Origin of the sequence: Streptomyces sp. HUAS TT7, assembly GCF_051550175.1 — a bacterium.
In the GTDB taxonomy this organism is placed as follows: Bacteria; Actinomycetota; Actinomycetes; order Streptomycetales; family Streptomycetaceae; genus Streptomyces.
In genome coordinates, this window is the sequence record NZ_CP196175.1 from 6406203 (window position 1) to 6462863 (window position 56661).

Sequence of the window (56661 nt, forward strand, 5' to 3'; positions counted from 1 at the left end):
GCAGGCGTGTTGCGCAAGGAACGCGAAAGCCGGGCGGCCGGTCTCGGCGAGGCCGCCGAAGAGGCCCTGCAACTGGTGCCCGCCCTCGCCCGCGGCCCCGTCCGCCGCATCCTCTTCAAGTGAGGCCGGCCATGGACAAGCTCCGCAACCGCGCGGAGACCGAGAAGATCGCGGCCCTGCTCGACGAGCGCCCCGAGCACCTGGCCTTCCTGGCCGCCCTACCCGCCGAGGACCTGCACAAGCTCCGCGAACAGGCGGTGGCCGCCCTGTTCGACGGCATGCCGGACATGCTCGACCGCATCGCCCGGGCCACCAAACTCGTCCCGGCCGGGGTAGCCGCCGCCATCTCGCAAAAGGCCCTCGGCCCGCGCCTGGCGGCCGCCGTCGCGGGCCGTCTCGAACCGGCCCGGGCCGCCGACATCATCGAGAAACTCCCGGTGGCGTTCACCGCCGCGTCCTGCGCCCACCTGGACCCGCGCCGCATCGCGGGCATCGTGGACCGCCTGGACGAGAACCTGCTCGTACGGATCTCGGTCGCCCTCGCCGAACGCGGCGACCACCTCACGATGGGCCGCTTCGTCGGCCACCTGCGCGACTCGGCGCTGACCCGGATCCTGCCGCAGGTGGACGACGCGGTGGTGCTGCGCACGGGTTTCGCGGTGGACCAGCCCCAACGGCTGGGCAGGATCATCGAGTTGATGGGCGAGGAGCGCCTGGCCCAAGTCATCGCCTCGGCGGCCGACGGCCTGTGGCCCGAGGCCCTGGCGGTAGCGGGCATGGTGACGGGGGACCAGCGCGCCCGCATCGCGACACTGGCCGCGCGCCAGCCCCAGGACCGCCTGGACACGCTGGTACGCACGGTGGCCGCCCAGAACCTGTGGGAGTCACTGCTCCCCCTGGTGGCCCTGCTGCCCGAGGATGACCGCCGGTCGGTGGCAGTACTCCCCTCCCTGACGGACCCGTCGATCCTGGCCGGAGTGGTCCCGGCAGTAGTGGCAACGGCCCTGTGGGCGGAGTTCCTCCCCTTGGTGGAGCTGCTGCCCGACGCATCCCGCAAGGTGGTGGCAGACGCGGCGGGAGCCCTGACGGACGAGGACCTGGACGCCCTGACGAGAGAGGTGGACAAACAAAACCTGTGGGAACTGGTGCTTCCGCTGGTGGAGCTGATGGAGGACGAAGCAAAGGAGCGGATCTTCGCGCTGCCCGCCTTCCAGGATCAGGGAGAAACCTCGTAGGTCCGGACGCAGGAAGGGCCTCCAGCCTCCGGCGCCGGAGGTGCAACCCCCTAGGGGCGCGGGGAACTGCGCGACCAGCCCGAGCGGACCTGCACCCGAACAACCACACCCCCAAGCGGAGCTTGACGACCCCGGCGCCGGGCGCCACAGCGCGCCCCCGCCCGGCGGGGCCGACTCGCACCCCCAACAACCGCCCCCAAAGCTGGCGTACCCTCATCACTCCGGCCCCCGCGCCCCGGCGAGTGAACGGAGACGCGCCGCATGCCCGCACTGTCCCTCCGCAACGTGGAGGAGGCCGCGCCCGCGCTCGTCTCCCTCTACAAGAGCGCCGCCGTGTCCCTGGAGAAGCACGGGCTCGACGACGAGACCGCCGCCGTCTACCTCGTCGTCGACTACTCCGGCTCGATGCGCCCGTACTTCAGGAACGGCAGCGTGCAGGCGCTGGCCGACCGGGTATTGGGCCTCTCCGCGCACCTCGACGACGACGGCCGGGTGCCGGTGGTGTTCTTCTCCACCGGCATCGACGCCGAGACCGAGATCGCCCTGGAGAACCACCACGGGCGCATCGAGCGCATCGTGGCCAACCTCGGCCACATGGGCCGGACCGACTACCACGTGGCGATGGACGCGGTCATCGACCACTACCTGGAGAGCGGCGCGGACGCCCCCGCGCTCGTCGTCTTCCAGACGGACGGCGGCCCCAGCAGCCGCCTCGCGGCCGAGCGGTACGTCTGCAAAGCGGCCACCCTGCCGATGTTCTGGCAGTTCATCGGCTTCGGCAACCCCCGCGGCCACCAGTTCGACTTCCTGCGCAGACTCGACGAACTGGCCGTCCCCCAATACCGCTGCGTCGACAACGCCGGGTTCTTCGCCGCCGGGACCGACCCGCGCGGGGTGAGTGATGCCCAGCTCTACGACCGGCTGCTCGGCGAGTTCCCGCAGTGGCTGCGCGCCGCCCGGGCGGAAGGAATCGTACGGTGAACGTGTTGCGGGCCGCCGCCAGGAAGGCCGTGCCGTGGAAGAACGGCGGTGGGGTGACCCGGGGCATCGCCGCTCACCCCGAAGGCGCGGGGACCGCGGACTTCGAGTGGCGGGTCAGCCTCGCAGAGGTCGGCGCGGACGGCCCGTTCTCCGGGTTTCCCGGTGTGGACCGGATCCTCACCGTCGTCGAGGGCGCCGGAATGGACCTCACCGTGGACGGTCAACGCCGCCTGGTGGACGAGCGGTTCGTGCCGCAGCACTTCCCCGGCGACGCCCCCACCGACTGCCGCCTCCTGGCCGGCCCCGTCGTCAACTTCAACGTGATGTTCCGCAGGGGCCGCCCCGCCCCGGCGGTCGCCGTGGTGCGGGGCGGACTCGGCGTCGCCGGGCCCGCCCTGATCGTCGCGCTCGACGCACCCGCCCAGGTCGACGGCGTACGCCTCGGTCCGTACGACGCGGTGCTCACCGACGAGGGCGGCGCGGTGGTGCGGGCCGAGGGGCATGCGGCCGTCGTCACCCTCCCGGCGCGGCAATCCGGACAGGAGATGTCGGGTATCTGAGGTTTCCTGGAGGCATGGCAACCAAGGAGACAGGGAACGCGGCGGTCGGCTGGAGCGAGTTCCGGCAGGCCGAGGCGCAGTTCGCCGGGCTCGTCGAGGCCCGGTTCGACAAGTACAAGCACCATGTCCTGGCCACCCTGCGCAAGGACGGCTCGCCCCGGGTGACCGGCCTGGAGGTGGACTTCCGGGACGGCGAGCTGTGGCTCGGCATGATGCCGAACTCGATGAAGGCCCTCGACCTGCGCCGCGACCCGCGCTTCGCGGTGCAGGCCAACCCGGGCCCGGACGCCGAGATGGCCGACGGCGACGTACGGATCAGCGGCCGGGCCGTGGAGGTCACCGACCCCGCGGTCAAGGCGGCCTACGCCGCGCAGGTCGAGCCGCCCGAGCCGTTCCACCTCTTCCGCGGCGAGCTGACCGAGGTCGTCCACACGGGCTTGGACAACGACGAACTGGTCGTACGCGCCTGGCGACCCGGCACCGCCCTGCGCACGCTGCGGCGCGGCAACAGTGAGGAGAGCCTCCGCGAAGACGCCTGAGGCGCCGGGCTACAGTCGCCCTGGGTATGCGACGGGTTCGAGAATCCAGGGGAGTTCATGAGCAGCGAGCACAACAACGGCGCGGTCACCCTTGTCACCGGCGGGTCGAGCGGGATCGGCGCCGCGACCGTCCGGCGGCTCCTGGACGGCGGCCACCGGGTCGCCGTCACCGGCCGCGACCAGGCGAAGCTGGATGCCTTCGCTGCTGAACTCGGCGCGGGGGAGCGGATGTTGGCGGTCGCCGCCGACACCACCGACCTCACGTCGATCGGCGCGGCCGTCGAGGCGACCGTCAAGAACTTCGGGCGGCTCGACCACGTCGTGGCCAACGCCGGGTTCTCCACGCACGACAACCTCGCCAACGGCGACCCCGAGCACTGGCGCGAGATGCTCATGGTCAATGTGCTCGGCCCGGCCGTCCTGGTGAAGGCCGCGCTGCCCGCGCTCACCGAGAGCGGCGGCCGCATCGTGATGGTGGGCAGCACGGCGGGCATCAAGAACACCCCGGGCAACATGTACTCGGTCAGCAAGAGCGCGCTGACCTCGCTCGCCGAGAACACCCGGGTCCTGGTCACCGGCTCCGGCGTCGGCGTGACCCTGGTCGCGCCGGGCCGCGTGGACAGCCCGTTCTGGTCGAGCCACCCGACGGGCGTGGTCCCCGACGGCCCGGCGATGACCCCGGAGAACGTGGCCGAAGCGATCGTGTGGGCGCTGGCCCAGCCGGCCGGGGTCGAGGTGAACCAGGTAGTGGTCCGCCCCACGGGCCAGGTCCACTGAGCTGCGGGGTGCAGGGGGCCGAGCCCCCGGCACCCGGGCAAACACTCCGCTCAGCCGCCCAGCACTGCCGCGCGACACTCCGGCGGCGTCCCCCACGCGTCCCTCAGCGGACGCGCCTTCCTCAGCCACAGCGACAGGTCGAGCTCCTGGGTGTAGCCCACCGCACCGTGCAGCTGCAGCGCGGTGCGGGCGGCGGCGTACGCGGCCTCGCCCGCCGTCACCTTCGCCGCGGCCACATCGCCGGGCGCGAGCGAAAGCGCCGCCCCGTACAGCAGCGGCCGCGCGAACTCCACCGCGACCAGCGTGTCCGCGAGCCGGTGCTTGACCGCCTGGAAGGACCCGATGGGCGCCCCGAACTGGGTGCGCTGCTTGACGTACGTCACGGTCCGGGCAAGCAGCGCCTCGGCGATCCCCAGGCACTGGCCCGCCGCGGCGAGCCGCGCCCAGAGCGTGGCATACGCGACAGCCTCCTCCAACTGGGGCCAGGTGGCGAGGAGTTCACCGCCGGGCAGCGGGCGGGAAAGGCGCCGGGCCGGGTCGGCCGAGGGCTGGACGGGGCCATGGCCCGGCGCGAGCCGCACCTCCTGGCCGGTCACCGCGAGCACCACGTCAGCCGCGTCCGCGTCGAGCGCGTACGGGCTCGCGCCAGGGAACAGCACGCTCGCCGCGCACGCGCCCGACACGATCCCGGGCAGCAGCCGCTTGGCCGGGCCCTCCTCGCCGAGCTCCGCGAGCCGGGCGAGCAGGGCGGACGCTGCGACCGTCTCCACCAGCGGGCCCGGCATCGCATGCCGCCCCAACTCCACGCAGGCCACGGCCAGTTCGACCGGCAGCGGCCCGACACCCTCGTACGCCTCGGGTGCGGCGAGTGCGAACACCCCGGCCTCGGCGACCCGGGACCACAGGGCGCGGCCGGGCCCGGAGTCCCCCGCGCCCCAGGCCCGTACCGCCGAGGGCGTGTCGGCGGCGGTCAGCATCGCGTCCAGGGAGTGGGCGAAGTCGAGCTGTTCCGGGGTGAGCAGGAACCTCATCGGCGGCCCTTCGGCAGGCCGAGCAGGCGCTCGGCGATGATGTCGCGCTGGATCTCGTTCGTCCCCGCGTAGATCGGACCGGCCAGCGAGAAGACGTGGTTCTCGGCCCAACTGCCGTACGCGGGCGCCTCGTTGGCCTCATCGGACAGTTCGCCGTGCGGGCCGAGCAGGTCGAGCGCGGTCTCGTGCAGGGCGATGTCGTACTCCGACCAGAACACCTTGTTCAGGCTCGACTCGGCGCCGATGGTCTCGCCCGCGGCTAAGCGGGAGGCGCCCGCGCAGGTGAAGAGCTGATAGGCGCGCGCCCCGATCACCGCGTCCGCGACCCGGTCGCGCAGTGCGGTGTCCGCCGGGTCTCCCGCCGTGCGCCACAGCTCCACGAGCCGCGCGGCCGACGCGAGGAAGCGGCCGGGAGAGCGCAGCATCAGGCCGCGCTCGTTGCCGGTCGTCGACATGGCGATCCGCCAGCCCGCGCCCACCTCGCCGATGACGTCCTCGTCCGGCACGAAGACGCCGTCGAGGAACAGCTCGGCGAAGGCCGGCTTGCCGTCGAGGCGGCCGATCGGCCGGACCGTCACACCGGGCGCCCGCAGGTCGAACATCAGATAGGTCAGGCCCTGGTGGGGCCTGGCCGCGTCCGGATCCGTACGGAAGATGCCGAAGGCGCGGTCGGCGAACGCGGCCCGCGACGACCAGGTCTTCTGCCCCGAGAGCAGCCAACCGCCTTGTGTGCGCACCGCTCTGGACCTCAGGGACGCGAGGTCCGAGCCGGCCTCCGGCTCGGACCAGGCCTGCGCCCAGATCGTCGCGCCGCTCGCCATGTCCGGCAGGATCCGCGCCCGCTGCTCGGGCGTCGCGTGGTCGAACAGGGTGGGCGCGAGCAGGTTGATGCCGTTCTGCGAGACGCGGCCGGGGCCGCCCGCCGCGAAGTACTCCTCCTCGAAGACCAGCCACTTGAAGATGTCGACGCCCCGGCCCCCGTACTCCTCGGGCCACGACACCACCGACCAGCGGTCCGCGGACAGCCGCGCCTCCCACTCCCGGTGCGCGGCGAAACCGTCCTCGGTCTCCAGGGAGGGGAGCGGAGCGGCGGGGACGTGCGCTGCGAGCCAGTCGCGCGCCTCGGCCCGGAAGGCCTCCTGGTCGGGCGTGGGGTCCAGGTCCATGGGTACGGCACACCATCCTTCCCTAACAAGTGTTTGGTAGGTTAACGTGGCGCCGTGACGGACAACAAGGCTCAGTACGTGCCGGGCCACGGCCTCCTCGACGGCCGCACCGCCGTCGTCACGGCGGCGGCCGGTGCCGGGATCGGCGGCGCCACCGCCCGCAGACTCCTCGAAGAGGGCGCCCGCATCGTCATCGGCGACGCCCACGCCCGCCGCCTGGGGGAGACCGAGCAGGTACTCGCCGCCGAGTTCGGCGCCGACAACGTCGCCTCCATCCCCTGCGACGTGACCGACGAACAACAGGTCGCCGCCCTCTTCGCACTCGCCGCCCGCGAACACGGCGGACTCGACATCGTCGTCAACAACGCGGGCCTGGGCGGCACTTGCTCCCTCGTCGACATGGGCGACGAAGCGTGGTCCAAGGTCCTCGACGTCACCCTGAACGGCACCTTCCGCTGTACGAGGGCGGCCCTGCGCGCCTTCAAGGAGTCCGGCCGGGGCGGCGTGATCGTCAACAACGCGTCCGTCGTCGGCTGGCGCGCCCAGGCCGGGCAGGCCCACTACGCCGCGGCCAAGGCCGGCGTCATGGCGCTCACCCGGTGCGCGGCGATCGAGGCCGCCGAGTTCGGCGTGCGGGTCAACGCCGTCGCGCCCAGCCTCGCCATGCACCCGCACCTGGTGAAGGTCACCTCCGCCGAACTCCTCGAAGAGCTCACCGCCCGCGAGGCGTTCGGACGCTACGCGGAGCCCTGGGAGGTCGCCAACGTCATCGTGTTCCTGGCCAGCGGCTACTCCTCGTACCTGACCGGCGAGGTCGTCTCCGTCAGCAGCCAGCACGCCTAGCGGGAGCAGCACAATGGTCGGGTGCCAACGAACAAGAAGAAGACGCAGGTGACCGCCTCGCCCGAGCGGCGGCGCGAACTCCTCGCCACGGCGGCCGAGGTGTTCGCCGCTCACGGGTACAACGCCACCACCGTCCGGAGGATCGCCGACGAGGCGGGCCTGCTCGCGGGCAGCCTCTACTACCACTTCGACTCCAAGGAGTCGATGCTCGACGAGATCCTCTCGACCTTCCTGGACGAACTCTGGGAGGGGTACGACGCCGTGCTCGCCGCCGGGCTCGGCCCGAGGGAGACCATCGAGGCCCTGGTCACGGAGTCCTTCCGGGAGATCGACCGGCACCGCGCCGCCGTCGCGATCTACCAGAAGGAGTCCAAGCACCTGGCCGCGCTGCCCCGCTTCCACTATCTGACCGACTCGCAGCAGAAGTTCGAGAAGGCGTGGCTCGGAACCCTTGAGCGCGGCGTCGCCTCGCACGCCTTCCGCGCCGACCTGGACATCCGCCTCACCTACCGCTTCGTGCGCGACACGGTGTGGGTGGCCGCGTCCTGGTACCGCCCCGGCGGCCGGCACAGCCCGGAGGAGATCGCCCGCCAGTACCTCTCGATGGTCCTGGACGGAATCGCCGTACGTACGTAACTCGCTTATGTGATTGAGGAGTTGGCATGTCCGAGGCCTACATCGTCGAAGCGGTACGCACCCCGGTGGGCCGGCGCGGGGGAGGGCTCTCGGCGGTCCACCCCGCGGACCTCGGCGCCCACGTCCTGAAGGCGCTCGTCGAGCGCAGCGGCGTCGACCCGGCCGCCGTCGAGGACGTCGTCTTCGGCTGCCTGGACACCGTCGGCCCGCAGGCCGGTGACATCGCCCGTACGTCCTGGCTGGCGGCGGGCCTGCCGGAAGAGGTCCCCGGCGTCACCATCGACCGCCAGTGCGGCTCGTCCCAGCAGGCGATCCACTTCGCGGCGCAGGGCGTGCTCTCGGGCACCCAGGACCTGGTGGTCGCGGGCGGCACCCAGAACATGTCGATGATCCCGATCGCCTTCGCCTCCCGTCAGGCCGCCGAACCGCTCGGCCTGACCGACGGCCCCTACCTCGGCAGCGAGGGCTGGCGGGCCCGCTACGGGGACGCGCCGGTGAACCAGTTCCACGGCGCGCAGCTGATCGCCGAGAAGTGGGGGATCTCGCGCCTCGACATGGAGGAGTTCGCGCTGAGCTCGCACCGGCGCGCCATCCGCGCCGTCGACGAGGGCCGCTTCGAGCGCGAGACCGTCGCGTACGGCGACGTGACGGCGGACGAAGGGCCGCGCAGGGACACCACCCTGGAGAAGATGGCGGGCCTGGGGCCCGTCATGGCCGGCGGCACCATCACCGCGGCCTGCTCCTCCCAGGTCTCCGACGGCGCGGCCGCCCTCCTCGTCGCCTCCGGGCGCGCCCTCGCCGAGCACGGGCTGACCCCGCGCGCCCGCATCCACCACCTCTCGGTACGCGGCGAGGACCCCATCCGCATGCTGTCCGCCCCGATCCCGGCCACCGCGTACGCCCTGAAGAGGACCGGCATGAAGATCGACGACTTCGACCTGGTCGAGATCAACGAGGCCTTCGCGCCGGTGGTGCTCGCCTGGCTGAAGGAGACCGGCGCCGACCCGGCCCGGGTCAACGTCAACGGCGGCGCGATCGCGCTCGGCCACCCGCTCGGCGCGACCGGCGTCAAGCTGATGACGACGCTGCTGCACGAGCTGGAGCGCACCGGCGGCCGCTACGGCCTCCAGACGATGTGCGAGGGTGGCGGCCAGGCCAACGTGACGATCATCGAGCGGCTGTAACACCGGGCGGTGTCCGTCACGGAGGGGACGCCTCGCCGGCCCCTCCGTGACATGCCCCACGGACGTGCCGCAGGGCGGCGTGCTATCGTGGTGGCTGTTGCAGTTTTGGTACCCATATACTTTATGTGCGCCTGACGGGAATGATCCTCAGGCGCATTATTTGTTTCCGGGGTTTCTCCGGATGGGCTCAATGCGGCGACGAGGAATCCGTAAATCCGCGGATTTCCGGAACTGCCCCTGTCTTAGGAGAAATGACATGGCTACTGGCACCGTGAAGTGGTTCAACTCGGAAAAGGGCTTCGGCTTCATCGAGCAGGACGGCGGCGGCCCCGACGTCTTCGCCCACTACTCCAACATCGCCTCCTCCGGCTTCCGTGAGCTCCTTGAGGGCCAGAAGGTCTCCTTCGAGGTCACCCAGGGCCAGAAGGGCCTGCAGGCGGAGAACATCGTTCCCGCCTAATCGCCGACGAGGCGTATTTTGCAGCCGCGGTTTCAGCGGCTCGCGAATTTCGCAGCCGGGGCCCGCACCCTCAGGTGCGGGTCCCGGCTTGTGCTGTCTTGTCCCAGGAAGGCAAATTCCGTATGACGCGCATGACCAGCAAGCGCTCCGGTTCCGGTGCCGGTACCGGCTCCCGTTCCGGTTCCGGTTCCGGTTCCGGTTCGGGTGCCCGCAGGGGTTCCGGCCGGCCCGCAGCCAGGTCCTCGAAGCCCGCCAAGGGCAGGACCATGGCGCCGCAGGGCGAATTCAAGCTGCCGGAGACCCTCACCCCCGCGCTGCCCGCCGTCGAGGCCTTCGCCGACCTGGACATGCCCGCGGCGCTGCTCAAGACGCTCGACGCGCAGGGCGTGACCGAGCCGTTCCCGATCCAGGGCGCCACCCTGCCGAACTCGCTCGCGGGCCGCGACATCCTCGGCCGCGGGCGCACCGGCTCCGGCAAGACCCTCGCCTTCGGCCTCGCCCTGCTCGCCCGCACCGCGGGCCGGCGCGCCGAGCCCAAGGCGCCGCTCGCCCTCGTCCTCGTACCGACGCGTGAGCTCGCGCAGCAGGTCACCGACGCCCTCACGCCGTACGCGACGGCCGTGAACCTGCGTCTCACCACCGTCGTCGGCGGGCTCTCCATCACCAAGCAGGCGGGCTCGCTGCGCCGTGGCGCCGAGGTCATGGTCGCCACCCCGGGCCGGCTCAAGGACCTCATAGAACGAGGCGACTGCTCGCTGGAGAACGTGGCCATCACCGTCCTCGACGAGGCCGACCAGATGGCCGACATGGGCTTCATGCCGCAGGTCACCGCGCTGCTCAAGCAGGTCGAGCCGGACGGCCAGCGGATGCTGTTCTCGGCGACCCTGGACGCCAACATCGACCGCCTGGTCCGGATGTTCCTCACCGACCCGGTGGTGCACTCCGTCGACCCGTCGGCCGGCGCGGTCACCACGATGGAACACCATGTCCTGTACGTGATGGACGAGACCGACAAGAAGGCCGTCACCACGCGGATCGCGGCGCGTGACGGCCGCGTGATCATGTTCCTGGACACCAAGCGGTCCGTGGACCGGCTGGTCAAGCGGCTGCTCTCCAGCGGTGTCCGCGCGGCCGGTCTGCACGGTGGGCGCTCGCAGCCGCAGCGCAACCGCACGCTGGACCAGTTCAAGAACGGCCAGGTCACCGCGCTGGTCGCGACGAACGTCGCCGCGCGCGGCATCCACGTCGACGACCTCGACCTGGTCGTCAACGTCGACCCGCCGACGGACCACAAGGACTACCTCCACCGCGGTGGGCGTACCGCCCGGGCGGGCGAGTCGGGCAGCGTCGTCACGCTCGTGCTGCCCGAGGAGAAGCGCGAGATGACCAAGCTCATGTCGTTCGCGGGGATCCGTCCCCGGACGGCGGAGATCAAGTCGAGCTCCGAGGAGCTTGTACGGGTCACGGGGGCGCGGGAGCCGTCCGGGGTGCCGGTGGTCATCGAGGTGCCGGCTCAGCCGGAGCCCAAGCGTGCGGCTTCCGGGCGCAGTAGGGGCCGCCGCGGCGGCCAGGGCTCCCGCGGCGCGGGCCAGCCGTCCGGCTCCGCCAGGCAGAGTGCGGGCCAGCCTTCCGGGGCCCGCTCGCAGGGTTCTGGCTCTGCGCGGCAGGGTTCGGGCTCCGGCAGGCAGGGTGCCGCGTCCCGTGCGCAGGGTTCTACGGCTCGCTCGCAGGGTGGGCGTGCGCAGGGCGGATCTGGGCAGGGTTCCGCGGCTCGCCCGCAGGGTGGGCGCGGGCGCCGGTCCGGGGGCTGATCTTTCCCCCACCCCGCCCCTTCCCGCTGTGACACTCTGCGGCTCCGCCGCGTGGCCTCCGGGGGTGAAGGACCCTGGGGCTCCGCCCCAGACCCCGTTCGCGCCTTGAGGGCGCTCGTCCTCAATCTCCCCCAAGGCCTTAAGGGCCAGGGGGGACCCCCATGACGGGCTGGAGATGGGCTGACGCCCGAGTCCGTCGCCCAGCCGGGAGTGCCCGCACGGCCCCCTGCCAAGGCCAACCCTGCTGGGGGGCGTGGCGCTATAACACGTGCGGCTCCGCCGCGCGGGCGCGATCAGTGGTGCTGGGTGCCCTACAGGGGCGCGGGGAACTGCGCGAGCAACCTCGCACGGTCCGCAGGCGAACCCCGCCCCCCTCTGCCGAGGAGAGCGGTCTGGGGCGGAGCCCCGGGGATGTCAGGGGGGACAGCCCTCAGACGGTCGCCCCCATGGGCACCCCGCGTCCCGCCCTGGCTGTCGCCCAGCTCGCACCCTGAGAGCGGGCCCGGCGCGCCGACCTCGCGCACGCCTGGATCAGCTCACCAGCCTGGCCCGCAGCGCGGCCAGGTCGCGGATCGTCAGGCCGAGCCCCTGCGTCAGGTACCCGTACAAGTCGCCGTACCGGGACGACAGTTGGGCCAGCGCCGCGGCCAGGTAGTCGGGGCGCACCTCCTGCAGCGGGATCAGCAGGTCCGGGTTCTGCATCATGCCCGACTGTTTCAGGCCCGCCCGCAGTGCCGCGTCCGCCGCCGCCCGGAAGCCGTTGGACGCCAGGTAGTCCTGCTGAGCCGTCGCGTCCGGCACGCCGAGCGCACGCAGGAGCACGTAACTCTCCCAGCCCGTACGGTCCTTGCCCGACGTGCAGTGGAACAGGAGGGGGCCTCGGCCCGCCGCCAGGTCCTTCAGCGTCGAGCCGAACTGCGCTCGGCTCGCCGGGTCCGAGACGAAGTCCTGGTACGCCGTCCGCATGAGGGCCTCCGCCTTGCCGTGGCCCAGCATCGCGTCCTGCTTCGCCGGGTCCCTGGACCCGATCGCGGCCAGCATCTGCGCGTACAGGCCGCTGTCCGGGACCGGGCGTGCGGTCGGGGCGAGTCCGGCGGGGAGGCGGTCGGGGCCGTCGTACTGGAGCTCCAGCGGCACCCGGAAGTCGACCACCTCGCGCAGGCCTAGCCGCGAGAGCGTCGTGACGTCCGCGTCCGTCGCCTTGTTCAGGGCGTCGGCCCGGTAGGCGAGCCCGTACCGGACCCGCTTTCCGTCGTACGTCCCATAGCCGCCCAGATCGCGGACGTTGACCGCGCCCCGCAGGGCGACCTGGCGGATCGGCGATGCCTCCTGCCGGTGCGTGGCGCCGCCGACGGCCACGGCCGGCGCCGCCATCGGCGCGCCCACCGCCAGGATCGCGGCGACCACGGCGGTCGCCACCCCGGCACGTGTCACCTTGCGAGTGGAGTGGTGGTGATTCATGGGGGGATCAACTCCCGGGGATTCAAAGGGGATTCACTCTGCCCTCGGCAGGGTGGCGAGCACGTGCGCGGCCTCGGCCATCACGCGGGTGATCAGCTCCTCGCAGCTCGGGAGGTCCTCGATCAGCCCGGCCACCTGGCCCGAGGCCATCACTCCAAGATCGGTGCGGCCCTCGACCATCGACGCCCGCAGCAGCATCGGAGTGTTCGCGGCCAAGAGCGTCTGGCTCCAGGTCAGGTTCCTGCCGTGCTTCGTCGCGATGCCGTCCCTGACCATCTGGGGCCAGGTCAGGCCGGAGATCTTCCGGAAGCCGGCCGCCCGGCGCACCGCCTGCGCCCGTGCCCTGATGCGGCCGGCTCCTTCCAGCGATGCGACGAGTTCCGTACGGAGCATGCGGTGCGGCAGTCCGTCCACGGCCGTCGTCACGGTGATGTCCTTGACCGTGGCTTCCAGGTACTTCGCCTTCACCGCGTCCGGGACCGTGGAGTCGGAGGTCAGCAGGAAGCGGGTGCCCATCGCCACGCCCGCCGCGCCAAAGGCGAGCGCGGCCACCAGCCCCCGGCCGTCGTGGAAACCGCCCGCCGCGATCACCGGAATGTCGACCGCGTCCACAACTTGCGGCAGCAGCACGGTGGTTGCCACCTCGCCGGTGTGGCCGCCGCCCTCGCCGCCCTGCACGATCACCGCGTCCGCGCCCCACGCCGCGACCTTCTCGGCATGCCGCCTCGCGCCGATGGAGGGGATCACGACGACGCCCGCGTCCTTCAGCTCGGCGATGAGTTCGCGCGAGGGGGCGAGAGCGAACGACGCGACGCGCACGCCCTCGTCGATGATGATCCGGACCCGCTCGCGGGCATCGGCGGCATCGGCCCGCAGATTCACCCCGAACGGTTCCTCCGTACGGGACTTGACCTCCCGCACCGCCGACCCCAACTGCTCGACCGTCATCGTGGCGGAGGCGAGGATGCCAAGCGCGCCCGCGTTCGCGGTGGCCGAGACCAGGCGCGGGCCCGCGACCCAGCCCATGCCGGTCTGCACGATCGGATGCCGGACACCGACCAGCTTCGTCAGCGCCGTCTCCAGCCGGGGAGGTGTCACGGCCTGACCTCGCGGTCGCGCAGGCCGTCCGGGTCGATGACCTCGCGGACGAGGCGCAGCTCCTCGGGGGTGGGTTCGCGGGTGTATGCCGGCTCGTCGAGGCCGGACAGTTCGAACGCCGTCGCCTCCCGCACCTGGTCGACGCTCACCCCCGGATGCAGCGACACCACCCGCATCGCGTGGTCCGGCGTCGCGAAGTCGAAGACGCCCAGGTCGCTCACCACGCGCGGGATGCGGTGGTAGCGCGTCGCGGACGGACCCGCGGCCGCCGCGCTGTCGTAGCCGACGCCGCTGATCATGTCGACCTTCGGCACGAAGACCCGGGTCGAATGCTTGGGGACCCAGTAACTCACCGGATTGTTCAGGGTGTTGACGGGTGCGCCGCGTACGCCGAGGAGCTGGCGGGTGGGCTGGTTCCAGTCGCCGATGCAGGAGATGTTCTGGTTGCCGAACCGGTCGATCTGGCTCGCACCCATCATCACGTGCCGCCGGCCGCCGGTGACCATCGCGAGATGCCGGCGGTACGGCAGCCAGCCCTCGGGCTCGCCGTCGAGGCCGACCAGCATCGCCTCGCCGTCGGTGAGCAGCAGGTCGGGCGAGAAGGTGCGCCGGGCGAGCCGTGCGCCGACCGAGGGGATCAGGCCCATGGGGCTCGCGAGCACCTCCCCGTTGTCGCGCCAGGCCTCGGCACAGGCGATCACGCAGTACTCGGCGCGGCTCACGCGCACGGTGCCGGTCGTCATTTCTGCTCCTCGTGCCAGCTCTGCACCGCGGACTGGTAGGCCTTCTCGTCGGGACCGGACAGGAAGCGCTCGGCGAACTCGGGCCAGGGCGTGGTCGCGTACAGCTTCTGGAACGGCTCGTCGCGGCCGTAGTCGGGCACGCAGGACGTGAAGTGCGCGCCGTTCGGGCTCTCCACCACGCCGGTCACCGCATACCGCTTGACCAGCAGGGACTGCGGCACGGCGGCCCCGAAGCCGTCGACGATGCGCTCGCACGAGACGTACGCGCTGTCGGCGGCCTCGCAGAACAGGTCGTCGAAGTACGGGTCCGGGCCCAGGTACTGGCCGTTGCCGAGCCGGTCCGCGCGGTTGACGTGGACGAGCGCCGCATCCATGCGCAGGGCCGGCATCGCGACGAACGTCTCGCCGTCCTCGTACGGTGAAGTGACCGTACGCAGCCCCGGGTTGACCCGCATCACGTCGGAGCCGATGCCCGCGCGGACCGGCAGGAACGGCAGCCGGTTGGCTGCCGCGTGCAGCCCCCACATGAACATCGCCTCGTCGACCTCCATCAGCTCGAACGCGCCCGCCTGGCGAGCCGCGCGGAACTGCGGCTCCAGCGGGATCGAGTCGAGCGTGGCGAAGGGCGCGACCAGTTTGCGGATCTTCCCGGCGGCGGCGAGCAGGCCGACGTCGGGTCCGCCGTACGAGATCACCGTGAGGTCGGTGACGGGGGAGCGGAGCAGGGCGCGCACCAGCGCCATCGGTTTGCGGCGCGAGCCCCAGCCGCCGATGCCGATGGTCATGCCGCTGCGCAGCCGCGCGACGACGTCCTCGGGCGTCATGGTCTTGTCCGTCACTGCGGGGCCTCCTCGGTGGCCGGTGCGCCGGAGGTGTCAGGTGCTCCGAACGTGTCGCGGACGCGGTCGGCGACGCCGCTGAGGTTGGCCTCGAAGGTGAAGCCCTGCTCGAAGCGGTAGCTGCGGCGTACGTCGACGGGGTCGATGCCGTTGATGGCGGCCTTGGCCAGCCGGATCAGCGTGCCGTCCTTGCGGGCGATCTCGCGCGCCAACTCCATTGCGGCAGAAGGGAGTTCGTCGCGGGGGACGACTTTCCACACCGATCCGTGGGCGTGCAGTTCCTGGGCCGTCGCCGTGCGCGAGGTGTAGTACAGCGCGCGCATGAGGTGCTGCGGGACCAGGCGGGCGAGGTGGGTGGCGGCGCCGAGCGCGCCCCGGTCCAGCTCGGGCAGGCCGAAGACGGCGTCGTCGCTCGCCACGATCGCGTCCGCGTTGCCGGCCAGGCCGATGCCGCCGCCGAGGCAGAACCCGCCGACCGCCGCGACGACCGGCACCTCGCACTCGTACACGGCGGCGAAGGCCTCGTAGCAGCCCCGGTTGGCGCCGATGAGGGCGCTGTGGCCCGGGTCGCGCTGCATCTCCTTGATGTCGACCCCGGCGTTGAAGCCGCGGCCCTTTGCGGCGAGCACCACACAGCGGTTCCCGGGGTCGCGGCCGGCCGCGCGGACCGCGTCGGCCAGCTCGTACCAGCCCTGTACGGGCAGGGCGTTGACGGGCGGGAAGTCGACCGTGACGAGGCAGATCCCCTTCTCGGGGCTGGAGGTGGAGACACCCATGGGCGGATCAGCTACCTTTCCACCAAACATTTGTTAGGTCAGGTGTTGAGTCAGGAAGGTAGCAGCGGATGGAGCTGGCCGGGAAGGCAGTCGTCGTCACCGGTGGCACCCGGGGCGTGGGCGCGGGCATCGCGAAGGCGTTCCTCGGGGCGGGCGCGGACGTGGTCGTGTGCGCCCGCAGACCGCCCGACGATCCCGTCGAACTCGGCGGCCGCACAGCCGAGTTCCGCCCGCTCGACCTGCGTGAACCCGAGGCCGTACGAGCCCTCTTCGCCTCGGTGGCCGCGGATTACGGGCGCCTTGACGCACTGGTCAACAACGCGGGCGGCACCCCGTACCGGCTGCTCGACGAGGGCGAGGCGGAACGTCATGCGCGCGTCGTCGAGCTGAATCTGACGGCCCCGATCACCGCGTCGCTCGCCGCCCGGCCGTATCTGCGGGCGGCCCGCGGCTCGGTCGTGATGATCGGCAGCGTGAGCGGGGGGCGGCCCTCGCCGGGTTCGGCGGCGTACGGGGCCGCGAAGGCGGGCCTGGAGAGCCTCGCGCGTTCGATGGCGGTGGAGTGGGCGCCCGAGGTCCGGGTCAACACCCTGGTCCTCGGGATGGTCCGCACGGAACTGAGCGAGCTGCACTACGGCGACGCGGAGGGCGTCCGGCGGGTCGGCGCGACCGTGCCGCTCGGCCGGCTCGCCGAGCCCGAGGAGGTGGGGGCGGCCGCGGTCTTCCTCGCCTCGGCGAAGGCGTCGTACATCAGCGGCGCGTCGCTCCTTGTCCACGGCGGCGGGGAGCGCCCGGCGTTCCTGGCCGCGGCCAACGTCAATCAGTCCGAAGGGAACGGAAGATGAGCGGTTTGTGCGAGGGGCGGGTCGTGATCGTGACCGGCGCGGGACGGGGGCTCGGCCGCGCCCATGCGCTGGCGTTCGCCGAGCAGGGGGCGCGGGTCGTGGTCAACGACCTCGGAGTCGGAGTCGACGGGGAGGGCGGATCGGCCGGCCCCGCGCAGTTGGTGGTGGACGAGATCCGGGCGGCGGGCGGCGAGGCGGTGGCGCACGGCGGTGACATCGCGACGACCCGGGGCGCGGCCTCGCTGATCGCGACGGCGGTGGACGCGTTCGGGGCGCTGCACACCCTGGTCAACAACGCGGGGTTCCTGCGCGACCGGATGCTGGTCAACCTGGACGAGGACGACTGGGACGCGGTCGTGCGGGTCCATCTGAAGGGCCACTTCCTGCCGCTGAAGCACGCCGCCGCGTACTGGCGCGCCGAGGCGAAGGCGGGCCGCGAGGTCGCGGCGCGGGTGGTCAACACCAGCTCCGGGGCGGGGCTGTTGGGCTCGGTGGGCCAGGGCAACTACAGTGCCGCGAAGGCGGGGATCGTGGGTCTCACCCTGGTCGCGGCGGCCGAGATGGGCCGGTACGGAGTCCAGGTCAACGCGATCGCCCCGGCGGCCCGCACGCGGATGACCGAGGGGACGTTCGCGGAGGCGATGGCGGCGCCGGGGAAGCCGGGGGCCTTCGACGCGATGGCCCCCGAGAACGTCTCGCCGCTCGTGGTGTGGCTGGGCTCGGCGGCGAGCGAGGGCGTCACGGGCCGGGTCTTCGAGGCGGAGGCGGGCCGCATCACCGTGATGGAGGGCTGGCGCCCGGGCCCGACCAGCGACAAGGGCGCCCGCTGGACCCCGCGCGAGGCGGGCGAGGCGGCGCTGAAACTCCTGGCGGAGGCGGAGACTCCGGGGGTGGTCTACGGATCGCGATAGGGGCGGCGAATGATCTCAGGTTGCGAACGACTTAACCGCCCGTGGCGCTTTCATTACGCACATGACCGCTTCGGTTAACAGGTAGAAAAATCAACGGTGTTGGCGTTGACGGCCGCCGCTCTACGCGCGTCATCATGGTGCACATGACAATCCCCCCACGTTTCGCAGCCCTCGGCGGCGCCTTCGCCGTAGCCGCCGCTCTTCTCGCCGGCCCGGTCGCCGGCAGCGCCTCGGCCGCCCCCACGGCCACCGCCGTCTCCGCCTCCGTGTCCGTGAAGTCGGTCGGCAACGTCTGTTACTCCGAACTGCCGTCCCAGGCGCACGACACGATCAGCCTCATCGACCAGGGCGGCCCGTTCCCGTACCCCAGGGACGGCATCGTCTTCGACAACCGCGAGCACGCGCTGCCGAGCCAGAGCAGCGGCTACTACCACGAGTACACCGTGATCACCCCGGGTGCGCCGACGCGCGGCACCCGCCGGATCATCACGGGCGAGCAGGACCACGAGGACTACTACACCGCCGACCACTACGCCACGTTCCGCCTGGTCGACTTCGGCTGCTGAGCCGGGAGTCGGTCGACTTACGCCGAGGCCCGCCTCACCCCTTCCCGGGGGTGGGGCGGGCCTCGGTCGTGGTCACGGCCTCACTCCTCCCCGAGTTGCCGCCCCAGCGCACTGGTCGCCGTCGAGTTGTGCACCGTGAACGCCACCGTCCCCGGCAGATAGCGGTCCTGCGACCACTCCACCGGCGTGCCGGCCGGGTCCGTCGAGCGGCGGCGTTCGCGCAGCAGCGCGTGGCCCACCCGGCAGCCGAGCAGTTCCGCGTCGTCCGCGTCCGCCAGGGCCACGTCGATGGTGTGGTGGGCGTCCGTGAACAGGACGCCGTGCAGCTCCAGTTGGTGGGAGTGCGACACCTCGTCCACGTCCATCGCCGCCACCAGGCGCCCGATCCGCTCCGGGTACGTCGAGCGCTCCACCATCACCGGCGCGCCCGACAGCGTGCGGACCCGCAGGACCCTGAACACCCTTGCACCGGAGGGCAGTTGGAGGTGGTGTGCCTCTTCCTCCGTCGCTTCCGACGGTTCCACCGCCACCGTCCGGCCGCCCGGTTCCTCGCCCAGTGAGCGGGCCCAGCGGGCGAACGAGCGCAGCTCTCCGAAGCTCTGCAGGCGGGGCGCGCCGCCGAGGACCACCCGCCGGGCGCCGCGGCGCGAGGTCACCAGGCCGTCGGCGCGCAGTGACGCGAGGGCCTGGCGGACCGTGCCTCTCGACACGCCGTAGCGGCGGGCGAGTTCGTCCTCGGCGGGCAGCCGCGCGCCCGAACCGTACTCGCCCGCCGCGATGGCGGTCCGCAGATCACCGGCCACTTTCCGGTAGAGCGGCGACTTGCTGGACACCCCGGGCCCCCTCAACTGTCAATCATTGAGCGGAGCAAGGTGAGGTCCGCCTCCTCCAGACTAGTCAGCACCGTTCTGCCCGCGGCGGGCGCTATGGGTTCCACCGACGGCACCGCCAGCACCGCGCACCCCGCGGCCTCCGCCGAGGCCACGCCCGTCGCGGTGTCCTCGACCGCCACGCAGCGCGCCGGATCCGCGCCGAGCGCCGCGGCCGCCGCCAGGTACGGGTCCGGCGCAGGCTTGGTGCGCTCGGTGTCCTCCGCCCCGTACACCGCGTCGAAACGGTGCCCGTCGAGCGAGGTCGCCACGCGCCGCACGATCGCGCTCGGTGATGCCGATACCAGTGCGGTCAGTACCCCTGACTCCCGCAGCACGCGCAGGAGTCGGAGGGCGCCCGGCCGCGGCTCCGCGCCGTCCGCAACGCGTGCCGTGAAGTCCGCGCCCAGTTCCGCCGCCAATTCCTCGCGCCGGGCGCCGAGTGACGCATGGAGCAGCTCCGCCGTGTCCTCCACCGAGCGGCCGTACACCGAGCGGCGCTCCTCGCCCACCAGCGCGTGCCCGTAGCGGGCCGCGACCTTCTCCACGACCTCCACCCAGGCCTCCTCGGTGTCGACGAGGGTGCCGTCCATGTCGAACAGGACCGCCCGCAGCCCGCTCACGCCGCCTCACCGGCCGCGAGCACGGGACGCCGCTGCGGCCGTACGGTGACGCTCGCGCCCGCGCCGAACGATCCGGCGGCGTGCGAGGGCAGATCGGCCTTGACCACGGTGCCGTCCGCGAGCCGCACGGTCAGGCGGGTGCTCGCACCGTGGAAGGAGGAGGACGTCACCGTGTCGGGGCCGCCGTCCGTCACCTCCAGGGCTTCTGGGCGCAGCAGGAACACCGAGCCGGTAGCCGGGCCGTCCACCGGCAGGCGTACGCCGAGGACCTCGGCGAGGCCGTCGGAGGTGATCGTGCCCGGGACGCGGTTCATCGTGCCGACGAACGACGCCACGAACGCGGTCGCCGGACGGTCGTACAACTCGGCCGGGGCCGCGCACTGTTCGAGCCGTCCGCCCTTCATCACGGCGACCTTGTCGGCCATCGAGAGGGCCTCCTCCTGGTCGTGGGTGACGAACACGGTCGTGATGCCGAGCTCCAGCTGGAGGCGCCGGATCTCCTCGCGCAGCTGGACGCGGACCTTGGCGTCCAGGGCCGAGAGCGGCTCGTCCAGGAGCAGCAGCCTCGGCTGGAGGGCGAGCGCGCGGGCGAGCGCCACCCGCTGCTGCTGGCCGCCCGACAGCTGGTGCGGGAAGCGGCCGCCGTGCTCGGGCAGGCCGACCAGATCCATCAACTCGGCTGCGCGCGCCCGGCGTCGGGGCGTCGCAACCTTGCGCATCTTCATGCCGAAGGCCACGTTGTCGGCCGCGCTCAGATGCGGGAAGAGGCTGTACGACTGGAAGACCATCCCGGTGTCGCGCCGGTTGGCCGGCACCGGCACGATGTCCTCGCCGTCGAGCAGCACCTCGCCCGCGTCGGGCCGCTCGAAGCCCGCGAGGACCCGCAGTGCGGTGGTCTTGCCGCAGCCCGACGGGCCGAGCAGCGCCAGGAGTTCACCCGGCGCGACCTCCAGGTCGAGCCCGTCGAGGGCCACGGCGGACCCGAAGGCGCGGCGCAGGCCCCGGATCGTGAGGGCGGTGCCGGTGCGCGGCGGTGCGGTGGTCATCAGACGGCTTCCTTCTTACGAGACTTACGGGTGCCGCGGGTGCGGGCGAGGCCGGTCACCACGAGCAGCAGCCCCCACGTGAGCAGCAGGCTGAGCAGCGAAACCGCCACCGAGAGCTGGGCGTTGTCGCCGGAGGCCTGCACGATCCACACCGCGAACGGCTGGAACCCGAGCAGCGAGGCCACGGTGAACTCGCCGAGCACCAGGGCCAGCGCCAGGAACGAGGCATTCAGGAGCGCGGTGCGCAGATTGGGCAGTACGACCGCGAACAGGGCCCGCGGCCAGGACGCGCCCAGATCGCGGGCGGCCTCCACCAGGGTGCGCACATCGACGGCCCGAAGCCCCGCGTCCAGCGAGCGGTACACGAACGGCAGCGCCATCACGACGTACGCGAAGACCAGGACCAGCGGGAACGACGGGTTCTGGATCGCGACGAACGTCTGGTACAGCGGGGTCGTCGCGAGATGGTCAGGGCCCCACTTGAGGACCGTGCCCAGACCCGCGACCAGCGCCACCGGCGGCACCACGAGCGGCAGCGTGCACACCACTTCGAGCACCGCCCGCAGCCGCCCCGAACCGGAGAGCCGCACCGCGAGCGCGGCCGGCAGCGTCAGGAGCAGGGCGAGCCCGACCGTGCACAGGGCGAGCCCGACCGACCTGAGCAGGGCCGCGGTGAACCCGTCGGCACTGAAGATCTGCGTGTACGAGGACAGAGTGAAGCCCTGCCCGGGCACGTCCACGGTGAACACGAGGGACGCGAGCAGCGGCACCAGGAAGTAGGCGCCCGCGACCAGCAGGACCGCGCCGCGCCACGGACGCAGGGGATACGTCAGGCGAGCCATCGGGCGCTCCTTCGCTGCAGCGGCAGGTGCACGGCCATCACGAGCAGGGCGACGACCACCATGTCGAGGCTGAGCGCGAGCGCCACGTTCTCCTGGCCGACCAGCACGTTGCCGGACAGCGCGTCGGCGATCTGCATCGTGACCAGCGGCACCGAACTGCCCACCATCGAGGCGGCCGTGGCGTACGCGGCGAACGCGCTGCCGAACAGCAGGACGAAGCCGCCGAGCAGGGTGGGCAGCAGCACCGGGACGCCGACGTGACGCCAGTACTGCCAGGCGCTCGCGCCGCTGCTCTGGGCCGCCTCGCGCCACTGCGGGCGAAGCCCGTCCAGGGCCGGCGCCACGGTGAGCACCATCAGCGGGACGAGGAAGTACAGATAGGTCAGGGCCAGGCCCCAGAAGCTGTAGAGGCTCCAGCCGTGCTTGGCCAGGCCCAGCTTGGTGGTGAGGACGCCCGCGTTGCCGAGGGTGGCGACGAAGGCGAAGGCCAGCGGCACGCCGCCGAAGTTGGCGAGCACGCCCGAGGCGGTGAGCACGGCCTCGCGCAGCGCCTTGCCGCGCGAGGTGACGACGGCCTGCGCGAGCAGCAGGCCGAGCACGGCGGCGATGGCGGCGGTGGTGGCCGCGAGCTTCACGCTGCCGAGCAGGGCGGTCCAGTACGCGCCGTGCACGGACTGGCTCATGTTGCCGAGCCCGTACGAGCCGTCGACGGACAGCGCGCCGTTCAGCATGGCGAGGGCCGGGACGCCGAAGGCGAGCGCGACGAACGCGAGCAGCGGAACCGCCGCCAGCCAGGCGCCGGGGCGCCTGCGGCCCCGGCGCTTTGTCGGTCGCTCAACTGCCATGACAGCGGCCGGAGTCGATGTGGTGGTCGTGAGGGTCATGGAGTGATCAGCCCGAGATCGCCTTGGCCCAGCCACCCGCGAGGACCGTCTTCGCCTGGGTGTTCTGCGCCTCGGTGGGGAAGGTGGGGGTGCCGGAGACCTGCGGGAGCTTGGCGGCCGCGGCCTTGTCGAGCGTGCCGTCCTTGTCCATGGCGGGCATGAGCGCCGGGCGGGCGTACCCCTTCAGCCACAGGTTCTGGCCCTCGGTGGAGTACAGGTACTCCTGCCACAGGCGGGCGGCCGCCGGGTGCGGGGCGTCCTTGTTGACGGCCTGCGAGTAGTACTGGGCGTAGACGCCGTCGGAGGGGACCGCGGTCTTCCAGTCCAGGCCCTTGGTCTTGAACTCGTCGGCGTAGCCCGCGTTCAGGTAGTCCCAGTCGATGGAGATGGGCGTCTCGCCCTTCTCGACGGTGGCCGGGGTCGACTCCACCGGGTTGTAGTTGCCGGCCTTCTTCAGCTTGGCGAAGAAGTCCAGGCCGGGCTGGATGTTGTCGAGCGAACCGCCGCTGGCGAGCGACGCCGCGTACACCCCGGCGAAGGCCGAACCGGACTTGGTGGGGTTGCCGTTGAGCGCGACCTGGCCCTTGTACTCGGGCTTCAGGAGGTCCGCGAACGTGGTCGGGCACACCTTGACGCGCCCCGCGTCGCAGCCGATCGAGACGTAGCCGCCGTAGTCGTTGAACCAGCGGCCCTGCGCGTCCTTCTGCGCCGCCGGGATCTTGTCGAAGCCCTCGACCTTGTACGGGGCGGTCAGGCCCTGGTCGCCCGCGGACTGCGCGAAGGAGGCGCCGAGGTCGAGGACGTCGGGGGCGCGGCCCTGACCCTTGCGGGTCTTGACCGCGTTGATCTCGTCGGCGCTGGTGCCGTCCGGGTTCTCGACGGACACCTTGATGCCGTACTTCTTCGTGAAGCCGTCGATGAGCGCGCCATAGTTCGCCCAGTCGCGCGGGATGGCGATCGCGTTGAGCGTGCCCTCCTTCTTCGCGGCGGCGATCAGCGCGTCCATGCCGCCCGCGTCCTTCGCGGAGGTGGCGGCCGCGGGGCTCTTGCCGCCCTTGCCGCCGTCGGCCGCGCCGGTCGAGGCGTCGGACTTGGCGCCGCAGGCGGCGAGGGCGAACGCGGAGGCGGCCAGGGTCACGGCGAGGCCTGCGGTGCGTATGCGGGGGGCGATCACGGGAGCTCCAAGTTGTACGGACAACTGTTGTACAGACAACTCCATTACGGGGGTGGTGGGTGTCCCGTCGGTGAACGCGGGGCGACTTGCGCGATGCGTTTGCCGGTCGGATCCGGTCAGCGGGTTTCGGCCACGGAGGCGCGGCGCCCGGCTGGGGCGGGCCCGGCTCGAAAGGCCTCGGGCCCAGGGGCACGGGGTTCAGCCGGCGGGGTCGCTCGTGTGGCGGTCCGCGCCGCCGCGGCGCAGCAGCCCGTAGGCCCAGCGCTCATTGAGGCCCGCCAGGAAGCCGATCGTGCCCCAGAAGAAGAACGCCTTGATCAGGGCCTCGTGGTCGGCCATGGACAGCCGGCCCGCACCGCACAGGCCGGCCGGGGTGGCGGGCGGCGCGAAGATCGTGAGGACGCCGCCGTTGATGAGCAGGAACAGCGAGGTGGCCAGGAACCAGCCGACCACCACCCGGTACCAGCCCTCCTGGCGCATGATCTGGGCGAGTTGGCGGGGATCGGCGGGTATGTTCTGCATCCCGCCGCGGCCCGGCGCCCGGTGCATCAGCTGGTAGGCGTTGCGCAGCCGGACGATCACGCTGAACACCGCGCCGAGCGCGCCGCCCGCGAAACACACCAGGGCGTGCATCAGACTCAGCTGTTCCGGGCAGGCGAGCTTGCTGTCGAACAGCGTGGGCACCGCCTCGCCCACGGCGAACGCGAGGACCAGCACGACCGGGCTGAGCACCATGCCGAAGGCGAGCCCGGTGTTGAGCCCGCGGCTGCTGGCCAGCGCCGCGTCGGCGTCCAGGCGCCGGGCAGCGGCGTCCGCCTCGTCCCTCAGCCGCTCGGCGGCCGCGGCCCGCGTCTCGGCGTGCTCGACCGACGCCATGCGCACCCCGCCCCGCACCGCTTGCTCAAGCGCCCGGCACACATCGTCACGGGTACGCCGCTCGAAGGCCCGCTGGGCCGCCGCGTAGAGCTGCTCGATCCGGTCGAGCTGCTGCGGCTGCCACCGCCACAGCCGCTGGAGATCGGGCGCGTTCTCGGCGAACCCGAGCGCGTCGGCCAGCGTGCTGGCCTCGGGAACACGAGCCCCCGCCAACCACTCCCCGACCCACCGCACCGACCGCCCCCGCTGCGCACGCATGAGCCCCTCCACCCCGTAGTCCACCGGGGCATCCCTGACGTCGCAAACCCCGTGCGGGGAACATTAGTTGGCGCGGGCTTTGGCATGCTGCCGGGCCGGTCCGGCCCCGCTCGGGCGCCGGCAACCCTGGGCGCCCTACGGGGCGCGGGGCACCGCGCGACCAGCCAGGAGCGGCCCGCAGCTCAATGACGACTCAGGGGCGCGGGGAACTGCGCGCCCCCCCGACGGGCCCGCACGCAAAAAACCGCCCCCCGCCCAGGCGGGGCGCTACGTGTCGCAGTCCAGTACCGCCCCGCACAACCCGCACCGCGCCCGCACCCGCCCCCGCACGCCCACCCGGATCCGCTGGCAGCACCGCGGGCACGCGAAGCGCACCCGCAGGCCGTCCGCGCCGGGCTCGAAGGAGTAGGGGGAGCCGGGCTCTGCCCACGCACCCTCGTGCTCGGAGGCGTACCGCCGGTCCTTCGCGTAGCGACGCCGCCCCGTCCAGCCCGCCGCGACGAGCGGAGGCTGCGATGCGTCCCGGCGGGCCTGCGCCGCGCCCGCCGTGTACGCGGGGTACGCCTGCGGGCTGGTGAACCAGGGCGAGGGGTCCTCGCCGAACAGCGACGCCCGCTTGGCCAGGACGTACCCGAACTCCTCCGGCGTCAGATAGCCCAGCTTCTGGCTGGACACCCCGTCCTCGCGGAACGCGTCCAGCAGGAGCCACCCCGCACCCAGGTAGGTCGTCGCCGTGTCCGTGAGGATCTCGTTGTCACGGGTGCCGGGGAACGTCAGGTCCAGGCGGTGCAGCAGCACGTGGGTGATCTCGTGCGCGAGCGCCGCCCCGATGTCCCGGCGGTGGCTGCGGAACCGGTCGTTCAGCTCGATGAAGTACTCGGGCCCCGCGGCCAGTTCGACGCTCGCCGCATGCTGCATCTCGCGGAAGCCCACGATCATCCGGGCGTCGGGCAGGTGCAGGTGCTGGACGAGCGCGCGGGCCACCCGCTGGGCCCCGAGGTGCAGGTCGTCGTGGTCGGCGAAGGCCACGTCGGCGGGCAGCACGCTCGTCGCGTACCCCCGGAGCCCGTCCGGGGACAGCCGCCTGTGCAGCGCCGTGATGGCCGCGCGCACCGTGGCGAGGTGCGGATACCCGTGCACCACCGGGCTCGACGCGCCCACGCTGCCACCCCCGTTCCGAACCGCGGACCGGATTCCACTGTACGGGCGCAGGGCGGCGGCGGTCCCGTCCGAACACTGGCCGGAAAGTGGGCCTTGTGAGGGGCGCGGAGGCCTCCCCATAATCCCCGCAATGCATTGACGCGCCCATGACATATCAAGGGTTCCCGTCCGTGCGTGTGACAGCCAACCCCCCCACGAGAGGCAGTCAGTTGAAGAAAATCATGCGAGCCCTGCGCAGATGTCTGGCCGTCACGGCCGTTCTCGCCGCCGCGTTCAGCCTGCCCGCCGCCGACGCCTTCGCGGCGCCCTCTGCGCCCGCCTCGCCCACGCCCGTCGTCGGCGGGAAGCCCGCCGCCCAGGGAGAGTTCCCGTTCATGGTCCGGCTCTCCATGGGCTGCGGCGGCGCCCTCTACACCCAGCAGATCGTGCTCACCGCCGCCCACTGCGTCGACGGCAGCGGCGCCAACACCTCCATCACCGCCACCGGCGGCGTCGTCGACCTGCAGAGCTCAAGCGCGATCAAGGTGAAGTCCACCAAAGTCCTGCAAGCCCCCGGCTACAACGGCAAGGGCAAGGACTGGGCGCTGATCAAGCTGGCCAAGCCCATCAACCAGCCCACCCTCAAGATCGCCACCACCACCGCGTACAACAGCGGCACCTTCACCATCGCCGGCTGGGGCGCGACCAGCGAAGGCGGCGGACAGCAGCGCTACCTCCGCAAGGCGACCGTCCCCTTCGTCAACGACGCCGACTGCAAGAAGGCGTACGGCGACGACCTCACGCCCGGTGACGAGATCTGCGCCGGCTACGTCGACCAGGGCGGCGTCGATACCTGCCAGGGCGACTCCGGCGGCCCCATGTTCCGCAAGGACGACGCGGGCGCCTGGATCCAGGTCGGCATAGTCAGCTGGGGCAACGGCTGCGCCGAGCCCGGCTACCCCGGCGTCTACTCCGAGGTCTCGACCTTCGCCGCCGCGATCGCACAGGCCGCCTCGAACCTGTAGCGCCGCAGCGCCCGTGCCTCCGGCCCGGCCGGGCGCCCCGAATTTGCGGGCGTCCGGCCGAACCTGCTCATATAGGGGCATGTCGATCACAGTGGTCATCGCGGACGACCAGGAAATGGTCCGTACCGGCTTCCGCATGATCCTGGAGAGCAGGGCCGACATCGAGGTCCTCGCCGACGTCGTCGACGGGCACGCCGCCCTCGAAGCCGTCGAGCGCCTCCAGCCGGACGTGCTGCTCCTCGACATCCGGATGCCCGGCCTCGACGGCCTCGAAGTCACCCGCCGCCTGGCCGGCCGCGACCGCCCCCGCATCGTCATCTGCACCACCTTCGACCTCGACGAATACGTCCACGCGGCCCTGCACGGCGGTGCCAGCGGCTTCCTCCTCAAGGACGCCAGCCCCGAAATGCTCGTCGAAGCGGTGCGCGCCGCGGCCGCCGGGGACTCCCTCGTCTCGCCCGCGATCACCGTGCGGCTCCTGAAGGAACTGGCCTCCGCCCGCCCCGCCGACGGCGTACGCAAACCGACCGAGCCGCTCACCGAACGCGAACGCGACGTCGTGCGCTGCCTGGCCCGCGGCGCCACCAACGCAGAGATCGCGCGCGAACTGTACGTCTCCCTGTCCACCGTGAAGACCCACCTCGCCAACGTCCAGGGCAAACTCGGCGCCCGCAACCGCGTCGAGATCGCCGCCTGGGCCTGGGAGAGCGGACTCGCCACGAGCGCCGCGTGACCGGCCCGTGAGCCCCGTACGCCGCTGGCTCCGGCACCATCCGCGCGCCGCCGCCACCGCCCGGCCCCTGCTCGCCGCCGTCCTCGTCGCCCTCGTCACCTACGAAGGCGTGTCCCTGGCCCGCCAGCCCACCCGGCCGCACGCCATCGTGTGGAGCGCCGGGATCGTGGTGTGCGTCTGCGCGGTGCCCTGGAAGAAGATCCCGCTCGTCCCGCGCGCCTGGACCGCGGCCGCCGTCAGCTGGACCGCGACCGCCCTGCTCTTCACCGGCCGCCCCGAGATCGTCTGGGGCATGGGCGAGGCCATCGCCCTTCTGGTGCTGCTGTCCTCGGTCCTCCTGTACGCCCCGGCCCGCACCGCCGCCGTCCTCGGCCCGGTGCTCGGCCTCGGCTGTGTGGCGGCGCCGGTACGCGACGCCCAGCCCGGGCGGTTCACGCTGCTGTTCACCGTGCTCGCCGTCGTGGTCAGCGCGTACTCACTGCTCCTGCGCGCCCAGTCGGGCCAGCGCGTCCGCGACCTCGAAGCCGTACGAGCCGCCGAGCGCATCGAACTCGCCCGCGAACTCCACGACTTGGTCGCCCACCACGTCACCGGCATCGTCGTCCAGGCCCAGGCCGCCCGCTTCACCGCCGCCTCCGGCGAACGTGCAGCCGAGTCCTTCGCCCGCATCGAGGAGGCGGGCGGCGAGGCGCTCGGCGCGATGCGGCGCCTGGTGCGGGTGCTGCGCGAGGGCGAGGCGGAGACCGAGCCGGTGGCCGGCCTCGCCCAGGTCCGCGAGCTCGCCGCCCGCTTCTCCCGCGCCGGGCCCCCGGCCGTCCTGTACATCGAGACCGGTCTGGAGGAACGCCTGCCCGGCGACGCCGCCGCCCTCGCCCACCGGGTGGTGCGCGAATCCCTGACCAACGTCCGCAAACACGCGGCGGACGCCACGGCCGTACGCATCGGCATCCGCACCACCGGCAGCCGGCTCGAAGTGCGCGTCGCCGACGACGGGTCGAGCGCCGCCACCCTCGCCGAACAGGCCCGCGGCGGCGGCTTCGGACTCGCGGGCCTCACCGAACGGGTCACCGCGATGGGCGGCGAACTCGCCGCGGGCCCCACCCCCGAAGGCGGCTGGCAGGTCACCGCCGTCCTGCCGCTGGACGAGGAGTAGGGCGGGCCCGGCGGGCCGGGGCGACCGGACCCACCGGACCCGCCCCGGCCCCGGCCACCGATGCGGAGGCGGCCGGGGCGGTCTCGCGGAGTCCGGGGCACAACCCCGTCGGGATCAGACCGCGAGGACCCGGATCGAGGGGTGCTCCACGGTGTTCAGGTACAGCTTCTCCTTCTTGCCGTCCTGCTCCAGCTCCACCACCAGGCGGTAGCGGTACACACCCGGCCGCGTGGTGCTCAGGATCGTGCCCGCCCAGTAGTAGTAGACCGGCGTGAACGGGTCGCGCATGCGGTCCGGCATCCCGTAGATCTTCAGCTCCGTACAGATCTTCCGCTCGATGACGTCCTCCTCGTCACCCCGCTCGGTGTCGAGGAAGACCAGGCTGCTGATCTTCGGCATCGGCGGCCAGGTGCCGTCGGGGCGCTTCTCCATGTCGATGGGCCGGATGATCCAGTTCAGGACCTGGCCCTGCTTGCAGACCGTCTCCAACTGGTGGGTGCCCTGCCCGGTGCCCCCCACGCTGTTGTCCATCATGTACATGGAGTCCTTCAGCGAACCCGTCGCCGCCGCCCGCCCCATGTTCACGAGCGTCACGACATTGAGCTGCACGGAGTTCAGCTGACCGGGGTTCTGCTTCTCCACCTCGCTGGTGCGCGTACTCGTACTCAACGCTCCTCCTTCGGGCACGCCGGTCAGCCGAACAGGGCCGGCGACAGAGTGGTCGTGATGGGATCGGTCCTCGTGCCCACCTTGAACTTGATCTGGTACGGCACGGACCGCACGTCGTCCTTCTTCACCGTCCCGATCCAGTACGCGACATCGGTGCCCGGATAGATCTTCCGCTCCGGCTCGATGACGTCCTTGTCGATCACGATGTCGTCGATGCTGACGAACGCCTCGCATTCCAGGGCGAGCACGTTCCACAGCAGCTGGTCGCCGCGCTTCACCTTCGTCCGCAGCTCCTCGGTGCCGAACCCGGTGGAGCCGCCTGCCTTGTTCGTGTCGTACAGATACAGGTGGCCGTGCACGCTGTGGGAGGCGAGCGCCCCCACGCAGTCCACCACCGCGGTGATCGAGATCGGCCGCTTGGCGGCGGCCCCGGTCTCCCGCAGCCTCGGTTTCGTGGTCATCTGCTCCTCCTCGTTCTGGCTGGGTCAGGGGTCCTACGAGCAGCGGTCACTACGAGAACGGGCGGGGCGGGATCGGCAGCAGACCGAGCCCCGCCTTGGTGAAGGCGTTGCGCTTGGGTTCGGTGATGACCCTGATCCGTGACTCGCACGTCAGGTTCACCGGCTCCCACAGCGACTCGCCGCCCTGCTGCACGAGCCGGTGCAACTGGATCCGCATCGTGTACGCGTAGGTGCCGGGACGCGACGTGTCGACCGTCGCCGACCAGTACCAGCCGTCGGTCACCAGGTCCGGCGAGCCGTACTCCGCGGGATAGATGACCTTCTCGTCGACGGCCTGCCCGTAGATGTCGGTGATCACCGGTGCGGGGTAACTGTGCGCCTCCGTACTGCCGTTGGAGACCACCTTGCCCGTGACGTCCAGGACCTTCTGGCCCGACAGACGGCCCCGGGTGCGCCGGGTCGTCTTCACCCGGCGGCCCGCGGCCTGCCGGATGCGGTTCAGCTCGGCCGCCGCGTCCACCCCGGCCGCACTCGACTTGACGGCCAGGTCCTCCAGCTCGGCCAGCGCCTGCTCGTCGGTCTGCCTCGCCCGCTCGGCCTCGTAGCCGCGCGGAACCGTCGGCGGGATCGAACCCAGGCTGTAGGGAAGCCAGTTGAGGACCTGCTCGCTCGCCTGCGAACCGTCCCGCCAGTACGATCCGTTGATCGCGGTCACCAGGTCGCCGGTGCCCTGGTTCTCCGAGCCCTGCAACTTCATGTTGTCGAACAGGTACGTGTTGCCGTTCAGCGTCTGGGACTCCAGCGCGTTGCCGACGTCCACGAGCACGATGACCGCTAGCTGCTGGGGCATGAGCCCACCTTCCTCATCTCTCGTTGGGGGTTCTGCTCGTCGGACTTCCGGCTACAGACACATCAGCGCGGGCGACTCGATGTGCAGAGTGCTGTACTCGCCCTCGTACATCTGCACTTCGAGGCGGTACCGGTGGGCCACGCCCGGCGCCAGATAGGGCACCACGCCGCTCCACACGTCCAGCTCGGGGTTGTGCCGCTCCTCGGCGTGCCCGTTGTGGCTCTCCTGCACGGGGGCCTGCGCGGCAGGGGGCGCCTGCTCGGCCTCGTGCCCGCCGTCGGCGTCCGGGCCGAGGAACGTGATGCTCTTGATCTCGACCGGGGTCTGGAGGTCCACGGCCAGCGCGGACCAGGTGACGACCTGGCCGGGCTTGACGACCGTGACCAGCTCGGGGGTGCCCTGGCCGGTGCTCGACAGCGAACCGTCGTCGATCATGCAGAGGTTCCCGTTGCGCAGGGTGCCGTCCGAGAGCGCCCCGATGACGTCCACGACCACGACGATGTTGACCTTCGGGTTCATCCTCACTCCTGTTCTGGTGTAGGGGAGTTGTGGTGGGCCTTTCGCTATCCGCGGTCCCGCACCAGCGGCACCTTGCCCACCGCCGTCCGCTCGATCTCCGGCGACGCCTTGGGGACGAACTTGAGCTGGAAGCGGTAGCCGGTCTTCTCGATCGACAGCGGGTTCGCCTCGCCCTGGTTGAACAGCGACAGGGCGCGCGGCACCGCGTTGACGAACACGCTCTGCAGCCCGTACGGGCCGAGCGTGGTGTCCATGCGGTACGTCAGGGCCGGCACGTCGTCCACCGAGGCGACCAGCGTGATCGTCCGCCCCTCCCGGTGATTGACGAACTGCACCTCGTGCGCCACCTCGTCCAGGTCCACCGCGGTGGCCGTGCGCAGCTCCTCGCGCAGCGCGTCATAGGCGCGGGCCGCCGAGTACTGGCTGTCGGCCAGGTGCAGGATGTCACCGGTGCGCCCCGCGAACTCGAACTGCTGGGCCTTCAGGCCGGCCCCGTCCAGACGGGGCCGGCGGATCATCCGGTCGCCCAGCTTGAGGCGGAGCAGCGGAGCCTCGTGGGCGTGCAGCCGGGTGACGACCAGCTCGCCCTCCTCGCCCTCGCCGACCCAGCGGCCCCGCTCGTCCACGATCTCGACCAGGTGCAGACCGGGTACGGACGCCAAGTACGGTGATTCCGCGCGGAGTTGGAGCCCGATGGTCTCGGCCTGGGTCGCCGCGAAGTAGCTGAGGATCACCAGGTTCGGGTAGATCGCCTGGAGCTCGGCCCGCTTGCGCTGGGCGAGGACCCCGCTGCCGTACAGGGCGACCCGGAAGCTGTCCCGGGCCTCGCGGCTCATGCCCGCGCCGAGCTCGGCGAGGATCGCGATGCCCGCGGTGATGCCCATCAGGGCCTTGGGCCCCGGGTAGGAGAACATGTGCTCCAGGACCCCGGCGGTGACTGGGCCCGCCCCGATGTAGTTGACGCCCGGCACGTTCTGCAGAACACCGCCCACCATGGTGCCGCTGCTCCACATCTGGTAGTCGGCCAGCGTGGTGTACAGCCACTTGGGGTCGGCGCCCCGCAGGTATTCGGCGAGCTGATAGGTGCCCATGAAATGGCCGGCCATCTCGTACGTGTCCTGCAACTCGCGCAGCGAGTACACGATTTCGAGCGGGCGGCCGCCGCTGGTGCCGCCGCTGGCCACTATTTCGAATCCGCCGTGGCCGAGCGGGACGACCATGCCGGGCCGGTCGCCCATGAAGAAGTCGCGCTGGGTGTCCTTGTCGGACAGCGGTATGCGCTGCCATTCCTCGAACGTCGCCGGAGCGCCGGGGACCCCGGCTTCGGTCAGCCGGTCCCGCCACAGCGGATTCAGCAGCGTCGTGTTGACCATCTGCTGAAGGCGGCGCAGCGTCAACGCGTCCTGGATGTCGTGCGATATCTCGCTGTACGGGCTCTGGCAGACCCGTTCGCATTCGCGGATCTTGCTCTTGAACGAGGCGAGATGCGGCACGGCCGCCACGGAATCCGGTTTCACCTCCCAGTCCGGGATGAGCCAGCCCGCCAGCTCTCCGGAGTCCCCGGGTGCCACCCGGGCCTGCGGCTCGTGCACTGAACTCATGGACAACCCCTTTTTGTCGGTGGTCCTCACCGGGAGTGGTGCGTCTGGCGGAGCAGGTCCTGGCCGACCCGCCGGATTTCGCCGAGCAGCATGCGGAAGTGCTCGGAAGTGACCTGATGGTTCATCATGACCACGCGCAGGGCGGCGACTTCACCCACGTTCACCTTGGAGATGAAGAAGTTGCCCTCGAATTTGATCCGGTTCCTGATCTCCACCTGGAAGTCGTGCACGTCCTCGTCCCGCAGCCCGGGCGGGCGATAGCGGAAGCAGAGGATATTGGCCTCGGGCCGGTGCAGCGTCTCGAAGTCCGGCTCACCCTCCAGTATTCGGTGGACGTCGCCCGTCAGACGGCACAGGTACTCGATCTTCTGGGCGAACAGGGCCCTTCCATGGATCGCCCACAGCGTCCACAGCGGCATGATCATCGGACGCTTGGTGCATTCGAAGTTCTTCTCGCCGCTGTCGAGCGCGGTGTAGATGTCCGGCTCCTCGTCGAACACGTAACTCGCCTGCTGGCGGAACGCACCGAGGCTCTTCTCCCTGTTCCGGTAGAAAAGCAGCGTGCACGGCGCGGGCGTGAACATCATTTTGTGCGCGTCCCACGTCAGGGAATCCACCTTCTCGATTCCCCGCAGTTTGTGCCGCAGTTCGTCCGACACCAGCAGGCTCGCGCCGTGCGCGCCGTCGACGTGCAGCCACAGGTCGCGCTCGCGGGCCAGGCCGGCGAGTTCGTCCAGCGGGTCGAAGGCGCCGACCGGCGTGGTGCCGGCCGAGGCGACCAGGCAGAACACCTTCAGGCCGCGCCGCTCGGCCGCGTCCAGGACCGGACGCGCCCGCTCCACACAGATCTGGTGCCGCTCGTTCAGCGGGAGCCGCACGATCTGGGCGTCGCCGATGCCCATCACCCCGGCCGCCCGCGCCACGCTGTAGTGGACGTCGTCACCGACCGCGATGGCGGGCCTGAGCTGCCCCGTCAGGCCCGAACCGCCCTCGGACCAGTAGCCGGGGAAGGCCCGGTTGCGGGCCGAGAGCAGCGCGGTGAGGTTGGCCAGCGACCCACCGGAGGTGGTCACCATGGCGAAGCTGCCCGGATCCCAGCCGATGAAGGCGTTCAGCTCCTCGGCCATGATCTTCTCGGCCACATTGGGGAGTTGGGCGGCCTCGTAGAACGAGGACGGCTGGTTGACGACCGAGCTCACGAAGTCGATGACCCCGGACAGCGGCACGACCCCCGAGAACTGGCGCCCCATGTATCCGGGCGAATGCACCTGGATTCCGGTCTTGATGTACAGGTCGACGATCGCGGCGAGCCTGTTCTCGTCGAACGCCGCGATCTGTTCGCGTTCCGTGGTCATCAGGGCCCTGGCCGCGTCGACGAGGATCGCGGGGTCGGTCAGGTCGAGCCCCCTGATCGAGAGGTCGGCGAGGTGTTTCTCCAGCTTGGCGACGACCGTCTCGGACTGTTCACGGAAGAGCTGGGCGTCGAACGCCTCCAGTAATAAGCCGCTTTCGAGCGTTCCTGTCGCATGAGGCGGCGAGGACGTGAGCCCCGCCTGGGTGGGGAACGGCTCCGTTCCGTCGGGCCGCACACCGAAAGGGTTCTCCGACCGGTAATCCGTCACGGGATCTCCTCTGAAGAATGTGGCGCGTCCGGGCATGGCGATGTCCAGAGGCTGCCGAGGCCAGCGGGAAAGGTCCGGGGAAAGGGCCCGGCGCACCTGATCGAGGCGCAGCCGCGGCTCTGGGCATGGAACGGCCCGCAGGGTTTGGGCGGGCGCGCGTCCGCCATGGCGCGGAAGGGGAAAGAATGATCGGTACAACCGCAGGAAAGAAATGCCGTCCGGGCCGCTCCATGCGGGCAGCCACGTGTCAACGAGAAGCTGCCGACATCCCGGTGAATTTCTTATGAACCCTCACGGGACCGGAAGTTCATTTGTTCGTCATGGTCGGCGGCACGGGCCGCCCTCGTCCGGGTTCCGTGGAATGGGGCCGCGTCGGCACCTGTTCGTCGCGAGCGGGCTCGTAGTGAAGAGGCTCGTAGGAAAGAGCCCGGCCCGACCCGATGTCCCCGCTCTGCGATACCTGCCAGTACGGCGGTCCTGAACTCCGTGCCACAGCCCGGCGCACCGGGCAACGCCCGCATTCATGCTGTTCCGTTTCACCCGCACCATCGGCGTCCCGCCCCTCTTGCTCCCCGAAGGCGAAGAACTCCACGACCATTCGGCCGAGCCCCCATTCGGCCAAGTGCGCGACGGCCCGCCGCGCGCTCGCTTTCGATCATGACCAGCGCTTCGCAGGAACAACAGTAGGGGCTCACATTCGGTAGCCGGACCGTTCCGGAGAGTCTGTCCGAAAAGAACTAAGAGGTACCCGGCCGCCCGGCGCGCTTTTCGGACAGCGCGGTTTCCGCAATTCGCTGGCGAGCGCCACGGGCAACAGGCGATTCATCCATTGGCATAGACCAGCGGCAGATCCTTTTTGCCATTCCATGTGGTCGCCCGCCCGCCACCCCGGCGGCTGGTAAACGCCAACCGGACAGCGCGGGCCCCCTCCCACCCGCCACCGGAACCCGTTAGTCCAACACGTCCCACTCCTTTGTCCATGGGCGCACCCGCACCATGCGGCACATCGTGGCCCGCACCGGAAGCCGCCACGAGAAGGAGCGAGCGTGAACGCCGAACAGCACGGGCCGAAGCGGAGGACAGTGGTCGCGGCCACCGCCCTGGCAGGCGCCGGAGCCGCCCTGGGCATCCCCTCGACGGCGCTCGCCGCAGCAGGCGCGGCGGGGGAGACGGTGGTGCGCTCCGCCGCACTCGACGTCCGCGTCGACACCGCGTTCCCGCGCATCGTGTCGTACACCGACCGCGCCACCGGCGCCGTGCTGCACGGCCAGGAGGACCCCGTCACCGACGTCCTCGTCGACGGCGCCGCACACACCCCCAAGGTGACCGCACGCCCCGGCCGGGACCGCATCGCCTACACCCTCGCCTTCGACGGCGGAACCGAGATCGCCGTGGAGATCCGCGTCACCGGCCACCGCGTCGACTGGAGGGTCACCCGCATCGACGACACCGCCGCCCTGCGCGTCGGCACCCTCCAGATCCCCGGCCTCGCCCTGCTCTCCGTACGCAGCGACCAGCCCGGGGCCCAACTCCTCGCCGCACAGCTCCAGTTGGACAAGGCCAAGAGCGGCGACACCCTCGTCACGCCCACCGCCACCACCGCCCCCGACGCGGGGGCCACCGGCTGCGCCTACGCGGTCCTCGCCCACCACGCGCTCGGCGGCGCCATCGAGACCAACACCGTCTACGACAATCCCGCCACCACCCCCGGAGCCACCTGGGAGAACGGCCGGCTGTGGCGCCAGACCCTCAAGAAGGACGGCTACGTCAAGGCGCAGCTCGTGCCGGGCCAGTGGACCCACCGCGCCGCGACCGCGCCGACCGGCGCCACCGAGCCCCTGCCGTACGCCACCGTCGTCATCACCGGCGACCGGGGCGGCGACGGCGTCGTCGACTGGCAGGACGCCGCCATCGCGTTCCGAGACATCATGGTCACGCCGCTCGGCGCCGACGACCAGCACCTCCGCGTCGTCGCGCACATCCCCTTCAACTTCGCCTCCCAGGCCACCAACCCGTTCCTGGCCACCCTCGACAACGTCAAGCGGATCTCGCTCGCCACCGACGGGCTGCGCCAGTACACCCTGCTCAAGGGCTACCAGTCGGAGGGCCACGACTCCGCCCACCCCGACTACGCGGGCAACTACAACAAACGCGCGGGCGGCCTCGCCGACCTCAACTCCCTGGTACGCGAGGGCAAGAAGTGGAACAGCGACTTCGCCGTCCACGTCAACGCCACCGAGTCCTACCCCGTCGCCAACGCCTTCTCCGAGGCCCTCGTCGACAAGACCAACCGGCAGTGGGACTGGCTCGACCAGTCCTACCGCATCGACCAGCGCCGCGACCTCGTCTCCGGCGACATCATCAAGCGCTTCGCCGACCTGCGCCACGACACCGACCGTGCACTGAATTCGCTCTACCTCGACGTGTTCCGCGAATCCGGCTGGACCTCCGACCGCCTCCAGCGTGCCCTGCGCGACCAGGGCTGGCTCGTCGCCTCCGAATGGGGCCACGGCCTGGAACGCTCCTCCCTGTGGTCGCACTGGGCGAACGAGACGGACTACGGCCCCGACACCTCGCGCGGCATCAACTCCCAGCTCATCCGCTTCATCCGGCACCACCAGAAGGACGTCTTCGCCAACAAGTGGCCCACCCTGCTCGGCCACGCCCACATGGGCAACTTCGAGGGCTGGACCGGCAAGACCGACTGGAAGACGTTCTACGACCTGATCTGGACCGAGTCGCTGCCCGCCAAATACCTCCAGGCCCACCCCATCGAGCGCTGGACCGACCACGAGATCACCTTCGCCGGACCCACCCGCACCTCCGTCTCCGACGCGACGGGCGCACGCCGCATCACCACCGACGGCCGCCTCGTGTACGACGCCGGCACCTACCTCCTGCCGTGGGAACCCCGCAACGCCACCGATCCCGCGAAGCTCTACCACTACAACCCGCGCGGCGGAACGAGCAGTTGGCGCCTGCCGCGCGGCTGGTCGGGTGTGCGCGAGGTGTCCCTGTACCGGCTGACCGACCAGGGCCGGGCGCACGTCGGCGACCTCCCGGTCCGGGCGGGCGAGGTCACGATCGCGGACGTGGCGGCGGGCCGGCCGTACGTGGTGTACCGGGAGCGGGCGCGAGCCCAAGGGGACCAGGCCTGGGGTCAGTTCACCCCCGTGCACGATCCCGGGTTCAACTCCGGCAGCCTTGACGGCTGGCAGGTGACCGGCGCGGCGAAGGTGGTCCTCAGCCCGCTCGGCGACTACGAACTGGTGCTGCCCGCAGGGGGCGCGGCGGCGGTGAGCCAGCGCCTGGCCCGCCTCGCGCCGGGCACGTACTCCGCGTCCGTACAGGTCGAGGTGGGCGAGAAGCCGGGAGAGCGGCGCCGGGCGGCACTCGGCATCCGCACGGCCGACGGGATCACCGCCACCAACTGGACCGACGCGTCCACCGCGGGCAACTACGTGGCCGCCGACCGCAAGCACGGCACCCGCTTCCAGCGCATGTCCGTCCCGTTCACGGTCCCGGCGGGCGGTGGCCCGGTGACCCTGATGCTGCGCGCCGAACGGGGAGCGGCGAGGGTCCGCTTCGACAACGTACGGGTGGTACGTGCGGAGCCGACCGCCCGTCCGGGCATCCTCGCCTACGAGGACTTCCAGAACGTGCCGTCCGGCTGGGGCGTCTTCGTGAAGGGCGACGCGGGAGGCTCCACGGACCCGCGCACCCACATCGCGCAGCGGCACGCGCCGTTCACCCGGCGCGGCTGGAACGGCAAGGCGGTCGACGACGTGGTCGACGGCACGGAGTCGCTGAAGTCGCGGGGGGAGAACGAGGGGCTGGTCTACCGGACGGTGGACCATACGGTCCGCTTCCTGCCGGGGCGGCGGTACCGGGTGTCGTTCCGGTACGAGAACGAGAAGGCGGGGCAGTACGCGTGGGTCACGGGGGTGGACGAGCCGGCCGCGCGCGAGCTGACCCGGGTCGCGCTTCCGGTGGCCCTCGAACCCACCCTGTTCACGTACGAGTTCACCGCGCCGGCGGTGGGGGTGGCCTGGGTCGGCCTCAGGAAGGTGGGGGACGACGGGGTGGCGGAGGTGGCGCTGGACGCGTTCGAAGCGAGGGAGGTCTAGCCCCCGCCGCGTGGCGAAGGGGGGCGGGGTGCGCTGGGGCTCCGCCCCAGACCCCGGGGCTGCCCCACCCCGCCCCTCCCCGCTGTGACACTCTGCGGCTCCGCCGCGTGGCCTCCGGGGGTTGTGGGTGTGCTGAGCTGGACTCCTGGGGCTCCGCCCCAGACCCCGTTCGCGCCTGAAGGGCGCTCGTCCTCAAACTCCCCCAAGGCCTTAAGGGCCAGGGGGGGACCCCATGACAGGCTGAAGATGCCGGTGCCGGCCAGCATCAGCCCTGCTGGGGGCGCGGGGCAGTGACATGTGCGGCTCCGCCGCGATGGGGGTCCCCCCTGTTCATGGGGGTCCCCCCTGGCCCTTTAGGCCTTGGGGGAGAAGCCGAGAACTTGGGGGCGCGAGCAACCACGTACGGTCCGCGGCCGGACGGGGCAGAGGTCTGCCGCCCGGGCGGATCAAGGGGCCCGCACCGAACCCCGCCAGGGGCGCGGGGAACTGCGCGACCAGCCCGCGCGGCCCGCAGCATGCCGGCCCCCTACCCAAACCACCCGCAAGGGATCGGGAAAACGCGGGAGCATGAGCGCATGAGTGGCAACCGCAGTACCGAGACCCACCCCCACACCCACCAGGAGAGCTTCTCTCCCTGGCCGCCCAGCGGGGCTGATCTCCCCGACTACCCCGTCACGCCGCGCCCCGCGCACACCCCGTCCTGGGCCCACCCGGAGAAGGCGGGCTCACCCCCGGAGGCCCGCGGCGGAGCCGCTGAGTGTCGCAGCGGGAAGAGGCGGGGTGGGGAATGATCCCAGCGTCACAGCCCCACCCGCCCCCTCCAGCTCCAGCACCCACACCTCGTTCGCCCCCGCCCGCAACACCACCCCCGGCACATACAGCGCCACCCCCGGCCCAACCCCCCAGTACCGCCCCAGACAGAACCCGTTCACCCACACGAACCCCCGCCCCCAGCCAGGGAGCCGGAGCCACGCGAACGACTCCCCGGGCACCCCCGGCCGCAGGCCGACCCCGCCCCGGTACAGGCCCGTCGCCCCCGCCCCCGGCGGCATACGGAACGGCACCTTCGACACCGCCTCCGACGAGGCGAAGGCATCCAGGCGGAGCCCCCGCGCCCGCACCCCGTGCAGGTACTGCCGCTCATGCAGCACCCCGCCCGTGATCCCCTTCGGCTCCCCGCTGCGCGGCCCGTAGTTGACCCGGCCGAGCGACTCCACCCACAGCTCGACCTCCGCGCCCCCCGGCACGGGATCCGCCAGCGTCGCGTCCTCGGTGTCCAGGACCCCGGCCCGTACCCCGTCCACGTACACCGTCGCCACATCGCGCAGCCCGAGCACACCCAGCGGATACGGCTGCCGAGGCCCGGGGACGTCCACGCGATAGCGGACAAGGCCCCGGTCCACATCCAGTTCCTCGAACGTCGGCGGGACCGGGCCCTCGCTCTCCTCCCCGCCCAGGGCGTCGAGAACGTCGTTCAAGGGTGCCCACTCGCTCACGTCGACCGTCGTCGACTCCGTCAACTCCACTGGTTCCGGCGGTAGTTCGGGCAACGGGTCATCCGCGTACGCCGCCAGTACTTCCCTGAACCGCCAGAACTTTTCCGTCGGCCGGCCCGCCTCGTCGATCGGCGCGTCGTAGTCGTACGACGTCGCCGTCGGCTCCAGCGCGCCCACGTGCAGTTCGCCCGCCCGGTTCGCGCCCGACCAGCCCGCGAAGTTGGTGCCGCCGTGTGCCATGTAGATGTTCACCGACGCCCCGCACTCCAGGATCTCCCGCAGGGTCGCCGCCGCGTCCGCCGCGTCCCGCACCACATGGTCCGCGCCCCAGTGGTCGAACCAGCCGCACCAGAACTCCATGCACATCAGGGGGCCTGTGGGCTGGTGTCGGCGCAGGGTCCTGAAGGCCTCACGCGCGCCGGTGCCGAAGTTCGCGGTGGCCAGGACGCCCGGCAGGGAGCCGCCCGTCAGCATGTGGTCCTCGGGGCCGTCGGAGGTGAACAGCGGCACGGTGACGCCGCACTCGTGCAGCAGGTCCGCGAGGTGGCGCAGATAGCCATGGTCGCTGCCGTAGCTGCCGTACTCGTTCTCCACCTGCACCATGAGCACCGGCCCGCCCCGGTCGATCTGGCGCTCGGCGACCTGGGGGAGCAGCGTGCGGAACCAGCGGTTCACCTGGGCCAGATATGCGGAGTCGTCCGTCCGTACCCGGCGCCCTAGCGGGCCCGTCAGCCAGTGGGGGAGGCCCCCGTTCTCCCACTCGGCGCAGATGTAGGGACCGGGGCGGACGATCGCCCACAGGCCCGCCTCGTGTGCCGCGTCCAGGAAGCGGCCCAGCGCCCCCACATCCTCGTACCGGCCCGGATGCGGCTCGTGCAGGTTCCACGGCACATACGTCTCCACGCAGTTCAGGCCCATCGCCCGCAGCATCGCGAGCCGGTGGCCCCACTGCGCCTCGTGCACCCGGAAATAGTGCAGCGCGCCCGAAAGGAGGCGCATCGGCCGCCCGTCGAGCAGAAAGTCCTCGTCCCCCACGGTGAAGTCGCCCACCGGCCGGCCCGCCCATCTCTCTCGATCACTACGCCCGGCCACTCTTGCCCCTGGCGTGGCGGTGGTCCATGGACAAAGATCGGCGCTGATTGGACGCAAGGGGGACCCGGGAGGAAGCGGAAACCGGCATGTATCACACCTGGATGCGCTATTTCACCCCGAGTCCGGCCCACCACCGGCTCGGCCTGGTCTGCCTCGGGGTGGGACTCCAGCACGGCACGCTGCCCACCGTCGGGCCCCGCACCCTCGATCACCACGTCGCCGTCGTCATCGGTGCCGGCGGCGGCTGGTTCCGCGGCGCCGACGGCCGCCGCATCCCCGTCACCGCACCCGCCCTGATCTGGCTCACCCCCGGCGTGCCCCACCACTACGGGCCCGACCCCGCCACCGGCTGGGACGAGTCCTTCGTCGACTTCACCGGGCCCGCCACCACCACCTACACCGAACTCGGCTACATCGAGCCCGACCGGCCCGTCGTACCGCTCAGCGACACCGTGGGCGCCCGCGCCGCCGTCGGCCGCATCGCCAGAGCCGCCCGCCGCGGCAACCCGCTCCTGGAGGTCGAGACCGCCGCCGCCGTCCACGAACTGCTCGTCGCGCTGCGCCGCGCCCGCGCCGACGTCGCCCCCGACGGCGACCCCGTCCTCGACGCCCTGGCCCGCGACGCGTTCCAGCCGTTGTCGGTGGCCGAACACGCCTCCCGGCACGGCATGACCCCCGCCGAACTGCGCACCGCCGTCCGCCGGGCCGCCGGCTGCAGCCCCAAGGACTACCTCCTCGGCATCCGCCTCGGCCGCGCCAAAGAGCTCCTCGCCGCCACGGAACTGCCGGTCGCGGCCGTCGCCCGCCGTGTCGGCTACGACGACCCCGCCTACTTCTCCCGCCTGTTCACCCGCCGCGTCGGCATCGCACCCGTACGCTTCCGCGAGCAGCAGGGCCGGTCCGTCCCCGGCGGCTGGAGCCACCGGATCCCGGATCCTGAACATCCGCCGACGATCGCGGGCCACGCCACGTAAGCTCGATGACCATGACCACGATCGACCCCTCCGTGCAGGCCGAGCTGTCCCGGCTCCGCGACAGCATCGACAACATCGACGCGGCTGTCGTGCACATGCTGGCCGAGCGCTTCAAATGCACCCAGCAGGTCGGCCACCTCAAGGCCGAACACAAACTCCCCCCGGCCGACCCCTCGCGCGAATCCGAACAGATCGCCCGGCTGCGCCGCCTCGCCGAGAACGCCAAGCTCGACCCGGCCTTCGCCGAGAAACTCCTGAACTTCATCATCGCCGAGGTCATCCGGCACCACGAGACCATCGCCAAGTCCGTCTGACCGGCAGCGGCCCGCTCCCGCCCGGCCGAGCGCAGCGGCCCCCGCCGTCTCGCGTACTTCGTACGAGCGAAAGCGACGCACGATCCGGGGGGTGACGCACGTTTGGAGCTAGCGTGGAACCATGACTGCCAGAGTCCCCATTCGCCAGCTCCAACAGCACGCCAGCGAACTGATCGACAGAGTCGCATCCGGTGAGCGAGTGGAGATCACCCGCAACGGCCGGCTCATCGCGGTCCTCGGCCCGCCGAACCCGGAACAACGGGTCATGGAGGACCTCGTGCGCACCGGCACCGTGGACCCGGACAACGCGGCCTCGGCCCGCGGCCTCGCCGACTGGCAACCCCTCCCCGCCCGGCCAGGGCAGCCCGCCCGGCTCTCCGAAGTACTGCGCTCCCTGCGCGAAGAGGAAGAGCGATGATCTACCTCGACTCGTGCGCGCTGCTCAGACTTCTGCTCCCGGAAGCGGAGACACCAGCGCTGCGCACCTTCTTGACCGCCGGGGCCGCAGAGGGACACGTGACCTCCGCACTCACCCAGACCGAGGTCGCCCGTACCCTGGTGCGGGCCGGGGCCGACCCCGAACTGGGCGATGCCGCCGAGGAGATGCTGGACCGGGTGCTGCGCATCCGCCTCACCGACCAGATCCTGCGCGCCGCCGGCCAGTTCCCGCAACGGCACCTCCGCAGCCTGGATGCGATCCACCTGGCCTGCGCCGAACACCTCGAACAGGCCCTGACCGCCTTCGTCACCTATGACAAGAGGCTCGCTGCGGCAGCCGCCGAACGAGACCTCCCCGTGCAGTCTCCTGGCGCCTGACGCCGTGACCGACCTCCTCGGCCTCGCCCCGCCCGGCTGACAGCCCGAGCCCCACCGCCCCTGTGCTCACCCGTCCGATTCAGGCAGCATGGGCCCCATGTCCGTACTGACGCGCGACGAAGCGCAGACCCGAGCCCAGTTCCTCGACGTACAGCGGTACCGCATCGAACTCGATCTGACCACCGGCGGCGAGGACACCTTCGAGTCCCGCACCGCCATCCACTTCACCGCACGCACCGCCGGGGACACCTTCGTCGAGCTCAAGCCCGCCACCCTGCGCTCCGTCACCCTCGACGGGCAGCCCCTGGACCCCGAAACCCTCACCGGGAACCGGATCGCCCTGACCCACCTCACCGCGGGCCCCCACGAACTGCACGTCGACGCCGTCATGAACTACTCCCACACCGGCGAAGGCCTGCACCGCTTCACCGACCCCGCCGACGGCGAGACCTACACCTACACCCAGCTCTTCATGGAAGACGTCCAGCGCGTCTTCGCCGCCTTCGACCAGCCCGACCTGAAGGCCGCCTTCGACCTCACCGTCACAGCCCCCGACGGCTGGACAGTCCTCGCCAACGGCATCACCGAGCAGCAGGCCGACGGCCGCTGGAAAGCCGCCACCACCCCCCTCATCTCCACCTACCTCGTGGCGCTCGCCGCCGGCCCCTGGCACTCGGTGACCACCGAACACGCAGGCCTGCCCTTCGGCCTGCACTGCCGCCGCTCACTCGCCCCCCACCTCGACGCCGACGCCGACGAACTCTTCGAGATCACCCGGCAGTGCTACGACCGCTACCACGAGAAGTTCGACGAGCCCTACCCCTTCGACTCCTACGACCAGGCCTTCGTCCCCGAATTCAACGCCGGCGCCATGGAGAACCCCGGACTCGTCACCTTCCGCGACGAATTCGTCTACCGCTCCGCCGTCACCGACACCGAACGCCAGACCCGCGCCATGGTGATCGCCCACGAAATGGCCCACATGTGGTTCGGCGACCTCGTCACCCTCCAATGGTGGGACGACATCTGGCTGAACGAGTCCTTCGCCGAATACATGGGCTACCAGACCCTCAACGAAGTGACCCACGGGGGGTCTGGGGGGTGTCCCCCCAGGTGGAGGGGCACCGACACATGGGTCGACTTCGGCATCGCCCGCAAGGCCTGGGGCTACGACGCCGACCAGCGGCCCACCACCCACCCCGTCGCCCCCGCACCCGACGCCGTCCCCGACACCGCATCCGCGATGCTCAACTTCGACGGCATCTCCTACGCCAAGGGCGCCTCGGCGCTGCGCCAACTCGTCGCCTGGCTCGGCGAAAAGGACTTCCTCGCCGGCATCAACACCCACTTCGAGCGGCACAAGTTCGCCAACGCCAGCCTCGCCGACTTCATCGACTCCCTCGCCTCCACCACCGACCGCGACGTCCACGCCTGGGCCCGGCAGTGGCTCGGCACCACCGGAGTCGACACCCTCACCCCCACCGTCACCGAAGCCGACGGCAACTGGCACCTCACCGTCACCCAGCACGGCGAGCGCCCCCACCGCCTCACCGTCGGCGCCTACGACCGCGACATCAACGACGGCCGCCACCTGATCCTGCGCGAACGCTTCGACATCGACGTACCCCAAGGCGAAGCCGCCACCGCACGCCCCGGCCGGCGCCCCGCCCTCCTCGTCCTCAACGACCAGGACCTCACCTACGCCAAGGTCCGCCTGGACGACACCTCCGCCGAAACCGCCCTGCGCTCCCTGGCCGGCGTACCCGACGCACTCACCCGCGCCGTCCTGTGGAACACCCTGCGCGACATGGTCCGCGACGGCGAACTCCCGCCCACCGCCTACCTGGAGACCGCCCGCGCCCACCTCGCCGAAGAAGCCGACCTCGCCGTCGTCCAGGGCGTCCTCGCCTTCGCCGCCACCCAGATCACCGACCGCTACCTCGCCCCGGCCGACCGCCCCGCCGCCCTCGCCCTCCTCACCGACCTCACCCGCGCCCTCATGCGCCACACCGAGGACGGCAGCAACCCCGGCCTGCGCCTCACCGCCGTACGCCACTTCATCGACGCCGCGGCCCAGCCCGACACCATCCGCGGCTGGCTGGAGGAAGGCAGCGTCCCCGGCGGCCCCGAACTCGACCCCGAACTGTGCTGGCGCATCCTCACCCGCCTCGCCGTCCTCGGCGCCACCGACGACAAGGAAATCGCCGCCGCCCTCGCCGCCGACCCCAGCGCCACCGGCGAAGAAGGCGCCGCCCGCTGCCGCGCAGCCCTGCCCACCCCCACCGCCAAGGAAGCCGCCTGGACCGCCATGTTCCAGAGCGACACCCTGTCCAACTACCTGTTCACCGCCACCGCCCAAGGCTTCTGGCAACCCGAACAGGCCGACATCCTCCAGCCCTACGTCACCCGCTACTACCAGGACGCCGTCCCCCTCGCCGCCCGCCGCGGCCCCGCCATCGCCGAAGCCGCCGGCCGCTACGCCTTCCCCGCACCCGTCGTCGACGCCGACGCCGTACACCTCGGCGAAACCTGCCTCGACCGGACCGACCTCCTGCCCGCCCTGCGCCGCAAACTCGCCGACCAGGTCGACGACCTGCGCCGCGCCCTGACCGTACGCAGCTGAACCAAGGGGGGCGAGCCCAGGGGCGGCCCGAGCGGGCCATAGCAGCAATCGGCCACCCCAACTCGCCCCCACCGCAAGGCAATACCACTTTCGGGTAGAGATCGTCGCGAGCAGCGGCCTCACCAGCAGACGCGGGACACGCTGGTGCAAGCCGCTGCTCGCACACCCGAAGGAACCCCATGCACAGCCCGCCCCTCGCCGGAGGCACCGCAGGGCCCGCGGCCCTGCGCCCCCTCCTCGACGTCGTACTCGACGCCCTCCACCAAGGGGCGAAGACACGGGGCGGCCCGCTGCCCCCGGGCGGCCCCGAAGCCGTCGCCCGGCGCGTCCACGACGCCGCCCACGACATCCTCCCCACCCGCGGCACCGGCGCCGAAGAAGCCCTCACCACCCTCGTCCGCACCCTCGCCGAAGGCGCCGCCGACCCCGCCGAACCCCACTGCGCCGCCCACCTCCACACCCCGCCCCTCGCCCTCGCGACGGCCGCCGACCTCGCCGCATCGGCCCTCAACCCGTCCATGGACTCCTGGGACCAGGCCCCCGCCGCCTCCGCACTCGAAGCACTCCTCACCCGCACCCTCGGCCAGGAAATCTGGCCGGACGGCGACGCCCTCATCACCACCGGCGGCACCGAATCCAACCAGCTCGCCCTCCTCCTCGCCCGCGAACACCACGGCCCCGTCCAAGTCGTGTGCGGCGGCCACACCCACCACTCCGTCCACCGCGCCGCCTGGCTCCTCGGCCTGCCCGAACCCGTCGTCGTACCCGCCCCCACCGGCACCACCGACCTCGCCGCCCTCGACGACGCCCTCACCGACCTCCACCACCCCCTCCTCGTCGTCGCCACCGCCGGCACCACCGACACCGGCGCCATCGACCCCCTGCCCGCCATCGCCGACCTGTGCGCCACCCACCACGCGCCCCTCCACGTGGACGCCGCCTACGGCGGCCCCCTCCTCTTCAGCGACCGGCACCGCAACCGGCTCGCAGGCATCGAACGCGCCCACACCGTCACCCTCGACCTGCACAAACTCGGCTGGCAACCCGTCGCCGCCGGCCTCCTCGCCGTCGCCGACCCCCACCACCTCACCCCCCTCGGCCACACCGCCGACTACCTCAACGCCGACGACGACACCGACGCGGGCCTCCCCGACCTCCTCGGCCGCTCCCTGCACACCACCCGCCGCCCCGACGTCCTCAAAATCGCCGTCACCCTACGAGCCCTCGGCCGCGACGGCCTCGCCCACCTCATCGACCACGTCCACGCCAGCGCCCGCGAACTCGCCCAACTCATCGACCAGCACCCCCAGTTGGAGCTCTACGAACACCCCGCCCTCACCACCGTCCTCTTCCGCCCCCGCAACGCCACCGACGGCACCGTCGCCCACCTCCGCCGCACCCTGCTCACCGACGGCACCGCCGTCCTCGGCCGCGCCCGCGCCGACGGCCGCCTCTGGCTCAAAGCCACCCTCCTCAACCCCCACCTCACCCCCCACGACCTGCACACCCTCCTCGAAACCACCCTCAGTACCCGCACGGAAGGCACCCCCCGATGACCCCCCAACCCCCCACAGAACACCCCCGCGACCTCGTCGGCATCGGCATCGGACCCTTCAACCTCTCCCTCGCCGCCCTCGCCCACGGCGTACCCGGCGGACTCGACACCGCCTTCTACGAACAACGCCACGCCTTCCACTGGCACCCCGGCCTCCTCATCGAAGGCGCCACCCTCCAAGTCCCCTTCCTCGCCGACCTCGTGACCCTCGTCGACCCCGCCAGCCCCTGGTCCTTCCTCAATTACCTCAAGCACCGCGAACGGCTCTTCCCGTTCTACCTGGCCGAAAAATTCCACATCCAGCGCACCGAATACGACGCCTACTGCCGCTGGGTCAGCGAAAACCTCACCGACCTCCACTTCTCCCACCAGATCGACGCCGTCCGCTGGAACCCCGAACGCGCCCTCTTCGAAATCGACTACACCCACCTCGACATCCACGGCGAAGCGGAAGCTCTCGGCCGCACCTACGCCCACCACCTCGTCGTCGGCGTCGGCACCGAACCCCACATCCCCGAACCCCTCAAACCCCTCGCCGACGCCCCCACCGTCCCCGTCATCCACTCCGCCCACTACCTCGACCACCGCGAACGACTCCTCGCCGCCGGCCACATCACCGTCATCGGATCCGGCCAGTCAGGCGCCGAAGTCTTCCTCGACCTCCTGCGCAGCCGCCCCGTCGGCGCCGAAAAAATCACCTGGCTCGCCCGCACCGAAGCATTCGCACCCATGGAGTACTCCAAGCTCGGCCTCGAACACTTCACCCCCGACTACACCCGCTACTTCCACGCCCTGCCCGAAGCCGTACGCGACCAGCTCCTGCCCCGCCAATGGCAACTCCACAAAGGCATCGACGCCGACACCATGGCCGCCATCCACGACGAGCTCTACCGCCGCACCCAGCACGGCGGCTGGCCCGACGTCACCATGACCCCCGGCGTCTCGGTACGCACCGCGGGACGCGTCTCCACCACCAAGGTCGAACTCCACCTCGAACACACCCAGCAAGGCGTACGCGACCGCCTCACCACCGACGCCGTCGTCCTCGCCACCGGCTACCGCGAACGCCCCCTCGCCCAGCTGCTCGCCGGACTCGACCCCTACATGCGCTACGACAGCGCCCAACGCCCCCGCATCGACGAAGATTTCAGGCTCCTCCTCGACGCCTCCGTCACCGGAGACGTCTACGTCCAGAACGCCGAAAAACACACCCACGGCGTCGGCACCCCCGACCTCGGCCTCGCCGCCTGGCGCAGCGCCGTCATTCTCAACTCCCTCACCGGCAAAGAGCCCTACCCCCTGCCCACCCGCACCTCATTCACCACCTTCGGCCTCGGCGAAAAGAACCAGGCCCGCCCGGCACAACAGCCAGGGGGCCTGGTACCGCTCGTCGAACAGCGGTGACACACAACGAGCCGACGGCTCAGAACACGGCAACACCGTTCTGCGTCAGCTTCCAGTCCACGTGAGCGAACTCCGCCTGATCGATGACACCCTTCGCCTTCACCCACGCGATCATCGTGTTACGGATCTCGTCGGAGTTCGCCCACAGCTGCTTGGCGGTGGCCACCCCCGGGAAATTACCGCCACCATTGGCCCGGTAATTGTTCACCGCAAGCACGAACTGCGCCTTGTCGTCCAATGGCTTCCCGCCGAACATCACCTTCGAAATCCGCGAACCGGCCGGCTTCGCGATGTCCACCTCGTACGACACGCCACTCACCACGTCGTAGTTGTAGTCCGGCGTACTGTTCGCGTTCGTGATCTTCGCAGGATCCACCGGGCCCGTCGTCTGCACGTAGTAGTTCGCCGAGAACTCCAGATACGCCCGCACCTGAGCACCCGTCAGAAGCCGCGCCTCCAGCGTGTTCTCGTACACATACAGACCCGCCACATCCCTGATCGTCACCTTGCCGGCCGGAATCACCGCCGACCGCGAGAAGCACGCAGCCTGCGACAGCACGGGCAGCGACTTGTACTCGGTCGACGCCAGCGCCGCCTTCACCGTCTCCGCCTGAATGTGATTGATCAGGTCAATGATCGGCACATCCTTGTACGGAGCCTCCGCCGACCGCATCTCCGCACCATTGGTGCCCACCACCTGGTTCACATACGCCACGACCTTGTCGTGCTCAGCCTTCACCAGCCTCGACACCACCGGATCCTCGGCCACCGCGTTCGCGTTCCGCACCTCCGCCGTCACCGACGTCACATGCCAGCGACCCTTCGAGAACTCCAGCGCAAAATCGAAGACACTCAGCCGCATACCCCACATGTACGGCTCGGACAGCACCACGGACCTACCGGTCTCCTTGTTCACCACCGTCCGCGACGCCACCTCCTTGTGCGTGTGACCCACCAGAATCGCGTCAATACCCGGCACCTGCTCCGCCACCAACGACGACGCGTTCTCCGGATACGGCAACGCATCCCCGTACGACGTGCTGCCGTCCAGACCGGAGTGATCCGTACAGATCACCACGTCACAACCCAGCGCCCGCAACTTCGGCACATAGATCCTCGCCTGCTCCACCAGACCCGGGAACGTCATCCTCCCCTGCACATTGGCCTTGTCCCAGATCGCGATCCCCGGATTCGTCAGACCCAGGATCCCCACCTTCACATCCGGCCCGTGCGGCACCTTCAGACACCGCACCGTGTACGGAGGGAACGCCGGCTTCAACGTCTTCGCATCCAGCGCATTCGCGCCGAGGAGAGGGAAGTCCAACTGCTCCTGGAACGCCCGCAGCGTCGGAATGCCGTAATTGAACTCGTGATTGCCGAGCGCCGCCGCGTCATAGCGCATGTGGTTCATCGCGAGCGCCATCGGATGCTTCGGGCCGCGCTTGCCGGCCGAGCCCGTGATCGGCTCCACCCGCGCGTAGTAGTACGCCAGCTGAGTGCCCTGGATGATGTCACCCGCATCGATCAACAGCGTGTTGTGACGGCCCTTCTCCTTGCGGACCTGATCCACCAACGTCGAGATCTTCGCCAGACCCACGTCGTTGTGCGCCGCGTCGTCGTACTCCTTGTCCGTGAAGTAGTCCCAGTTGAAGACATGGCCGTGCAGATCCGTCGTGCCCATCACAGAGAACGCGTACCGCTTCGGCGGACGTCCGTGCCCGTGGGCCGCCACATCCTGACCCCGCGTCTCGGCCTCGGCGGGCAGCGCCGTACCCCCGGCAACGGCGACACCGGCCCCTGCGGCGGCCGTAGTGCCCAGGAACGTCCTGCGGTTCAGCGGCATGGTCATCTCCCTGAAGTCGTGTGACGCGCGTAGAAGTTGAGCAGACCGAAGGGACGGCCCATCGAATCGCCCACCAGACCGCGACGCGCGTAGAACCCACGGATTCTGACGCAACAGCAACCACCCGCAACACCCCCCGCAGGTTTCGATCTGATGACCGGCACCTGACAGAACGAGATGCCACAGTGAGCCCCATGACCGACACCCAGCCCTACGGAACCCCCGACCAGCCACGCCTCGCCGTCCACGGCGAAGCCCACCTCGACGTCGACCCCGAAATCGCCCGCATCAACATCGCCATCACCACCCGCGGCCCCGACCGCCGCGCCACCCTCGACGACCTCACCCGCCGCAACACCCACGTCATCGACCTCATCAAAAGCTACGGCGACGCCATCGAAAAACTCGAAACCGGAGCCTTCACCCTCACCCCCGAACTCACCAAACACGGCCGCGGCGAACGCGTACGCACCTACCACGGAACCGTCCACATCACCGCCGAACTCACCGACTTCACCGCACTCGGCGAACTCACCACCCGCCTCGCCGACCTCGAACTCACCCGCGTCGACGGCCCCTGGTGGTCACTGCGCCACGACTCGCCGGCCCACAGCGAAGTACGCCGCCAAGCCGTCCAGCAAGCCGTCCTACGCGCCCGCGAATACGCCGACGCCCTCGGCACCACCCTCGCCGCCCTCGTCGAACTCTCCGACCCCGGCGCCGACACCCCCACCGCCGGCTACGGCCGCCCCGGAGGCGGCGGCATGGCCTTCCGCGCCGCAGCCCCCGGCACCGCCGAACCCGCCCCCGCCCTCGACCTCGAACCCCAGCGCCAATCCGTCCACGCCCGCGTCAACGCCCGCTTCATCATGACCCCGCCCACCCTCTGACACCCGAACACACCCCCGGAGCGCGGACACACGCCGGGCGCCCCGAAAATGCTCATCGGAGCGCCCCCGCGCACAATTCAACACTTGTCAACCACCCTTCACGCAAAGGTTGTTGAGCAGTAACCCGCGCCCAAATCTCTACCCACCGGTAAGCCCTAGGCTCAAACCATGCGCCGAGCCAAAATCGTCTGCACCCTGGGCCCCGCCACCAACACATACGACCAGATCAAAGCCCTGGTCGAAGCCGGAATGGACGTAGCCCGCTTCAACCTCAGCCACGGCACCTACGCCGACCACGAAGAGCGCTACCAACACGTCCGCAAAGCCTCCGACGAAACCGGCCACAACGTCGGCATCCTCGCCGACCTTCAAGGCCCGAAGATCCGCCTCGGACGCTTCACCGAAGGCCCCGTACTCCTTGAACGCGGCGACGAGTTCACCATCACCGTCGAACCCGACACCCAAGGCGACCGCCACCTCTGCGGCACCACCTACCCCGGCCTCGCCGCCGACGTCACCCCCGGCGAACGCATCCTCGTCGACGACGGCAAAGTCGCCCTCCAAGTCACCGCCGTCGACGGACCCCGCGTCCACACCCTCGTCACCGAAGGCGGCATGGTCTCCGACCACAAAGGCCTCAACCTCCCCGGAGTCGCCGTCTCCGTACCCGCCCTCTCCGAAAAAGACCAGGACGACCTCCGCTGGGCCCTGCGCACCGGAGCCGACATCATCGCCCTCTCCTTCGTCCGCAGCGGCCGCGACATCGAAGACGTCCACCGCATCATGGACGAAGAAGGCCGCCGCCTCCCCGTCATCGCCAAAATCGAAAAACCCCAAGCCGTCGACAACATCGACGACATCGTCGCCGCCTTCGACGGCATCATGGTCGCCCGCGGCGACCTCGGCGTAGAAATGCCCCTCGAACTCGTCCCGATCGTCCAAAAGCGAGCCATCAAACTCGCCAAGCGCAACGCGAAGCCCGTCATCGTCGCCACCCAAATGCTCGACTCAATGATCGACAACTCCCGCCCCACCAGGGCCGAAGCGAGCGACGTCGCCAACGCCGTCATCGACGGCACGGACGCGGTGATGCTCTCCGGCGAGACCAGCGTGGGCAAATACCCCATCGAGACGGTGAAGACGATGGGCCGCATCGTCGAAGCAGCAGAAGAAGACGTACTGGCCAAGGGCCTGCCCCCACTGACCGAAACCAGCAAGCCCCGTACACAAGGCGGCGCGGTCGCCCGGGCGGCCGCCGAAATGGGCGACTTCCTCGGCGCGAAATTCCTCGTCGCCTTCACCCAGTCCGGCGACACCGTCAAGCGCCTGTCCCGCTACCGCTCCCCGATCCCGCTCCTCGCCTTCACCCCCGTGCCGGCCACCCGCTCCCAGCTCAACCTCACGTGGGGCGTGGAGACGTTCCTCGGCCCGCACGTCGAATCCACCGACGAGATGGTGGCCCAGGTCGACGAGATGCTCCTGAAGGTGGGCCGCTGCAAGAAGGGCGACGTGGTCGTCATCACGGCGGGCTCCCCGCCGGGCGTACCCGGTTCTACGAACCTGGTCCGCGTCCACCACATCGGCGAGGACGACAGCCCCAAGTAACCCTGGGGACAGGCCCCTTGCCCACCCCTTGCAGGGGGCCCCTCAGTATTTGGGGCCTATGTGCTGGTCCATCAATGCGACTGAGTCCCGCCTGGCGACGGATATGTTGTACGGCTTCCCCCGGCGGGTGCAGTGCCGCCACTCGATCCCCAGCTGATCGAGCGTGTCGGTGTAGAGCTGCCGTATGTCGTCCGACACATTGGTGAACCAGTAGCGCGGGTATTCGTACCGTTTCTTCTCGCCGCCGACGATGCGGGTGGCCCAGTTGGTGGCGCGACAGCCGTCGGAGTGGATGAGCCCCCGGATGAATTCCCAGGGGTGGGCGTCGACGATGTCCTGCTGCCAGGGTTCGAGCGCGATGCGCCGCTCGTGCTTCTTGCCGGGACCGTGCTGGGGAAACATGCAAGTCCAGTGCTTCGTAAAGGACTTGACCTCTACGCATCCCTCCCGTTGCCTCCTCGTGGTGCTGGGCAACGGCATGACCGACTGCATCGCCTGTTCGGCAGCATCGATCAAGCCGGTCTGGGCGGCGTTGCAGAAGATGGACAGGTGGTGCTGCTTGGGCTTTGAGATGATGTGCCCGTCACCGAGGTAGAGGCCCAGTAAGTAGGCGTACGCCACATGGTCGAAATCGCGGCCCGTGCATTGCGGGCAGTCCGTGGGGTGCTCGTACGGTTCGCCCCGGCTTCGGCGGTCCTCGTGGCGCCACCACCTGACGGTGCCGCGGGGCACATTCAGACGTTCGGCCACGGCCCTGTTGGTCATGCCTTGCCGCAGCAGCGTGACCGCCTTCTGTCGCACCTCTGTGCCGTGAAGGTTCATGCGAGCACTCTGCGTGGTTACGCGTTGCTCTGCGTAGCAAAAAGCGGAGGTTCACGCGAACGTGACCCTCCGCTTACGGGGAGTACCGGGTGCGGGATTCGAACCCGCACGTCCTTTCGGACAGATGTGTTTGAGACATCAGCGTCTGCCATTCCGCCAACCCGGCAAGGTTGCTGGTGGGAGTCTACCCGCTCACCCGCTGTGCCAGCAGCTAGGTACCCTTCAGGGGAGCAGCATTCTGCCCCGCACCGAGGAGCCCCCGTGACCGCCCCCGAGTCGCCCCAGCCCATCGCAGACGACGACGATGCGACGCACGTCCCCCCGCTGACGACCCGCGTCGTCATCGCCGAGGACGAGGCCCTCATCCGCCTCGACCTCAAAGAGATGCTCGAAGAAGAGGGCTACGCGGTCGTGGGCGAGGCCGGTGACGGGCAGAAGGCCGTCGAGCTCGCCCGGGAGCACCAGCCGGACCTGGTCATCCTCGACGTGAAGATGCCCGTCCTGGACGGGATCTCGGCCGCCGAGCTGATCGCCAAGGAGTCGATCGCCCCGGTGCTGATGCTGACGGCGTTCAGCCAGCGTGACCTCGTGGAGCGGGCCAGGGACGCCGGTGCGATGGCGTACCTGGTGAAGCCGTTCTCCAAGAGCGATGTCGTCCCGGCGATCGAGATGGCGGTGTCGCGGTTCACCGAGTTGAAGGCGTTGGAGCAGGAGGTCGCTGACCTCTCGCAGCGTTTGGAGACGCGGAAGCTGGTGGACCGGGCGAAGTCGGTGCTGCAGACGCAGTACGGGTTGTCGGAGCCGGCGGCGTTCCGTTGGATTCAGAAGACGTCGATGGATCGGCGTATGTCGATGCAGCAGGTGGCCGAGGCGGTTATTGAGGACGCCGAGGAGAAGAAGGCGGCGAAGGGGCAGTAGCCCCCGCTCGCAAAAGGCGAAGGGTGAGTAGCCCCCCGCACGTAGTACGAGAGTGGCCCGCGTCCGGCACCCCGGATGCGGGCCACTTTCGTACGTACGCCGGAGCTCAGTCCTCGCCGAGGTACGCCTTGCGGACGGATTCGTCGTGGAGGAGGTCCTGTCCGGTTCCGGAGAGGACGATTTTGCCGATTTCCATGACGTGTCCGTGGTCGGCGAGGGAGAGCGCGGCTTGGGCGTTCTGTTCGACGAGCAGGATGGTGGTTCCTTGGGCTTTGAGTTCGCTGATGGTGGCCATGATTTTCTGCATCATGATCGGGGAGAGGCCCATGGAGGGCTCGTCCAGCATCAGGAGTTTGGGCTGGGACATGAGGGCGCGGCCCATGGCGAGCATTTGTTGTTCGCCGCCGGAGAGGGTGCCGGCGGCTTGTTTGCGGCGTTCTCCGAGGATGGGGAAGAGGTCGTAGGCGCGCTGGATGTCTTTTTCGATGCCCGCTTTGTCGTCGCGGAGGTAGGCGCCGAGGCGGAGGTTGTCCTCGATGGTCATGCGGGGGAAGATGTGGCGGCCTTCGGGGGAGTGGGCCATTCCGAGGGCGACGATTTTGTGTGCGGGGACGTTCTTGAGTGGTTTGCCGTCGAATTTGATCTGTCCGGCGAGGGGTTCGAGGAGGCCGGAGAGGGTGCGCAGGGTGGTGGTCTTTCCGGCGCCGTTGGTGCCGATGAGGGTGACGACCTGGCCTGCTTCGACGCTGAAGGAGATGCCTTTGACGGCTTCGATTTTGCCGTAGGCGACCCGGAGGTCCTCGACTTCGAGGAGTGCGGTCACGGGGTGTCTCCTTCGGTGCTGGTGGTGCTCTGCGCCGATTCTGCGGCTTCTACTTCGGCGACTTCTTCGTCTCCGGGTGCGCCTTCGAAGGGGGTGCCGAGGTAGGCGGCGATGACGCGTTCGTCGGCTTGGACGATGTCGGGGGTGCCTTCGACGAGTTTTTCGCCTTGGACGAGGACGGAGACGCGGTCGCAGAGGTTCATGATGAAGCGCATGTCGTGCTCGATGACGAGGACGGCGATGCCTTGGTCGCGGATGGCGAAGATGAGTTCTTCGGCGGCGCGGGTTTCTTGGGGGTTCATGCCGGCGGTGGGCTCGTCGAGGAGGAGGAGTCCGGGTTCGCTGGCGAGGGCGCGGGCGATTTCGAGCTTGCGTTGTTCGCCGTAGGGGAGGTTGCGGGAGAGGTGGTCGGCTTTTGCGGCGAGGCCGGTGAACTCCAGGAGTTCCATGGCTCGTTCGCGTGAGGCGTTCTCGGCTTTGTTGAATCCGGGGAGCCTGAGGAGTGCGGACCAGAGGCCTTCTTTGGTGCGGGTGTGTCGGCCGACGAGGACG

General features: G+C 70.5%; 54 protein-coding genes and 1 tRNA gene (2 of these 55 running past the window's edge). 28 read left to right on the forward strand and 27 right to left on the reverse strand.

What is annotated here, in order from left to right; translation table 11 throughout:
- The 6 genes from ACSHXC_RS28815 to ACSHXC_RS28840 form a co-directional block, all read left to right on the forward strand.
- Positions 1 to 123: the 3' portion of a hypothetical protein gene (locus ACSHXC_RS28815; protein ID WP_438294367.1), read on the forward strand. The gene continues 96 nt to the left of window position 1, outside the view; only the last 123 of its 219 coding nucleotides appear in the window; the start codon falls outside the window, past its left edge; it ends in the stop codon at positions 121 to 123.
- Between the two features lie 8 nt (positions 124 to 131).
- Complete coding sequence (locus tag ACSHXC_RS28820; protein ID WP_438294368.1) at positions 132 to 1235, forward strand: hypothetical protein; 1104 nt, start codon at positions 132 to 134, stop codon at positions 1233 to 1235.
- A gap of 261 nt (positions 1236 to 1496) precedes the next feature.
- Positions 1497 to 2216 (forward strand): vWA domain-containing protein, encoded by a 720-nt coding sequence (locus ACSHXC_RS28825; RefSeq protein ID WP_438294369.1) that lies wholly within the window; start codon positions 1497 to 1499, stop codon positions 2214 to 2216.
- A complete protein-coding gene (locus ACSHXC_RS28830; protein WP_438294370.1) occupies positions 2213 to 2776 on the forward strand; it encodes a HutD/Ves family protein in 564 nt (187 codons plus the stop codon). The genes ACSHXC_RS28825 and ACSHXC_RS28830 overlap by 4 nt, the downstream gene beginning before the upstream one ends.
- 14 nt (positions 2777 to 2790) lie before the next feature.
- Positions 2791 to 3315, forward strand: a complete 525-nt coding sequence (locus ACSHXC_RS28835) for a pyridoxamine 5'-phosphate oxidase family protein (RefSeq protein ID WP_438294371.1) — start codon at positions 2791 to 2793, stop codon at positions 3313 to 3315.
- A gap of 57 nt (positions 3316 to 3372) precedes the next feature.
- On the forward strand, positions 3373 to 4092 hold the full coding sequence (locus ACSHXC_RS28840; protein ID WP_438294372.1) for an SDR family oxidoreductase: 720 nt from the start codon (positions 3373 to 3375) through the stop codon (positions 4090 to 4092).
- Between the two features lie 50 nt (positions 4093 to 4142).
- Here the strand turns inward: ACSHXC_RS28840 and ACSHXC_RS28845 are convergent, their stop codons facing one another.
- Positions 4143 to 5123 (reverse strand): acyl-CoA dehydrogenase family protein, encoded by a 981-nt coding sequence (locus tag ACSHXC_RS28845; protein WP_438294373.1) that lies wholly within the window; start codon positions 5121 to 5123, stop codon positions 4143 to 4145.
- Positions 5120 to 6289 (reverse strand): acyl-CoA dehydrogenase family protein, encoded by a 1170-nt coding sequence (locus ACSHXC_RS28850; protein ID WP_438294374.1) that lies wholly within the window; start codon positions 6287 to 6289, stop codon positions 5120 to 5122. Before ACSHXC_RS28850 ends, ACSHXC_RS28845 begins: the two co-directional genes overlap by 4 nt.
- 54 nt (positions 6290 to 6343) lie before the next feature.
- Between ACSHXC_RS28850 and ACSHXC_RS28855 the strand changes: the two genes are divergently transcribed.
- The 5 genes from ACSHXC_RS28855 to ACSHXC_RS28875 all read left to right on the forward strand — a co-directional run bounded on the left by ACSHXC_RS28855 (position 6344) and on the right by ACSHXC_RS28875 (position 11223).
- Positions 6344 to 7132: an SDR family oxidoreductase gene (locus ACSHXC_RS28855; RefSeq protein ID WP_438294375.1), complete on the forward strand. Its 789-nt coding sequence runs from the start codon at positions 6344 to 6346 to the stop codon at positions 7130 to 7132.
- Positions 7133 to 7153: 21 nt separating this feature from the next.
- A complete protein-coding gene (locus ACSHXC_RS28860) occupies positions 7154 to 7768 on the forward strand; it encodes a TetR/AcrR family transcriptional regulator (protein WP_438294376.1) in 615 nt (204 codons plus the stop codon).
- Positions 7769 to 7794: 26 nt separating this feature from the next.
- Positions 7795 to 8952: an acetyl-CoA C-acetyltransferase gene (locus ACSHXC_RS28865; RefSeq protein ID WP_438294377.1), complete on the forward strand. Its 1158-nt coding sequence runs from the start codon at positions 7795 to 7797 to the stop codon at positions 8950 to 8952.
- A gap of 256 nt (positions 8953 to 9208) precedes the next feature.
- The gene (locus tag ACSHXC_RS28870) at positions 9209 to 9412 is read left to right on the forward strand and encodes a cold-shock protein (RefSeq protein WP_030362889.1); all 204 of its coding nucleotides are present in this window, start codon (positions 9209 to 9211) and stop codon (positions 9410 to 9412) included.
- Between the two features lie 122 nt (positions 9413 to 9534).
- Positions 9535 to 11223, forward strand: a complete 1689-nt coding sequence (locus tag ACSHXC_RS28875) for a DEAD/DEAH box helicase (RefSeq protein ID WP_438294378.1) — start codon at positions 9535 to 9537, stop codon at positions 11221 to 11223.
- 531 nt (positions 11224 to 11754) lie between these two features.
- Here the strand turns inward: ACSHXC_RS28875 and ACSHXC_RS28880 are convergent.
- The 5 genes from ACSHXC_RS28880 to ACSHXC_RS28900 are packed head-to-tail and all read right to left on the reverse strand — an operon-like array spanning position 11755 to position 16140.
- Positions 11755 to 12657, reverse strand: coding sequence for a tyrosine-protein phosphatase (locus ACSHXC_RS28880; protein WP_438294379.1), 903 nt, complete (start codon positions 12655 to 12657; stop codon positions 11755 to 11757).
- 60 nt (positions 12658 to 12717) lie between these two features.
- Complete coding sequence (locus tag ACSHXC_RS28885) at positions 12718 to 13767, reverse strand: NAD(P)H-dependent flavin oxidoreductase (protein ID WP_438296880.1); 1050 nt, start codon at positions 13765 to 13767, stop codon at positions 12718 to 12720.
- 11 nt (positions 13768 to 13778) lie between these two features.
- Positions 13779 to 14525 (reverse strand): CoA-transferase subunit beta, encoded by a 747-nt coding sequence (locus ACSHXC_RS28890; protein ID WP_438294380.1) that lies wholly within the window; start codon positions 14523 to 14525, stop codon positions 13779 to 13781.
- On the reverse strand, positions 14522 to 15364 hold the full coding sequence (locus ACSHXC_RS28895; protein WP_438294381.1) for a CoA transferase subunit A: 843 nt from the start codon (positions 15362 to 15364) through the stop codon (positions 14522 to 14524). Before ACSHXC_RS28895 ends, ACSHXC_RS28890 begins: the two co-directional genes overlap by 4 nt.
- Entirely contained in the window at positions 15361 to 16140 is a 780-nt protein-coding gene (locus ACSHXC_RS28900; RefSeq protein ID WP_438294382.1) for an enoyl-CoA hydratase family protein, read from the reverse strand. Before ACSHXC_RS28900 ends, ACSHXC_RS28895 begins: the two co-directional genes overlap by 4 nt.
- Before the next feature lie 68 nt (positions 16141 to 16208).
- Here ACSHXC_RS28900 and ACSHXC_RS28905 point away from each other — a divergent pair, with 68 nt between their 5' ends.
- The 3 genes from ACSHXC_RS28905 (at position 16209) to ACSHXC_RS28915 (ending at position 18462) form a co-directional block, all read left to right on the forward strand.
- A complete protein-coding gene (locus ACSHXC_RS28905; RefSeq protein ID WP_438294383.1) occupies positions 16209 to 16985 on the forward strand; it encodes an SDR family oxidoreductase in 777 nt (258 codons plus the stop codon).
- The gene (locus ACSHXC_RS28910) at positions 16982 to 17896 is read left to right on the forward strand and encodes an SDR family oxidoreductase (protein ID WP_438294384.1); all 915 of its coding nucleotides are present in this window, start codon (positions 16982 to 16984) and stop codon (positions 17894 to 17896) included. Before ACSHXC_RS28905 ends, ACSHXC_RS28910 begins: the two co-directional genes overlap by 4 nt.
- Before the next feature lie 143 nt (positions 17897 to 18039).
- Positions 18040 to 18462, forward strand: coding sequence for a ribonuclease domain-containing protein (locus tag ACSHXC_RS28915; protein WP_438294385.1), 423 nt, complete (start codon positions 18040 to 18042; stop codon positions 18460 to 18462).
- An 80-nt stretch (positions 18463 to 18542) separates the two neighbouring features.
- Here the strand turns inward: ACSHXC_RS28915 and ACSHXC_RS28920 are convergent, their stop codons facing one another.
- The 8 genes from ACSHXC_RS28920 to ACSHXC_RS28955 all read right to left on the reverse strand — a co-directional run bounded on the left by ACSHXC_RS28920 (position 18543) and on the right by ACSHXC_RS28955 (position 26195).
- Positions 18543 to 19295 (reverse strand): GntR family transcriptional regulator, encoded by a 753-nt coding sequence (locus ACSHXC_RS28920; RefSeq protein ID WP_438294386.1) that lies wholly within the window; start codon positions 19293 to 19295, stop codon positions 18543 to 18545.
- Positions 19296 to 19306: 11 nt separating this feature from the next.
- Positions 19307 to 19954: an HAD family hydrolase gene (locus tag ACSHXC_RS28925; protein WP_438294387.1), complete on the reverse strand. Its 648-nt coding sequence runs from the start codon at positions 19952 to 19954 to the stop codon at positions 19307 to 19309.
- The gene (locus ACSHXC_RS28930; RefSeq protein WP_438294388.1) at positions 19951 to 21000 is read right to left on the reverse strand and encodes an ABC transporter ATP-binding protein; all 1050 of its coding nucleotides are present in this window, start codon (positions 20998 to 21000) and stop codon (positions 19951 to 19953) included. The genes ACSHXC_RS28925 and ACSHXC_RS28930 overlap by 4 nt, the downstream gene beginning before the upstream one ends.
- Positions 21000 to 21842 carry an ABC transporter permease gene (locus tag ACSHXC_RS28935; RefSeq protein WP_438294389.1) on the reverse strand — a complete coding sequence of 281 codons (843 nt, stop codon included), beginning with the start codon at positions 21840 to 21842 and terminating at the stop codon, positions 21000 to 21002. The genes ACSHXC_RS28930 and ACSHXC_RS28935 overlap by 1 nt, the downstream gene beginning before the upstream one ends.
- On the reverse strand, positions 21830 to 22726 hold the full coding sequence (locus ACSHXC_RS28940; protein WP_438294390.1) for an ABC transporter permease: 897 nt from the start codon (positions 22724 to 22726) through the stop codon (positions 21830 to 21832). Before ACSHXC_RS28940 ends, ACSHXC_RS28935 begins: the two co-directional genes overlap by 13 nt.
- A 7-nt stretch (positions 22727 to 22733) precedes the next feature.
- Entirely contained in the window at positions 22734 to 23945 is a 1212-nt protein-coding gene (locus ACSHXC_RS28945) for an ABC transporter substrate-binding protein (RefSeq protein ID WP_438294391.1), read from the reverse strand.
- 153 nt (positions 23946 to 24098) lie between these two features.
- The gene (locus ACSHXC_RS28950; protein WP_438294392.1) at positions 24099 to 25034 is read right to left on the reverse strand and encodes a hypothetical protein; all 936 of its coding nucleotides are present in this window, start codon (positions 25032 to 25034) and stop codon (positions 24099 to 24101) included.
- Positions 25035 to 25301: 267 nt separating this feature from the next.
- The gene (locus tag ACSHXC_RS28955; RefSeq protein WP_438294393.1) at positions 25302 to 26195 is read right to left on the reverse strand and encodes a hypothetical protein; all 894 of its coding nucleotides are present in this window, start codon (positions 26193 to 26195) and stop codon (positions 25302 to 25304) included.
- Positions 26196 to 26404: 209 nt separating this feature from the next.
- Between ACSHXC_RS28955 and ACSHXC_RS28960 the strand changes: the two genes are divergently transcribed.
- The 3 genes from ACSHXC_RS28960 to ACSHXC_RS28970 all read left to right on the forward strand — a co-directional run bounded on the left by ACSHXC_RS28960 (position 26405) and on the right by ACSHXC_RS28970 (position 29085).
- A complete protein-coding gene (locus tag ACSHXC_RS28960; protein WP_438294394.1) occupies positions 26405 to 27199 on the forward strand; it encodes a S1 family peptidase in 795 nt (264 codons plus the stop codon).
- A gap of 79 nt (positions 27200 to 27278) precedes the next feature.
- On the forward strand, positions 27279 to 27932 hold the full coding sequence (locus ACSHXC_RS28965) for a response regulator (RefSeq protein WP_438294395.1): 654 nt from the start codon (positions 27279 to 27281) through the stop codon (positions 27930 to 27932).
- Between the two features lie 7 nt (positions 27933 to 27939).
- Positions 27940 to 29085, forward strand: a complete 1146-nt coding sequence (locus ACSHXC_RS28970; RefSeq protein WP_438294396.1) for a sensor histidine kinase — start codon at positions 27940 to 27942, stop codon at positions 29083 to 29085.
- Positions 29086 to 29199: 114 nt separating this feature from the next.
- Here ACSHXC_RS28970 and ACSHXC_RS28975 read toward each other — a convergent pair whose 3' ends face one another.
- From ACSHXC_RS28975 to ACSHXC_RS29000, 6 genes are read right to left on the reverse strand one after another with little or no spacing between them, the layout of a single operon-like run.
- On the reverse strand, positions 29200 to 29754 hold the full coding sequence (locus ACSHXC_RS28975; protein ID WP_438294397.1) for a hypothetical protein: 555 nt from the start codon (positions 29752 to 29754) through the stop codon (positions 29200 to 29202).
- Between the two features lie 23 nt (positions 29755 to 29777).
- Entirely contained in the window at positions 29778 to 30215 is a 438-nt protein-coding gene (locus tag ACSHXC_RS28980) for a hypothetical protein (RefSeq protein ID WP_438294398.1), read from the reverse strand.
- A 49-nt stretch (positions 30216 to 30264) separates the two neighbouring features.
- The gene (locus ACSHXC_RS28985) at positions 30265 to 31065 is read right to left on the reverse strand and encodes a hypothetical protein (RefSeq protein WP_438294399.1); all 801 of its coding nucleotides are present in this window, start codon (positions 31063 to 31065) and stop codon (positions 30265 to 30267) included.
- 51 nt (positions 31066 to 31116) lie between these two features.
- Positions 31117 to 31584, reverse strand: a complete 468-nt coding sequence (locus ACSHXC_RS28990) for a hypothetical protein (RefSeq protein WP_438294400.1) — start codon at positions 31582 to 31584, stop codon at positions 31117 to 31119.
- Positions 31585 to 31628: 44 nt separating this feature from the next.
- Positions 31629 to 33185 (reverse strand): hypothetical protein, encoded by a 1557-nt coding sequence (locus ACSHXC_RS28995; protein WP_438294401.1) that lies wholly within the window; start codon positions 33183 to 33185, stop codon positions 31629 to 31631.
- Positions 33186 to 33211: 26 nt separating this feature from the next.
- Positions 33212 to 34807 (reverse strand): pyridoxal phosphate-dependent decarboxylase family protein, encoded by a 1596-nt coding sequence (locus ACSHXC_RS29000; RefSeq protein ID WP_438294402.1) that lies wholly within the window; start codon positions 34805 to 34807, stop codon positions 33212 to 33214.
- A 1046-nt stretch (positions 34808 to 35853) separates the two neighbouring features.
- Between ACSHXC_RS29000 and ACSHXC_RS29005 the strand changes: the two genes are divergently transcribed.
- The gene (locus ACSHXC_RS29005) at positions 35854 to 38934 is read left to right on the forward strand and encodes an endo-alpha-N-acetylgalactosaminidase family protein (protein WP_438294403.1); all 3081 of its coding nucleotides are present in this window, start codon (positions 35854 to 35856) and stop codon (positions 38932 to 38934) included.
- 725 nt (positions 38935 to 39659) lie between these two features.
- On the opposite strand, the gene ACSHXC_RS29010 is transcribed toward ACSHXC_RS29005, so the two are convergent.
- A complete protein-coding gene (locus tag ACSHXC_RS29010) occupies positions 39660 to 41480 on the reverse strand; it encodes a glycoside hydrolase family 35 protein (protein ID WP_438294404.1) in 1821 nt (606 codons plus the stop codon).
- 128 nt (positions 41481 to 41608) lie between these two features.
- Here ACSHXC_RS29010 and ACSHXC_RS29015 point away from each other — a divergent pair, with 128 nt between their 5' ends.
- The 7 genes from ACSHXC_RS29015 (at position 41609) to ACSHXC_RS29045 (ending at position 49208) form a co-directional block, all read left to right on the forward strand.
- Complete coding sequence (locus tag ACSHXC_RS29015) at positions 41609 to 42496, forward strand: helix-turn-helix domain-containing protein (RefSeq protein ID WP_438294405.1); 888 nt, start codon at positions 41609 to 41611, stop codon at positions 42494 to 42496.
- A 5-nt stretch (positions 42497 to 42501) separates the two neighbouring features.
- A complete protein-coding gene (locus tag ACSHXC_RS29020) occupies positions 42502 to 42810 on the forward strand; it encodes a chorismate mutase (RefSeq protein WP_438294406.1) in 309 nt (102 codons plus the stop codon).
- A gap of 121 nt (positions 42811 to 42931) precedes the next feature.
- On the forward strand, positions 42932 to 43228 hold the full coding sequence (locus ACSHXC_RS29025; RefSeq protein WP_438294407.1) for a type II toxin-antitoxin system Phd/YefM family antitoxin: 297 nt from the start codon (positions 42932 to 42934) through the stop codon (positions 43226 to 43228).
- Entirely contained in the window at positions 43225 to 43626 is a 402-nt protein-coding gene (locus ACSHXC_RS29030) for a type II toxin-antitoxin system VapC family toxin (RefSeq protein WP_438294408.1), read from the forward strand. Before ACSHXC_RS29025 ends, ACSHXC_RS29030 begins: the two co-directional genes overlap by 4 nt.
- Positions 43627 to 43723: 97 nt before the next feature.
- A complete protein-coding gene (gene pepN / locus ACSHXC_RS29035; protein ID WP_438294409.1) occupies positions 43724 to 46249 on the forward strand; it encodes an aminopeptidase N in 2526 nt (841 codons plus the stop codon).
- A gap of 179 nt (positions 46250 to 46428) precedes the next feature.
- The gene (locus ACSHXC_RS29040) at positions 46429 to 47805 is read left to right on the forward strand and encodes a pyridoxal phosphate-dependent decarboxylase family protein (RefSeq protein WP_438294410.1); all 1377 of its coding nucleotides are present in this window, start codon (positions 46429 to 46431) and stop codon (positions 47803 to 47805) included.
- Positions 47802 to 49208, forward strand: a complete 1407-nt coding sequence (locus ACSHXC_RS29045) for a lysine N(6)-hydroxylase/L-ornithine N(5)-oxygenase family protein (RefSeq protein ID WP_438294411.1) — start codon at positions 47802 to 47804, stop codon at positions 49206 to 49208. The genes ACSHXC_RS29040 and ACSHXC_RS29045 overlap by 4 nt, the downstream gene beginning before the upstream one ends.
- Before the next feature lie 19 nt (positions 49209 to 49227).
- Here ACSHXC_RS29045 and ACSHXC_RS29050 read toward each other — a convergent pair whose 3' ends face one another.
- A complete protein-coding gene (locus tag ACSHXC_RS29050; protein ID WP_438294412.1) occupies positions 49228 to 51051 on the reverse strand; it encodes a bifunctional metallophosphatase/5'-nucleotidase in 1824 nt (607 codons plus the stop codon).
- A 194-nt stretch (positions 51052 to 51245) separates the two neighbouring features.
- On the opposite strand from ACSHXC_RS29050, the gene ACSHXC_RS29055 reads away from it, so the two are divergent.
- Both ACSHXC_RS29055 and pyk read left to right on the forward strand, forming a co-directional pair.
- Complete coding sequence (locus tag ACSHXC_RS29055; protein WP_438294413.1) at positions 51246 to 51941, forward strand: SIMPL domain-containing protein; 696 nt, start codon at positions 51246 to 51248, stop codon at positions 51939 to 51941.
- A 168-nt stretch (positions 51942 to 52109) separates the two neighbouring features.
- Positions 52110 to 53546, forward strand: a complete 1437-nt coding sequence (pyk, locus tag ACSHXC_RS29060; RefSeq protein WP_438294414.1) for a pyruvate kinase — start codon at positions 52110 to 52112, stop codon at positions 53544 to 53546.
- A gap of 42 nt (positions 53547 to 53588) precedes the next feature.
- Here pyk and ACSHXC_RS29065 read toward each other — a convergent pair whose 3' ends face one another.
- Positions 53589 to 54368, reverse strand: a complete 780-nt coding sequence (locus tag ACSHXC_RS29065; protein WP_438294415.1) for a helix-turn-helix domain-containing protein — start codon at positions 54366 to 54368, stop codon at positions 53589 to 53591.
- Between the two features lie 83 nt (positions 54369 to 54451).
- Positions 54452 to 54534: transfer RNA gene (locus tag ACSHXC_RS29070), tRNA-Leu, on the reverse strand.
- Positions 54535 to 54629: 95 nt separating this feature from the next.
- Here ACSHXC_RS29070 and ACSHXC_RS29075 point away from each other — a divergent pair.
- Positions 54630 to 55286, forward strand: coding sequence for an ANTAR domain-containing response regulator (locus ACSHXC_RS29075; RefSeq protein ID WP_114035816.1), 657 nt, complete (start codon positions 54630 to 54632; stop codon positions 55284 to 55286).
- A 106-nt stretch (positions 55287 to 55392) separates the two neighbouring features.
- On the opposite strand, the gene ACSHXC_RS29080 is transcribed toward ACSHXC_RS29075, so the two are convergent.
- Positions 55393 to 56109 carry an ABC transporter ATP-binding protein gene (locus tag ACSHXC_RS29080; RefSeq protein WP_399485268.1) on the reverse strand — a complete coding sequence of 239 codons (717 nt, stop codon included), beginning with the start codon at positions 56107 to 56109 and terminating at the stop codon, positions 55393 to 55395.
- Positions 56106 to 56661, reverse strand: partial view of an ABC transporter ATP-binding protein gene (locus ACSHXC_RS29085; protein WP_438296881.1) — the 3' portion only. The gene runs 305 nt beyond the window's last position; only the last 556 of its 861 coding nucleotides appear in the window; the start codon falls outside the window, past its right edge; its stop codon occupies positions 56106 to 56108. The genes ACSHXC_RS29080 and ACSHXC_RS29085 overlap by 4 nt, the downstream gene beginning before the upstream one ends.

Coding starts and splice junctions, on each gene's coding strand:
- ACSHXC_RS28820 (WP_438294368.1), top strand. CDS start 132: ATGGACAAGCTCCGCAACCGCGCGGAGACCGAGAAGATCGCGGCCCTG.
- ACSHXC_RS28825 (WP_438294369.1), top strand. CDS start 1,497: ATGCCCGCACTGTCCCTCCGCAACGTGGAGGAGGCCGCGCCCGCGCTC.
- ACSHXC_RS28835 (WP_438294371.1), top strand. CDS start 2,791: ATGGCAACCAAGGAGACAGGGAACGCGGCGGTCGGCTGGAGCGAGTTC.
- ACSHXC_RS28840 (WP_438294372.1), top strand. CDS start 3,373: ATGAGCAGCGAGCACAACAACGGCGCGGTCACCCTTGTCACCGGCGGG.
- ACSHXC_RS28845 (WP_438294373.1), bottom strand. CDS start 5,123: ATGAGGTTCCTGCTCACCCCGGAACAGCTCGACTTCGCCCACTCCCTG.
- ACSHXC_RS28850 (WP_438294374.1), bottom strand. CDS start 6,289: ATGGACCTGGACCCCACGCCCGACCAGGAGGCCTTCCGGGCCGAGGCG.
- ACSHXC_RS28865 (WP_438294377.1), top strand. CDS start 7,795: ATGTCCGAGGCCTACATCGTCGAAGCGGTACGCACCCCGGTGGGCCGG.
- ACSHXC_RS28870 (WP_030362889.1), top strand. CDS start 9,209: ATGGCTACTGGCACCGTGAAGTGGTTCAACTCGGAAAAGGGCTTCGGC.
- ACSHXC_RS28875 (WP_438294378.1), top strand. CDS start 9,535: ATGACGCGCATGACCAGCAAGCGCTCCGGTTCCGGTGCCGGTACCGGC.
- ACSHXC_RS28890 (WP_438294380.1), bottom strand. CDS start 14,525: ATGACGACCGGCACCGTGCGCGTGAGCCGCGCCGAGTACTGCGTGATC.
- ACSHXC_RS28900 (WP_438294382.1), bottom strand. CDS start 16,140: ATGGGTGTCTCCACCTCCAGCCCCGAGAAGGGGATCTGCCTCGTCACG.
- ACSHXC_RS28905 (WP_438294383.1), top strand. CDS start 16,209: ATGGAGCTGGCCGGGAAGGCAGTCGTCGTCACCGGTGGCACCCGGGGC.
- ACSHXC_RS28910 (WP_438294384.1), top strand. CDS start 16,982: ATGAGCGGTTTGTGCGAGGGGCGGGTCGTGATCGTGACCGGCGCGGGA.
- ACSHXC_RS28915 (WP_438294385.1), top strand. CDS start 18,040: ATGACAATCCCCCCACGTTTCGCAGCCCTCGGCGGCGCCTTCGCCGTA.
- ACSHXC_RS28930 (WP_438294388.1), bottom strand. CDS start 21,000: ATGACCACCGCACCGCCGCGCACCGGCACCGCCCTCACGATCCGGGGC.
- ACSHXC_RS28935 (WP_438294389.1), bottom strand. CDS start 21,842: ATGGCTCGCCTGACGTATCCCCTGCGTCCGTGGCGCGGCGCGGTCCTG.
- ACSHXC_RS28940 (WP_438294390.1), bottom strand. CDS start 22,726: ATGACCCTCACGACCACCACATCGACTCCGGCCGCTGTCATGGCAGTT.
- ACSHXC_RS28945 (WP_438294391.1), bottom strand. CDS start 23,945: ATGGAGTTGTCTGTACAACAGTTGTCCGTACAACTTGGAGCTCCCGTG.
- ACSHXC_RS28950 (WP_438294392.1), bottom strand. CDS start 25,034: ATGCGTGCGCAGCGGGGGCGGTCGGTGCGGTGGGTCGGGGAGTGGTTG.
- ACSHXC_RS28965 (WP_438294395.1), top strand. CDS start 27,279: ATGTCGATCACAGTGGTCATCGCGGACGACCAGGAAATGGTCCGTACC.
- ACSHXC_RS28980 (WP_438294398.1), bottom strand. CDS start 30,215: ATGACCACGAAACCGAGGCTGCGGGAGACCGGGGCCGCCGCCAAGCGG.
- ACSHXC_RS28985 (WP_438294399.1), bottom strand. CDS start 31,065: ATGCCCCAGCAGCTAGCGGTCATCGTGCTCGTGGACGTCGGCAACGCG.
- ACSHXC_RS28990 (WP_438294400.1), bottom strand. CDS start 31,584: ATGAACCCGAAGGTCAACATCGTCGTGGTCGTGGACGTCATCGGGGCG.
- ACSHXC_RS28995 (WP_438294401.1), bottom strand. CDS start 33,185: ATGAGTTCAGTGCACGAGCCGCAGGCCCGGGTGGCACCCGGGGACTCC.
- ACSHXC_RS29015 (WP_438294405.1), top strand. CDS start 41,609: ATGTATCACACCTGGATGCGCTATTTCACCCCGAGTCCGGCCCACCAC.
- ACSHXC_RS29020 (WP_438294406.1), top strand. CDS start 42,502: ATGACCATGACCACGATCGACCCCTCCGTGCAGGCCGAGCTGTCCCGG.
- ACSHXC_RS29025 (WP_438294407.1), top strand. CDS start 42,932: ATGACTGCCAGAGTCCCCATTCGCCAGCTCCAACAGCACGCCAGCGAA.
- ACSHXC_RS29030 (WP_438294408.1), top strand. CDS start 43,225: ATGATCTACCTCGACTCGTGCGCGCTGCTCAGACTTCTGCTCCCGGAA.
- pepN (WP_438294409.1), top strand. CDS start 43,724: ATGTCCGTACTGACGCGCGACGAAGCGCAGACCCGAGCCCAGTTCCTC.
- ACSHXC_RS29040 (WP_438294410.1), top strand. CDS start 46,429: ATGCACAGCCCGCCCCTCGCCGGAGGCACCGCAGGGCCCGCGGCCCTG.
- ACSHXC_RS29045 (WP_438294411.1), top strand. CDS start 47,802: ATGACCCCCCAACCCCCCACAGAACACCCCCGCGACCTCGTCGGCATC.
- ACSHXC_RS29050 (WP_438294412.1), bottom strand. CDS start 51,051: ATGCCGCTGAACCGCAGGACGTTCCTGGGCACTACGGCCGCCGCAGGG.
- ACSHXC_RS29055 (WP_438294413.1), top strand. CDS start 51,246: ATGACCGACACCCAGCCCTACGGAACCCCCGACCAGCCACGCCTCGCC.
- pyk (WP_438294414.1), top strand. CDS start 52,110: ATGCGCCGAGCCAAAATCGTCTGCACCCTGGGCCCCGCCACCAACACA.
- ACSHXC_RS29065 (WP_438294415.1), bottom strand. CDS start 54,368: ATGAACCTTCACGGCACAGAGGTGCGACAGAAGGCGGTCACGCTGCTG.